The 55,944-nt window shown below is 71.2% G+C and carries 57 protein-coding genes (2 of these 57 running past the window's edge); 25 read left to right on the top strand and 32 right to left on the bottom strand.

What is annotated here, in order from left to right; genetic code table 11:
- The 5 genes in view from ACH34Q_RS34355 to uraD are tightly spaced (at most 15 nt apart) and all read right to left on the bottom strand, a layout consistent with a single transcriptional unit that may run on beyond the window.
- Positions 1-673, bottom strand: partial view of an 8-oxoguanine deaminase gene (locus ACH34Q_RS34355; RefSeq protein WP_395987305.1) — the beginning only. Its footprint begins 695 nt before the window's first position; 673 of the gene's 1,368 nt are visible here — the first part of the coding sequence; its start codon is at positions 671-673; its stop codon lies off the left edge, out of view.
- A complete protein-coding gene (locus tag ACH34Q_RS34350) occupies positions 670-1,161 on the bottom strand; it encodes a (2Fe-2S)-binding protein (protein WP_395987304.1) in 492 nt (163 codons plus the stop codon). Before ACH34Q_RS34350 ends, ACH34Q_RS34355 begins: the two co-directional genes overlap by 4 nt.
- Complete coding sequence (locus ACH34Q_RS34345; RefSeq protein WP_395987303.1) at positions 1,161-2,039, bottom strand: FAD binding domain-containing protein; 879 nt, start codon at positions 2,037-2,039, stop codon at positions 1,161-1,163. The genes ACH34Q_RS34350 and ACH34Q_RS34345 overlap by 1 nt, the downstream gene beginning before the upstream one ends.
- Before the next feature lie 15 nt (positions 2,040-2,054).
- Complete coding sequence (pucL, locus tag ACH34Q_RS34340) at positions 2,055-2,936, bottom strand: factor-independent urate hydroxylase (protein WP_395987302.1); 882 nt, start codon at positions 2,934-2,936, stop codon at positions 2,055-2,057.
- 6 nt (positions 2,937-2,942) lie between these two features.
- Positions 2,943-3,446, bottom strand: a complete 504-nt coding sequence (gene uraD, locus ACH34Q_RS34335) for a 2-oxo-4-hydroxy-4-carboxy-5-ureidoimidazoline decarboxylase (RefSeq protein ID WP_395987301.1) — start codon at positions 3,444-3,446, stop codon at positions 2,943-2,945.
- Positions 3,447-3,595: 149 nt separating this feature from the next.
- On the opposite strand from uraD, the gene ACH34Q_RS34330 reads away from it, so the two are divergent.
- Together ACH34Q_RS34330 and ACH34Q_RS34325 are read left to right on the top strand one after the other, a co-directional pair.
- The gene (locus tag ACH34Q_RS34330) at positions 3,596-5,071 is read left to right on the top strand and encodes a PucR family transcriptional regulator (RefSeq protein ID WP_395987300.1); all 1,476 of its coding nucleotides are present in this window, start codon (positions 3,596-3,598) and stop codon (positions 5,069-5,071) included.
- 78 nt (positions 5,072-5,149) lie between these two features.
- A complete protein-coding gene (locus ACH34Q_RS34325; RefSeq protein ID WP_395987299.1) occupies positions 5,150-5,392 on the top strand; it encodes a hypothetical protein in 243 nt (80 codons plus the stop codon).
- Between the two features lie 25 nt (positions 5,393-5,417).
- Here the strand turns inward: ACH34Q_RS34325 and ACH34Q_RS34320 are convergent, their stop codons facing one another.
- The gene (locus ACH34Q_RS34320; RefSeq protein WP_395987298.1) at positions 5,418-6,149 is read right to left on the bottom strand and encodes a hypothetical protein; all 732 of its coding nucleotides are present in this window, start codon (positions 6,147-6,149) and stop codon (positions 5,418-5,420) included.
- Between the two features lie 322 nt (positions 6,150-6,471).
- Between ACH34Q_RS34320 and ACH34Q_RS34315 the strand changes: the two genes are divergently transcribed.
- Complete coding sequence (locus ACH34Q_RS34315) at positions 6,472-8,016, top strand: alpha/beta hydrolase (protein ID WP_395987297.1); 1,545 nt, start codon at positions 6,472-6,474, stop codon at positions 8,014-8,016.
- A 473-nt stretch (positions 8,017-8,489) separates the two neighbouring features.
- Here the strand turns inward: ACH34Q_RS34315 and ACH34Q_RS34310 are convergent, their stop codons facing one another.
- Genes ACH34Q_RS34310 through ACH34Q_RS34300 form a run of 3 tightly spaced genes read right to left on the bottom strand, consistent with a single transcriptional unit; the run spans position 8,490 to position 9,243 of the window.
- Positions 8,490-8,717, bottom strand: a complete 228-nt coding sequence (locus tag ACH34Q_RS34310; RefSeq protein ID WP_395987296.1) for a hypothetical protein — start codon at positions 8,715-8,717, stop codon at positions 8,490-8,492.
- Entirely contained in the window at positions 8,714-9,034 is a 321-nt protein-coding gene (locus ACH34Q_RS34305) for a hypothetical protein (protein ID WP_395987295.1), read from the bottom strand. The genes ACH34Q_RS34310 and ACH34Q_RS34305 overlap by 4 nt, the downstream gene beginning before the upstream one ends.
- Positions 9,031-9,243, bottom strand: coding sequence for a hypothetical protein (locus tag ACH34Q_RS34300; RefSeq protein WP_395987294.1), 213 nt, complete (start codon positions 9,241-9,243; stop codon positions 9,031-9,033). Before ACH34Q_RS34300 ends, ACH34Q_RS34305 begins: the two co-directional genes overlap by 4 nt.
- Before the next feature lie 192 nt (positions 9,244-9,435).
- On the opposite strand from ACH34Q_RS34300, the gene ACH34Q_RS34295 reads away from it, so the two are divergent.
- Complete coding sequence (locus ACH34Q_RS34295; protein WP_395987293.1) at positions 9,436-10,239, top strand: helix-turn-helix domain-containing protein; 804 nt, start codon at positions 9,436-9,438, stop codon at positions 10,237-10,239.
- Positions 10,236-10,439 carry a DUF397 domain-containing protein gene (locus ACH34Q_RS34290; protein WP_395987292.1) on the top strand — a complete coding sequence of 68 codons (204 nt, stop codon included), beginning with the start codon at positions 10,236-10,238 and terminating at the stop codon, positions 10,437-10,439. The genes ACH34Q_RS34295 and ACH34Q_RS34290 overlap by 4 nt, the downstream gene beginning before the upstream one ends.
- A 180-nt stretch (positions 10,440-10,619) precedes the next feature.
- Here ACH34Q_RS34290 and ACH34Q_RS34285 read toward each other — a convergent pair whose 3' ends face one another.
- On the bottom strand, positions 10,620-11,351 hold the full coding sequence (locus tag ACH34Q_RS34285; RefSeq protein ID WP_395987291.1) for an alpha/beta fold hydrolase: 732 nt from the start codon (positions 11,349-11,351) through the stop codon (positions 10,620-10,622).
- Positions 11,352-11,742: 391 nt separating this feature from the next.
- Entirely contained in the window at positions 11,743-12,279 is a 537-nt protein-coding gene (locus tag ACH34Q_RS34280) for a hypothetical protein (protein ID WP_395987290.1), read from the bottom strand.
- 207 nt (positions 12,280-12,486) lie between these two features.
- Here ACH34Q_RS34280 and ACH34Q_RS34275 point away from each other — a divergent pair, with 207 nt between their 5' ends.
- Positions 12,487-13,710, top strand: coding sequence for a lipase family protein (locus tag ACH34Q_RS34275; protein ID WP_395987289.1), 1,224 nt, complete (start codon positions 12,487-12,489; stop codon positions 13,708-13,710).
- 56 nt (positions 13,711-13,766) lie between these two features.
- Here the strand turns inward: ACH34Q_RS34275 and ACH34Q_RS34270 are convergent, their stop codons facing one another.
- Positions 13,767-14,093, bottom strand: coding sequence for a rhodanese-like domain-containing protein (locus ACH34Q_RS34270; protein WP_395987288.1), 327 nt, complete (start codon positions 14,091-14,093; stop codon positions 13,767-13,769).
- Between the two features lie 36 nt (positions 14,094-14,129).
- Here ACH34Q_RS34270 and ACH34Q_RS34265 point away from each other — a divergent pair, with 36 nt between their 5' ends.
- The 3 genes from ACH34Q_RS34265 (at position 14,130) to ACH34Q_RS34255 (ending at position 16,681) form a co-directional block, all read left to right on the top strand.
- A complete protein-coding gene (locus ACH34Q_RS34265; RefSeq protein ID WP_395987287.1) occupies positions 14,130-14,780 on the top strand; it encodes a TetR/AcrR family transcriptional regulator in 651 nt (216 codons plus the stop codon).
- Between the two features lie 105 nt (positions 14,781-14,885).
- Positions 14,886-15,464, top strand: coding sequence for a PadR family transcriptional regulator (locus ACH34Q_RS34260; protein ID WP_395987286.1), 579 nt, complete (start codon positions 14,886-14,888; stop codon positions 15,462-15,464).
- Complete coding sequence (locus ACH34Q_RS34255; RefSeq protein ID WP_395987285.1) at positions 15,461-16,681, top strand: FAD-dependent oxidoreductase; 1,221 nt, start codon at positions 15,461-15,463, stop codon at positions 16,679-16,681. The genes ACH34Q_RS34260 and ACH34Q_RS34255 overlap by 4 nt, the downstream gene beginning before the upstream one ends.
- A 22-nt stretch (positions 16,682-16,703) precedes the next feature.
- Here the strand turns inward: ACH34Q_RS34255 and ACH34Q_RS34250 are convergent, their stop codons facing one another.
- From ACH34Q_RS34250 to ACH34Q_RS34230, 5 genes are read right to left on the bottom strand one after another with little or no spacing between them, the layout of a single operon-like run.
- On the bottom strand, positions 16,704-17,675 hold the full coding sequence (locus tag ACH34Q_RS34250; protein ID WP_395987284.1) for an NAD-dependent epimerase/dehydratase family protein: 972 nt from the start codon (positions 17,673-17,675) through the stop codon (positions 16,704-16,706).
- On the bottom strand, positions 17,672-19,171 hold the full coding sequence (locus tag ACH34Q_RS34245; RefSeq protein WP_395987283.1) for a class I adenylate-forming enzyme family protein: 1,500 nt from the start codon (positions 19,169-19,171) through the stop codon (positions 17,672-17,674). The genes ACH34Q_RS34250 and ACH34Q_RS34245 overlap by 4 nt, the downstream gene beginning before the upstream one ends.
- Positions 19,168-20,352: a cytochrome P450 gene (locus ACH34Q_RS34240; RefSeq protein WP_395987282.1), complete on the bottom strand. Its 1,185-nt coding sequence runs from the start codon at positions 20,350-20,352 to the stop codon at positions 19,168-19,170. The genes ACH34Q_RS34245 and ACH34Q_RS34240 overlap by 4 nt, the downstream gene beginning before the upstream one ends.
- The gene (locus ACH34Q_RS34235; RefSeq protein WP_395987281.1) at positions 20,349-21,116 is read right to left on the bottom strand and encodes a glycosyltransferase family 2 protein; all 768 of its coding nucleotides are present in this window, start codon (positions 21,114-21,116) and stop codon (positions 20,349-20,351) included. The genes ACH34Q_RS34240 and ACH34Q_RS34235 overlap by 4 nt, the downstream gene beginning before the upstream one ends.
- A 2-nt stretch (positions 21,117-21,118) precedes the next feature.
- Entirely contained in the window at positions 21,119-22,120 is a 1,002-nt protein-coding gene (locus ACH34Q_RS34230) for a 3-oxoacyl-ACP synthase III family protein (RefSeq protein WP_395987280.1), read from the bottom strand.
- A gap of 195 nt (positions 22,121-22,315) precedes the next feature.
- Here ACH34Q_RS34230 and ACH34Q_RS34225 point away from each other — a divergent pair, with 195 nt between their 5' ends.
- The 10 genes from ACH34Q_RS34225 (at position 22,316) to ACH34Q_RS34180 (ending at position 34,686) form a co-directional block, all read left to right on the top strand.
- Positions 22,316-23,569 (top strand): cytochrome P450, encoded by a 1,254-nt coding sequence (locus ACH34Q_RS34225; protein WP_395987279.1) that lies wholly within the window; start codon positions 22,316-22,318, stop codon positions 23,567-23,569.
- Positions 23,570-23,844: 275 nt separating this feature from the next.
- Positions 23,845-25,029, top strand: coding sequence for a cytochrome P450 (locus ACH34Q_RS34220; RefSeq protein ID WP_395987338.1), 1,185 nt, complete (start codon positions 23,845-23,847; stop codon positions 25,027-25,029).
- Between the two features lie 140 nt (positions 25,030-25,169).
- Positions 25,170-26,327, top strand: coding sequence for a steroid 3-ketoacyl-CoA thiolase (locus tag ACH34Q_RS34215; protein WP_395987278.1), 1,158 nt, complete (start codon positions 25,170-25,172; stop codon positions 26,325-26,327).
- Between the two features lie 96 nt (positions 26,328-26,423).
- Positions 26,424-27,422, top strand: a complete 999-nt coding sequence (locus ACH34Q_RS34210; RefSeq protein ID WP_395987277.1) for an MBL fold metallo-hydrolase — start codon at positions 26,424-26,426, stop codon at positions 27,420-27,422.
- A gap of 266 nt (positions 27,423-27,688) precedes the next feature.
- Positions 27,689-28,606, top strand: coding sequence for an SDR family NAD(P)-dependent oxidoreductase (locus tag ACH34Q_RS34205; RefSeq protein WP_395987276.1), 918 nt, complete (start codon positions 27,689-27,691; stop codon positions 28,604-28,606).
- A gap of 66 nt (positions 28,607-28,672) precedes the next feature.
- Positions 28,673-29,911: a cytochrome P450 gene (locus ACH34Q_RS34200; protein ID WP_395987275.1), complete on the top strand. Its 1,239-nt coding sequence runs from the start codon at positions 28,673-28,675 to the stop codon at positions 29,909-29,911.
- A 74-nt stretch (positions 29,912-29,985) separates the two neighbouring features.
- Positions 29,986-31,257 (top strand): cytochrome P450, encoded by a 1,272-nt coding sequence (locus ACH34Q_RS34195; protein ID WP_395987274.1) that lies wholly within the window; start codon positions 29,986-29,988, stop codon positions 31,255-31,257.
- A 139-nt stretch (positions 31,258-31,396) separates the two neighbouring features.
- A complete protein-coding gene (locus tag ACH34Q_RS34190; RefSeq protein WP_395987273.1) occupies positions 31,397-32,689 on the top strand; it encodes a glycosyltransferase family 4 protein in 1,293 nt (430 codons plus the stop codon).
- 118 nt (positions 32,690-32,807) lie between these two features.
- Positions 32,808-33,569, top strand: coding sequence for a class I SAM-dependent methyltransferase (locus ACH34Q_RS34185; protein ID WP_395987337.1), 762 nt, complete (start codon positions 32,808-32,810; stop codon positions 33,567-33,569).
- Entirely contained in the window at positions 33,559-34,686 is a 1,128-nt protein-coding gene (locus ACH34Q_RS34180) for a prenyltransferase (RefSeq protein WP_395987272.1), read from the top strand. Before ACH34Q_RS34185 ends, ACH34Q_RS34180 begins: the two co-directional genes overlap by 11 nt.
- Positions 34,687-34,745: 59 nt before the next feature.
- Here ACH34Q_RS34180 and ACH34Q_RS34175 read toward each other — a convergent pair whose 3' ends face one another.
- On the bottom strand, positions 34,746-35,393 hold the full coding sequence (locus tag ACH34Q_RS34175; RefSeq protein ID WP_395987336.1) for a class I SAM-dependent methyltransferase: 648 nt from the start codon (positions 35,391-35,393) through the stop codon (positions 34,746-34,748).
- Positions 35,394-35,822: 429 nt separating this feature from the next.
- Between ACH34Q_RS34175 and ACH34Q_RS34170 the strand changes: the two genes are divergently transcribed.
- The 4 genes from ACH34Q_RS34170 to ACH34Q_RS34155 all read left to right on the top strand — a co-directional run bounded on the left by ACH34Q_RS34170 (position 35,823) and on the right by ACH34Q_RS34155 (position 39,659).
- Positions 35,823-36,014, top strand: a complete 192-nt coding sequence (locus tag ACH34Q_RS34170; RefSeq protein WP_395987271.1) for a ferredoxin — start codon at positions 35,823-35,825, stop codon at positions 36,012-36,014.
- A 162-nt stretch (positions 36,015-36,176) separates the two neighbouring features.
- The gene (locus ACH34Q_RS34165; RefSeq protein ID WP_395987270.1) at positions 36,177-37,265 is read left to right on the top strand and encodes a Zn-dependent alcohol dehydrogenase; all 1,089 of its coding nucleotides are present in this window, start codon (positions 36,177-36,179) and stop codon (positions 37,263-37,265) included.
- Positions 37,266-37,468: 203 nt separating this feature from the next.
- Positions 37,469-39,319 carry an endonuclease/exonuclease/phosphatase gene (locus ACH34Q_RS34160; protein WP_395987269.1) on the top strand — a complete coding sequence of 617 codons (1,851 nt, stop codon included), beginning with the start codon at positions 37,469-37,471 and terminating at the stop codon, positions 39,317-39,319.
- A 154-nt stretch (positions 39,320-39,473) separates the two neighbouring features.
- The gene (locus ACH34Q_RS34155; protein ID WP_395987268.1) at positions 39,474-39,659 is read left to right on the top strand and encodes a hypothetical protein; all 186 of its coding nucleotides are present in this window, start codon (positions 39,474-39,476) and stop codon (positions 39,657-39,659) included.
- A 293-nt stretch (positions 39,660-39,952) separates the two neighbouring features.
- Here the strand turns inward: ACH34Q_RS34155 and ACH34Q_RS34150 are convergent, their stop codons facing one another.
- Positions 39,953-42,763, bottom strand: a complete 2,811-nt coding sequence (locus ACH34Q_RS34150) for a hypothetical protein (protein WP_395987267.1) — start codon at positions 42,761-42,763, stop codon at positions 39,953-39,955.
- Positions 42,764-42,893: 130 nt separating this feature from the next.
- Positions 42,894-43,469: a DUF1707 domain-containing protein gene (locus tag ACH34Q_RS34145; RefSeq protein WP_395987266.1), complete on the bottom strand. Its 576-nt coding sequence runs from the start codon at positions 43,467-43,469 to the stop codon at positions 42,894-42,896.
- A 196-nt stretch (positions 43,470-43,665) separates the two neighbouring features.
- Between ACH34Q_RS34145 and ACH34Q_RS34140 the strand changes: the two genes are divergently transcribed.
- The gene (locus ACH34Q_RS34140) at positions 43,666-44,265 is read left to right on the top strand and encodes a Uma2 family endonuclease (protein WP_395987265.1); all 600 of its coding nucleotides are present in this window, start codon (positions 43,666-43,668) and stop codon (positions 44,263-44,265) included.
- Here ACH34Q_RS34140 and ACH34Q_RS34135 read toward each other — a convergent pair.
- Positions 44,204-44,854: a hypothetical protein gene (locus ACH34Q_RS34135; protein ID WP_395987264.1), complete on the bottom strand. Its 651-nt coding sequence runs from the start codon at positions 44,852-44,854 to the stop codon at positions 44,204-44,206. The two genes, ACH34Q_RS34140 and ACH34Q_RS34135, sit on opposite strands and share 62 nt — an antisense overlap.
- A 467-nt stretch (positions 44,855-45,321) precedes the next feature.
- On the opposite strand from ACH34Q_RS34135, the gene ACH34Q_RS34130 reads away from it, so the two are divergent.
- Positions 45,322-46,065: a cupin domain-containing protein gene (locus ACH34Q_RS34130; protein WP_395987263.1), complete on the top strand. Its 744-nt coding sequence runs from the start codon at positions 45,322-45,324 to the stop codon at positions 46,063-46,065.
- A 20-nt stretch (positions 46,066-46,085) separates the two neighbouring features.
- Here ACH34Q_RS34130 and ACH34Q_RS34125 read toward each other — a convergent pair whose 3' ends face one another.
- The 11 genes from ACH34Q_RS34125 to ACH34Q_RS34075 all read right to left on the bottom strand — a co-directional run.
- Entirely contained in the window at positions 46,086-46,973 is an 888-nt protein-coding gene (locus tag ACH34Q_RS34125) for a TIGR03619 family F420-dependent LLM class oxidoreductase (RefSeq protein WP_395987262.1), read from the bottom strand.
- An 85-nt stretch (positions 46,974-47,058) separates the two neighbouring features.
- On the bottom strand, positions 47,059-48,072 hold the full coding sequence (locus ACH34Q_RS34120) for a sugar phosphate isomerase/epimerase family protein (RefSeq protein ID WP_395987261.1): 1,014 nt from the start codon (positions 48,070-48,072) through the stop codon (positions 47,059-47,061).
- Positions 48,072-49,247, bottom strand: a complete 1,176-nt coding sequence (locus ACH34Q_RS34115; RefSeq protein ID WP_395987260.1) for a Gfo/Idh/MocA family protein — start codon at positions 49,245-49,247, stop codon at positions 48,072-48,074. The genes ACH34Q_RS34120 and ACH34Q_RS34115 overlap by 1 nt, the downstream gene beginning before the upstream one ends.
- A 173-nt stretch (positions 49,248-49,420) precedes the next feature.
- Complete coding sequence (locus ACH34Q_RS34110; RefSeq protein WP_395987259.1) at positions 49,421-50,479, bottom strand: ABC transporter substrate-binding protein; 1,059 nt, start codon at positions 50,477-50,479, stop codon at positions 49,421-49,423.
- A 125-nt stretch (positions 50,480-50,604) separates the two neighbouring features.
- Complete coding sequence (locus ACH34Q_RS34105) at positions 50,605-51,687, bottom strand: ABC transporter permease (RefSeq protein ID WP_395987258.1); 1,083 nt, start codon at positions 51,685-51,687, stop codon at positions 50,605-50,607.
- Positions 51,684-51,896: a hypothetical protein gene (locus ACH34Q_RS34100; protein WP_395987257.1), complete on the bottom strand. Its 213-nt coding sequence runs from the start codon at positions 51,894-51,896 to the stop codon at positions 51,684-51,686. The genes ACH34Q_RS34105 and ACH34Q_RS34100 overlap by 4 nt, the downstream gene beginning before the upstream one ends.
- Complete coding sequence (locus ACH34Q_RS34095; protein WP_395987256.1) at positions 51,866-53,344, bottom strand: sugar ABC transporter ATP-binding protein; 1,479 nt, start codon at positions 53,342-53,344, stop codon at positions 51,866-51,868. Before ACH34Q_RS34095 ends, ACH34Q_RS34100 begins: the two co-directional genes overlap by 31 nt.
- A 28-nt stretch (positions 53,345-53,372) precedes the next feature.
- The gene (locus ACH34Q_RS34090) at positions 53,373-54,554 is read right to left on the bottom strand and encodes an ROK family protein (protein ID WP_395987255.1); all 1,182 of its coding nucleotides are present in this window, start codon (positions 54,552-54,554) and stop codon (positions 53,373-53,375) included.
- Between the two features lie 256 nt (positions 54,555-54,810).
- Positions 54,811-55,425 carry a GTP-binding protein gene (locus ACH34Q_RS34085; protein ID WP_395987254.1) on the bottom strand — a complete coding sequence of 205 codons (615 nt, stop codon included), beginning with the start codon at positions 55,423-55,425 and terminating at the stop codon, positions 54,811-54,813.
- Positions 55,406-55,834, bottom strand: a complete 429-nt coding sequence (locus tag ACH34Q_RS34080; protein WP_395987253.1) for a DUF742 domain-containing protein — start codon at positions 55,832-55,834, stop codon at positions 55,406-55,408. The genes ACH34Q_RS34085 and ACH34Q_RS34080 overlap by 20 nt, the downstream gene beginning before the upstream one ends.
- A 1-nt stretch (position 55,835) precedes the next feature.
- Positions 55,836-55,944: the end of a roadblock/LC7 domain-containing protein gene (locus ACH34Q_RS34075; protein ID WP_395987252.1), read on the bottom strand. Its footprint extends 335 nt past the window's final position; 109 of the gene's 444 nt are visible here — the last part of the coding sequence; its start codon lies beyond the right edge, outside the window; its stop codon occupies positions 55,836-55,838.

Here is a 55,944-nt window from a genome sequence, read left to right as displayed (position 1 = left end):
CCCGCGCCAGCCGGGCCGACTCGACCAGCAGCTCGCGGCTGACCGAGAACGGCGAGCAGGGCGCCACCGCGATCCGCAGCATCGAGCCGAACGAGGCGTCGTGGTAGGTGTCGATCGCCGCCTCGGTCTCGGCCAGGATCGTGTCCAGGTCCTCGACCACCTCGTCCGGCGGCAGCCCGCCCTGCGACCGACCGCGGTCCATCGACCCCCGGCACGGATGGAACCGGACGCCCAGCTCGGCGGCCGCCTCGATCTCGGCCGCGAACAGATCCCCGCGCCCCTTCGGGAACACGTAGTGGTGGTCGGTGGAGGTCGTGCAGCCCGACTTGGCCAGCCAGCCGAGCCCCGCGCTCGCCGCGCCCCGTACGACCTCGGCGTCCATCTTCGACCAGGGCCGGTAGAGCGTCACCAGCCAGTCGAAGAGCGTGCTGTCGGTCGCCATGCCCTGGCTGGCCCACTGGTAGAGGTGGTGGTGGGTGTTGATCAGCCCGGGTGTGAGCAGGCAGCCGGTGCCGTCGACGCGCTCCGCGCCTTCGGCGGGCGGTGCCGGGCCGGGGCCGACGGCGGTGATCCGGTCGCCTTCGACGACGACGTGGCCGGACGGGTGCTCCTCACCGGAGACCGTGACGACATGGGCGTTCTCGATGACCGTGGTGATCGGGATCGTGGTCATGCCGTGCTCCGGTTGCGCTCGGCGGCGGCGAGGCGTACCGCGTCCAGGATCTTCTCGTAGCCGGTACAGCGGCACAGGTTGCCCGCCAGCGCCTCCCGGATCTCGGCGTCGGACGGATCGGGGACGCGGCCGATCAGATCGTGCGCCTGAACGATCAGTCCCGGCGTGCAGAAGCCGCACTGGACGGCGCCCGCCTCCACGAACGCCCGCTGGACGGGATCGAGCCGTTCGGGTCCGGGCAGGCCCTCGTCCGCGAGCCCCTCGACGGTACGGACCTCGCGGCCTTCGGCCTGTCCGGCGGCCACCAGGCACGCGCAAGCCGGAACGCCGTCGAGGTAGACCGTGCAGGATCCGCATTCGCCCTGCTCGCAGGCGTTCTTGGAGCCCGGCAGGCCCATCCGCTCGCGCAGCACGTACAGCAGGCTCTCGCCCTCCCAGACGTCATCGACGGTCTCCTTCGACCCGTTCACGATGAGGTTCACTCGCATCAGGACGCCTCCCTCCGGTCCCCGATACCGGCGTAGTCGTTCCAGGCCCAGGTGAGCGTGCGCCGCGCCATCACGGCCAGCGCGTGGCCGCGGTAGGCGGCGGTCCCCCGGACGTCGTCGATCGGCGCGGCGGCCTGGCCCACCAGCTCGCCGAAGTGCCGGGCGGTGGCCGGTGACAGTGGGGACCGTCCCTCCCAGTCCAGCTCGGCGTTCAGGAACCGCTCGGCGGCGGTGGCACGGCGCGGCGTCGGTGCCGCCGAGCCCAGGCCGGTCCCGGCGCGCCGCTCCTCCGGATGCAGCGCGATCGCGAACGAGCAGACGGCGATCACCATCGCGTTCCGGGTACCGATCTTGGAGAAGTACTGCGGTCCGGTCGCGGGGACCGTCCAGAACGCGCGGATCAGCTCGTCCGGCTCCAGCACGCTGCGCTTCACCCCGGTGTAGAACTCGGCCGCGGGGATCATCCGGATGCCGCGCGCCGCCGACTCGATCTCGATCACCGTGTCGCCGGCCAGCAGCGGCGGATGCGCGTCCCCGGCGGGCGAGGCGGCGCCGAGGTTGCCGCCGACCGTCCCCCGGTTGCGGATCTGCGGCGAGCCGACGGTCCGCGACGCCTGGGCCAGGCCCGGCAGGTGATCGCCCAGCTCCGCGATCAGGCGGGTGTACGTGACGCCCGCCCCGACCCTCAGGCGCCCGTCGGCCATCTCCCACCCGGCCAGCTCGCGGACCGGGTTCAGGTCCAGCAGCGCGTCCGGCCGACGGGCATCGAAGTTGATCTCGACCATCACGTCCGTGCCGCCCTGGACGGGCAGCGCGCCGGGATGCGCGGCCCGCGCGGCGAGCGCGTCCTCCCAGGTCATGGGACGCAGGAAGTCCATATCTCCAGAATCCCCCTAGCTCCAGGCGGCCGGTTCTTCGGGGGCGCCGTCGCTGCGCACGCCGCCCTCGATGAGCCCGTACGGCCGGTCGGCCGCGACGTAGACCTCGTTGTCGTTGTCCATTCCGAAGGGCTCCAGATCGACCAGGAAATGGTGCTTGTTGGGCATCGTCAGCCGGACCTCGCAGATCTCGTCCCGCTCCTCCAGGACCCGGCGGCCCATCTGGTAGAGCGTCTGCTGCAACGACAGGCTGTGCGTTCCGGCGAACGCCTCCAGCAGGCAGCGCCGTACTTCCCTGAACGAGGGATCGAAATCCGCGTCGGTGCTCTTGTGCCGCCACCGCGCGGTCACGGCCGTCGCCAGGATCCGGTCATCGGTCGGCTGGAGGGTCGTGTACTCGTCCTGGATGAAGCCGTGGAACTCGCTGCCGGTCGTGTTGAGCACCACCAGATCCTTGAGGCCGGACACAACCGACTCGTTCCTGTGGTCGCCGACGCTGCTCGTACCGTCGCTGTGGACCAGCGCCGTGCGGACCTCGGTCGCCGAACGGACGAACGAGTGCCCGCCCTGGACCCGCTGCCAGCCGTACTCCTCGATCTCCACCCGGGCATGGGTGATGGGCGGCTGGGAGTCCACGAAATGCCGGGCGAGCAGCAGCCCGAATTCCTCGATCCGCCCGATGCCGTGCTTCTTCGCGAACGCGAAAACGGTGTTCTTCTGCGAATCCGTGGGCAGCACCGCCGCGTTGTCCCCGGTCAGATGGACGTCGGCCATGTCGCCGGAGAGCAGGACGCTCACGTTCAGGTCCCGCAGGTGATGGACATCGCCTTCCCTGGTGACCCGTACGACCCGGGTCTCCGCCTTTCCGTACCGGTTCGGGCCGAGAACGATGCCCACGCGGAATCAGCCCCTCTCCAGCAGCTTGTCCAGGCGCAACCGCACGATCTTTCCCAGCTCCACCCGCACCACGATCCGTTCGGCCTCGGCGTCGTCGCCCGCCAGCCGCTTCTCCAGGGCCGCGAGCATCTCTCCCGCTCCGAGCCCGGTGGCGCAGATCAGGAAGACATGGCCGAAGCGCTCCTCGTACCGCCGGTTGCCCTCGATCAGGGCGGCCCGCGCCTCCCCGTCCACCCCGGACTGCTCGTCCCTGGACCAGGAGGCCTCCCGGCCGCCGCCCTTCGCCCGTTCGCCGATGCGGGGATGCGCGCCGAGCGCCTCCTCGATGTCGGCCCACTCCAGCGCGGCCAGCTCGAACGCCGCCGCCGAACGCAGCTCGTCCACGCTCCCGTACGGGCGCCGTCCCGCGACCGCCAAAGCCCACCGGCGGGACGCGCAGCAGCTCAGCAGCGCGGACTCCGCCTCCCGCGCCGGCAGCGCGTTGAACTCCTCCACGGCCACGTTCCCCACCTCCGCTCCGCGGTTACGCGCTCTTGCAGTACACACAGGGGCCTCCTGCCCGGTCGAGAGACAGGACATCCGAACTACATGCCCACCCAGCGGGTAGTTTTCGTGCGTTGCTCCAAGAAGGCCCGCCAAGCGCATGAACCGGGAGGCCCATGAAGCTGCGTTCCCTGCTGGCGATGCCCGACCTGCGGCTCCGGGCCGTCACGGGTGAAGAGGGCCTGGACCGCGAGATCCGCTGGGTCGTCACCACCGACCTCATCGATCCCAGCCGCTACCTCAGCGGCCGGGAGCTCGTCCTGACCGGGCTGGTCTGGTGGAACGGCCCGGACGACTCCGAGACCTTCGTCAGTGCCCTGGCCGGATCCGGCGTCTCCGGCCTGGCCGCCTGGGACCTGGCGCGCGGCGCCATCCCGGACGATCTCGTCGCGGCCTGCGAGCGGCACGGGCTGCCGCTGTTCCAGGTCCCCGAGGACGTGGCGTTCGCGACGATCACCGAGCAGGTCGTCCGGCGGCTGTCCACCGCCCGCGCCGCCGACCTGCGCGCCGTCCTCGACCGGCACCGCCGGCTGGTCGCCGGCCTCGGCCTCGACCCCGTGCTGGACCTCATCGGCCGCGATCTGGGCCTGCGCTGCTGGGTCCTCACCCCCGCCGGCCGGGTGATCGCCGGTCCCCCGCTGGACGCCGACCCGGCCGCCCTCGCCCGCACCTACCTCAGCGCGCCCCGCCTGCCCTGCGAGACCGGCGGCATCTCGATCCTGCCCGTCGCCGAGGAGACCACCTCGCGCGTGGCCGACTGGTTCATCGCCTGCGAGGGCGACTGGACCGAATGGCCCGCCGAACGCCGCGCCCTCACCGACGAACTCGCCGCCATCGTCGCCCTGGAACGCGCCCGCCTCGACGACCGGCTCAGCACCGAGGGCCGCCTCTCCCAGGAACTGATCCGCCTGGTCGCCGCCGAGGGCTCCGACGTCCTGCCGCATCTCAAGCTCGCGGGCGCCGACCTGGACGCCCGCTACGCCGCCGTGGCCGCCACCGCCGGCGGCGGCCTCCGCCCGGGCGAGCTCCGTACCGTCCTGGCCGAGGTCCTCCCCAGCCGCCCGCTGATCGGCATCCTCGGTGACGAGGCGATCGCCCTGGTCCCGGCCGTGGACGATCTGGCCCCGAGCCTGCGCCGGGCCCTGTCCGCGCTGTCTCCGGCGCTCACCGGCCTGGCCGTGGGCGTGAGCAACCTCGTGTCCTCCGGCGAGCTACGCGGCGCCGTGGACGAAGCCCGCTACGCCCGCCGCCTCGCCGTCGCCCGTACCGGCCCCATCTGCGTGGTCGGGCACGACGAACTGGCCACCCACGTACTCCTGCTGGCCAGCGTCCCCGACGACGTCCGGCAGATGTTCAAGGAACGCCTGCTGGACCCGCTCGTCACGTACGACGACGTGCACAAGGCCGACCTGGTCCGCACGCTGGAAACGTTCCTGCTGCATTCCGGCTCCTGGACGCGTTGCGCGGAGCAACTCCACCTCCACGTCAACTCCGTCCGCTATCGCATCCGGCGGATAGAAGAACTCACCGGCCGCAATCTCTCCCGCCTGGAAGACCGGGTCGACTTCTTCCTAGCCCTGCGCCTTCATTGATCCCCGCTGCCGCCACCAGCGCGAACCCGCCCAGACCGACTCACGTGATGGAACGACTCTCAGGGGTAAAGGGACAAGATGTCGCGAAAGCACGAGGAGAAGGACCAGGACTCAGCCGACTGGCTCGTAGAGACGCAGGGCGTGAACGCGGGCGGCCCGGTGGACAAGCCCATCGACGAGTCGCTCCACGACACCGCCGACCCGCTTTCGGGCCCGCCCGACAAGCCCCTGAAGCCGGGGACCCACGACGACGAAATGGTCGGCCTGCCCGAGCAGAAACCCGGCTATCCGGGCCAGCAGCGTTCCATCGACACGAGCTGAGCCCCTCGTATCGCGACGGCCTTCGTCATCCGCGGCGGCTCTGATCGGCCACCTCGGCGGCCACCTGGAAGCCCCTCCCGCAGTCCGGGCACGCAGTGTTCCCGAACAGATGGAGCAGCCGAGTCATGATCTTCGATTGCGCGGCGGCCTCGGCGGCGAGATAGAGGCGGCGCCCCAGGGGTTCGAGATCGTCCGGAGCCACCGGCACCACCTCACCCTCCGTCCCGACTCCGCTGACAGAGATACTGAACGGAGGCCCATCGAGGAAGATGTGCAGGAACCCATCGCAATCCTCGCAGTACAGCTCGAACTCACCGGAGCGAAGCTCGCGGAGCCGCTCGCTCCAGACCGGCACGTCCTCGAAGGCCAGGATGGACTGAAGCAGGTCGAGAAGGCCGGACTCCCCAACTTCGCCGCTGACCGCCTCCAGTGTCTCCTCGGCCAGGCGCAGCAGTTCCGCGATCTCGGCCGCGTACTCGGCGCGAACGTCCCCCAGCCCGTGGTTCTGATGAGCACCGGCCACGATGCTTCCTGCCACCGACAGGGGCCGCAGCCGGTCGGCCGGTTCCCAGTCCCGCGCGAGTTCCGTCAGCCGGGGCAGCGCGGCGAAGCTCGCCGAGTAGACCGTCCCCTGGTGGCAGATGGCCGAAAACAGCTCCGTCCACACCTCCGCCTGGGCGGGGACGAGCCGGTCGAGCATGCCGGGCACGTCGTCCGCGCGTCCGTAGGCGTGCCTCAGTTGCGTCCAGTCAGTCATGACCGGAATTCAAACAGCCCGCCACGACGACCGAACGATCTTCACCCAAACCGGCGGCCGGCCCGGGTCCCAGCGATCCGGCCCGCCACCAGCGAGTCGGACCGGGTGGTTCGAGGCGGGCCGGCTCGCCGAGGCCGAGACATTGACCAAATTGCCAGTAAAGAATGGTGATCAGTAGGTTCGGGGTCATCACGTTCGAGCGGCACGGCGTTCTGGTGTGTCACGGGGGCAGGGGGACTCACCGATGCGTACGCAGGGCTGGATCTCGGGGCGCATGCCCTGGCCCTTCCACACGAGGCTGGATCGCCGGCGGCCTGCTGTCTTGTCAGCCGCTCCGCGCGGCCGTTCTGCCGCCGCCCTGCTCGCCATCGTGTTCGTGGTGCCCGCAGCGGCCGGGTGCGATGCCATCGGAGACCCGAGTTCATCGGCATCGACCGAAAGCACCCGCCGGGTCGAGGCAAGGGCGACGAACCCGCCACCGGGACTGCCCGCGGTCTTCACCACCGGCCAGCGGCTCACCTGGTCGGCCTGCCCGGCGCCGACCGTGGAGCAGGGCGGCGGCAAGGCCCCGGGCAAGGGCTGGGAGTGCGCCACGATGAAGGCGCCGCTGGACTACCGGCGGCCCGGCCGCGACACCATCGACGTCGCCATGATCCGGAAACGGGCCACCGGACCGGTACGCGAGCGGCTCGGATCGCTGCTGCTCAACTTCGGCGGCCCGGGCCAGTCCGGCCTCACGGGCCTGCCCGAGTACGCGGACGGCTACGCCGCACTGGACGATCGTTACGACCTGGTCAGCTTCGATCCACGAGGTGTCGGCAGAACCGCCCCCGTGCGCTGCGGGAACAAGTCGTTCGAGGGCGCCGACGCCTGCAAGAAGCACTCCGGCGCGCTCCTGCCCTACATCGGCACCTCGCAGACGGCGCGCGACCTGGACCTGATGCGCTATCTGCTGGGCGACGAAAAGCTGAACTACTTCGGCGTCTCCTACGGCACCAGGCTGGGCGGCGTCTACGCCCACCTGTTCCCCAAGAACGTGGGCAGGCTCGTACTCGAAGCACCCGTCGACCCGACGCTGAACCATCTGCAGGGTGACCTCGGCCAGGTCAAGGCCGTCCATCTCGCCTTCGACCGATTCGCCGCACACTGCGCGAACGCCTACGACGACTGCCCCACGGGCCGCGACCCCCAACAGGCCGACCGACGCATCATCGAACTGCTGGACAAGCTCGAGAAACAGCCCGCGCCCACCGACGGCGACGAGAAACTCGACGCGAGCCTGGCTTCCCACGCCATCGCCAATCACCTCGATCTCGGCAAAGAAGGCTGGTGGCCGCTGGCGCAAGCGCTCAACGAGGTCAGGCATCAGGGCACCGGCAGCAAGTTGCTGAAGGAGGCCTACGACCACGGCTCCGCGCGCCGCACCGGAGTCAACACCCGCGCCGAGCCCACGGGCGGCAACGGCACATCCGCCTTTGTCGCGATCACCTGCGCCGACTCCAGCCTGCGCCCCGGCTTCACCGGACTCGAGAAAATGATCAAGCGGATCGAGGCGGCCTCCCCCATCTTCGGCGAAGCCGTGGCCAAGACCGTCTACCTCTGCTTCAACTGGCCGTTCAAAGGCGAGAGCACCACTCCCGACGTCAGCGCGAAAGGCGCTCCCCCGATCCTGGTCGTCGCCAACACCGGCGACCCCACGACGCCGTACGCAGGTGCCGAGAACATGGCGGCCGAGCTGGGCCAGGGCGTCGGCGTCCTCCTGACAGTGCAGGACGAGGGCCACGGGTCCTACCCCCACAACCGCTGCGCGGCCAAGGCCATCAACACCTACCTCCTCGACGGCCCGACCCCTGCCAACAACTGCTGACCCTGATCTCGCGAGCACCAAGGCAGGACAACCCGCACACGGACCCCAGGTGCGCCACGCGATCCAGTGCCACCCGACCAGGGCCCGCCGTACGGAACGAGACGCGCAGCGCGATCGACCGGGTGGACCCGCCGTGCAGCACGAAGTTCTGCCAGGCCCACCCCATAGGTGACCTCAACGGAGTTCGCAGACCCGCGTCTTGAGAGGGGTCCCGACTGTAATCGCGTCATACCTTTCGGTAGCCGCCGGACAGGGAATGCTCTAAGCTCTTCAACGAGCTAAGGTAGGGGAGCCGCCCGACAGGGCCGCTCCCCATCGCCTTTTCTAGGCCCGGCCAAGTCGGCCGAACCTCCCTTCGGCCGAACATGCTGTATCAGAACGAAACGCTCCGCTACGACTTCGCCCAGAGACTGCCCTGCCGCACGCCCCGCCTCCCCGGTTGACTCGTGGCGTGTTCGCCCTCTTTCGCCGACTCAGAGGCGAACACGCCACGGGTCAACCGAACGTGATGCCTCTAGGAGATGTTCGCGGAGCCTGGGGCCGTCGGCGGCCTTGATGAGCATGTCGCGGCGTACCGCCATCCAGAGTGGACGGCGGAAGTCGGCGATGATGCCGAAGCCGGGGAACTCGGCGCGCAGCCGGGCGAGGTACGCGGCCTGGGCATGGTCGGGATCCCAGGCGCCGGTACGCGGATCGTTCATCGTGGCGTTCCGAGGTATCGCTCGATGAACGCCAGGGTCTCGGCGTAGCGGTCGGCCGGGGCGATCGGTTGCCGCCAGGACGTGAAGAACCAGTACCGGCCCCCGTCGTCCAGGCGGGCACGGCACGTGATCGTGTCACCCGTGTACGGCTGTCCGGGGCAGCATCCGCCCGTGTTCGTGTTCCGTACGATGAGGCCGCCCGCGACGGCCTGGACGGCGTAGCCGTACGCCCTGAGAACCAGCCCCAGGGCCGTGAGATGGGTGTGGATCTCGATCGAGGAATCGGGGCGGGGACGGAAGTCGTCGGCGGCGCTCATGGAAGCTTCCTCGCGGTCTCGGCCACGGCCACGCGCTCGGCCAGCCGGGTCTGTGCGTCGCAGAGAATCCACAACTCGTCCTCGTCCGCGGCGGTCACCTCTGGAAGGCACCCGTTGAGTCGCTGGTAATCGGTCAGCCGGACGAGCCGCTGAGCGACCAATCCGTGTTCGAGTGCCTGGCAGTGCCATCCGGGCACGGTCATTGACATTCCCGCCTCCTGAATTGCCGGCCCCATTGGTCCGTTTTCCGGTGATCAGCGGCAAATCTTCCGCCGAAAGGGCCTTGAAACCAGCCTCACAGGCGGGTTTAAGCTCGGAAAGTGACCATTGCCCACCACGCCGCAATCAGGTCATAGATCAACTTCACCCCGCCGTCCGGTTACCCCCCTCCGGAGGACGCCATGAGCGAGAACAGCAACCCGGCCCGCGTCTTCTTCGGCACCGAACTCCGCCGGAAGCGCAAGGAGGCCGGCCTCACGTCCAAGCAGCTCGCCGATGCTCTGGGATGCACGCCCCAGTGGGTCAGCACCATGGAGAGCGGCCGCAAGATCTCCGAGCAGAGCGCCCACGACCTCGACACGTATTTCAAGACCGACGGCCTATTTCACCGACTCTGGGAACTCTCCCACGACATCGAACTGAACACTGCACTGCCACCCGGATTTCCGGAGTACGCCGAACGCGAGAAGAAGGCCACTTCGTATCGCATCTACTGCGCCTTGCTGGTCAATGGACTGTTCCAGACCGAGGACTACGCCCGTTCCGTACTCGGCGCGATCGAAGGAGCAGGCACACCTGACTTGGTCAAATCGCGAATAGAACGGCAGTCGATTCTCACTCGCGACAATGCGCCTCGCAGTTGGCTCGTACTCGACGAAAATGTGCTACGTCGCATCATCGGAAGCCCGGACATCATGCGCGAGCAGCTACGATCCCTACTTTTCGCCTCGGAACACCAAAACACCATGGTTCAGATCGTGCCAAACAGCGTGGGTTACCATGCCGGGCTAGGCGGTAGCTTCACAATTCTCAGTTTCGATGATGAGCCAGATATCGCGTATACGGAGTCCGCCGGAGAAGGATTGTTGATCCAGCGGCCTGCCAGAGTCAGGGACAAGGTCGTACGCTGGGACCTGCTTCGAGGTCACGCGTTGCCCATTGAGGATTCGCGGGCCATGATCAGGACTCTGATGGAGAGCCTATGAAGAACATGCCAAGCATCCACTGGCGCAAGAGCAGCCACAGCGACCATGCTGGCGGTGACTGTGTTGAGGTAGCAAACCTGAGCACCACGATTGGTGTCCGAGACTCCAAGGATCCGAACGGGCCCAAGTTGGCCTTCAGTGCCGCTGACTGGCGATCATTCACGCGTCGCATCAAGACCGGCGAGCACACCCCCGCCTGATCGCGCCAGACTCACAGGACATCTGGCTCGCGGGGCCCCTTACGTTGACTCGTGGCGTGTTCGCCCCTGCCGTCGCCCTTGAAGGCGAACACGCCACGAGTCAACGAGGAGAGCGGCGTCCGGGGGCAGGATATCGGCAAGGACGTGCGTTCAGCTTGGCGTTGCTCGGTCGTTGTTGGCTCAGTTGCGAACGGGGAGCTGTAGGGCGAAGCGTCTGACGGCGTCGGTGAAGGCTTCTGGATCGTCGAAGTTCGCGAGATGTCTGGCTCGCGGGATCAACTCGACGCGGGCGTGGGGATGCGCGCGGGCGAAGTCCCTCTCGCCGGATCGGAAGACGGTGTCCTTCTCGCCGTTCAGGATGAGTACGGGGGCCGCGACGTGACGCATCGAACCAGCGTCGAAGCGGCCCAGTACCTCGCCCCAGGCGGTCGGCAGGGTGTGGAAGGCGTAGCCGGAACGGATGGTCGCCTCCACCACGTCAGGGGGATACAACCGGCGCAGCAGCCGGTCGTTCCAGCGGGCCAATCGGTCCGCCGGTATGCGGGGGACGAGTCCGAGGATCATGCGATACGGCGTTGCCCACGCGCCGCGAGTCGAGGCGCTGGCTCCGGTAAGGATCAGTCCCCGCAGCTGCTCCGGACGGCGCCGCGCGAACTCCAGCGAGGCGTATCCGCCGAGCGAGTGCCCGACGACCAGCGCCGGCCCGTGGTCGAGCGCGTCCACCGCCGAAGCGATGATCTCCGTCGCGGCGTCCAGGCTCCAGGGTTGAGCCGAGCGGGCGCCGTGGCCTGGCAGGTCGACGGCGGCTACCCGGAAGTCCTCTTGGAGCGCGGCGAGCTGTGGGCTCCACTGACCCGCGCTGAACCGTGTCCCGTGTACGAAGACGATGGGCGGTGCATCTACTACCGTCATGAACCCCCCAGATTCGCCCCGGACGAACCCTACCGGCGGGCGTCCCTGCGCTGATGGGGCGGATGCCGCCAACGTTGACTCGTGGCGTGTTCGCCTCGACGGGCGATGCCAAAGGCGAACACGCCACGAGTCAACGGGGGTGCGGCTCTCGCGGGACCAGTCGCGCATCTCCTTCATCGACTGCTCGTGGGCGCGGACGATCTGCTCCTTGGCCTTGAGGCCGTTCTTGAACGCGGTCACCGTGGTCACGGTCCGGGTGCCCTTGTCGTCCTGCCAGTGAATCCTGGCCTCCGTGGGCTGGATCGTGACAACGCGGTCGACGGGAATGCGAATGGCGCGGAGCCGATTCCTGGTTTCCTGCAAGAGCGCGGGCGCGGCCGAACGTTCCCGCTCAGACGGATTCGGTGGCGTCGAGGAGGCTTGCGATCATCTGGGTGGCGGCGTTGTCGTCGCCGGTCAGCCTGTTGATGTGGTCGGCGAGGATGTAGAGGGTCACTTCCAGTGCGGTCAGTTCGGCGGGGGTCCAGGGGCCGAACTGCTTGCGCCAGAGGGTGGGGCTGAGGCCGATCGCGGCGGCGGTGAGCATGCCGGTCATGGTGGGGATGGCCTCGGGACGGATGCTGCGGGGCATCCGGCGCATGGTGTCGACGACGTACGGGATCACGTACTCCATCACGTCGTTCTGGTTGTCCTCGTGGACCTGGCGGAGCCATTCCATGAACAGGTAGATGAGCGAGCAGGCCCCGTTCAGGACGTCGTCGACGCCGTCGAGGTCGTACGAGCGCAGCAGTTGCTCGAGCAGTTCCCGCTTGGCCGGGTCGGGGGCGGGGGCGTCCTCGCGGAGCTCGTTGAGCCGCGAGTCCAGGATGAGCAGGGCTGCGCCGAGGTCACCGAGAGGCGCGTGCTCGGGGCCGAACGCGGAAGCCATGACGTCCACCTTTCGCGGAGGGTGACGTCACAGTAGCTCTCCGCGACCTATCATGTCCGGGGGATTTTGTACTTTGCTTAGTGCACGGGCGGTCTAATTGTGACGTTGAGTCCCTAGCCCGTCACCTGTGTTCTGGCGCACCATCACTCGGCGACGTCGCCCGGGGCCGCACCCTCGCGGGCGGCGCGCTCCGAAGAGAGGCTGCCCATGAGACCAGGCAAGAGACGCGGGTCGGTCCTCGCCGCGCTGGTGAGCGCGCTTCTGGTGGCGGTGACGCTGAACGCGCCCGCCACGTACGCCGCTCCCCCGCCGCCGCAGGAGGATCCGTTCTACCAGCCCCCCTCTCCGCTCCCGGCCGGCAAGCCGGGCGACATCATCCGCAAGCAACCCGTCACCGCCCAGCTCGCCCCCGGCATCGCCATGAACGCGCAGGCCTGGCGCATCATGTACCTGTCGACCGATGCCAAGGGCCAGCGGAACGCGGTCACGGGGACGGTCCTCGTACCGAAGAAGGCCTATACCGGGACCGGGAAGCGGCCGGTGGTCGGCTACGCCATCGGTACGCACGGGCTCGGTGACAAGTGCGCGCCCTCGTACGGGCTGACGGTGGGGCTCGACTACGAGGCCGTGTTCATCAACAGCCATCTGGAAAAGGGCTGGGCCGTGGTCGTGACCGATTACGAGAAGCTCGGTACGCCCGGCATCCACACGTACATGGTCGGCCGTTCCCAGGGCCAGGCCGTCCTCGACTCGCTGCGGGCCGCCACCCGACTTCCGGACGCCAAGCTTCCCGCGGACTCGCCCATGGCGGTGACCGGTTACTCCCAGGGCGGCGCGTCCAGCGGGTGGGCCGCTCAGCTGCAGGGCCAGTACGCTCCCGAACTTCCCGTCAAGGGCGCCGTGGCGGGCGGTGTCCCCGCCGACCTGGCCGAGGTGGCCAAGGGACTGGACGGCAGCCTGTTCTTCATCCTGCTCGGAGCCGCGGCCGTGGGGTTGGACTCCGCGTACCCGGAACTGCCGTTCGACGAGCACCTGAACGCCGAGGGCAAGGCCCTGATGGCGGACGCGAGCGACGACTGCATCACCGAGGCGTTCGCAATGGGCAAGGGCGCGTTCAAGAAGATGTCGGACTTCCTCGACGTCGACCTGATGAACACCCCGGCCTGGCAGGAGAAGCTGCGCGCCAACCGGCTCGGTGGCGGCGCCAAGCCGTCGGTGCCGGTCTTCCAGTTCCACGGCGTGTACGACGAGATGGTGGCGACCCCGCAGGCCAGGACGCTGCACAAGGAGTGGTGCGCGGCGGGTGCCAACCTGAAGTGGCAGGAGTACATGACGCCCGAGCACGCGCTGACGATGCTCGCGGCAGCCGGCGACGCGCAGAAATGGCTGACCGACCGGTTCGCGGGAAAGGCCGCGACCGGCAACTGCTGACCCACTGAACGCGGGTACGGGCGCAAGGGCCCGTACCCGCGTTCTCTGCGTGGACGTCAGGCGGATTCGGTGGGGAGGGCGGCCTCCACCCAGTCCTGGATGCCCTCGCGGTACTTGCGGACATCGGTGTAGCCGAGAGCGGTGAGCCGGTCGGCGACCTGGCCGCTGTTGGCGCACGCCGGGTTGGAGCAGTAGGTGACGATGGCGGCGTTCCGGTCGGGGAGCAGGGCGGGCGCCTGGACGTCGACGTCGGCCAGGACCAGGGCGAGCGCGCCGGGCAGGTGCTGCTTGGCGTAGTACTCGCCGCCCAGCGCGTCGAGGACGGTCACGGTGCCCGCGTCGATCGCCGCCTTCAGCTCGTCGCGGGTGATGAGTGCGGTCATGCCACTACCTCCAGAGGATCGGACTATAGTCCGGTTATGCCTCGGAACGATAGCGGACCACAGTCCGGATCCGCAATACCGCTCGAACTGCTGCGCACCCCGCCTCCGAAGGAGCGCTCGGACGCGGCGCGCAACCGCGCCGCCGTACTGAAGGCCGCCGCCCGGCTCTTCGCCGAACACGGCGTCGAGGCCGTGTCCATGGATCAGGTGGCGGCGGAGGCCGGCGTCGGCAAGGGCACGCTGTTCCGCCGCTTCGGCGACAAGTCCGGGCTGGCGGTCGCGCTGCTGGACACCCGGGAACGCGTGCTGCAGGAGGCGATCCTGCACGGACCGCCACCCCTCGGCCCCGGCGCGCCGGCAGGCGAACGCCTCGCCGCGTTCATCGACGCCTACCTTGACTACCTGCTGGGACACCTGGCCCTGGTCCGGATGTCGGAGACCGCTGCGCCCGGCGCCCGGTACCGGATCGGGGCCTACCGGTTCTGGCACCGCCACACGGCGATCCTGCTCGGCACCACATCCGACCCCGAGCACGCCGACCCCGACCCCGGGCACACCGCCCACGCCCTCCTCGCGGCCCTGGCCGCGGAACATGTAGCCGAACTCCTGCCGGAACTCGGCGAAGAACGGATCCGAGCCGGGGTCCTTCGCCTCGCCCGCTCGGCGATGCGGCCTCCCGGCCCGTAGAACACAGGCCCCTCCAATAGTTGGTATTGACTATCCAGGGTCTTATAGTTGATCCTGACCATAGTTCTTCGACTGCTTGGGGTGGACTGGGTGGCGCGGCGTGCGGTGGCTAATCCGTTGGGGCTGGCGGTGCTGGCGTTCCTGCTCTGGGAGCCGATGCACCCGTACGAGCTGGGGCGGCGGCTCAAGGAGACCGACAAGCAACGCAGCTTCAAGTACAGCCGCGGCTCGCTCTACATGGTGGTCAACCAGCTCAAGAAGGCCGGGTTCATCGTCGAGCAGGAGACCGTACGGGACACCCAGCGGCCGGAGCGGACGGTCTACGCGCTCACCGAGGAAGGGCGCGGCGAGCTGTACGACTGGCTGCGGGAGCTGGTCGCCGAGCCTCAGGAGGAGTACCCGCGGTTCGGGGTGGCGCTGTCGTTCCTGAGCGTGCTTCCCCCCGATGAGGCGGTGGAGCTGCTCGGACGGCGGCTGGAGACGCTGGACGCGGCGGCCGAGGAGACCCGGGCGGGCATCAAGGCCGCCACCGACCAGGGGCTGGCGTGGGTGTTCCTGGTCGAGGAGGAGTACCGGCTGACGGTGCTGGACGCCGAACGCCGTTTCGTGGGGCGGCTCGTGGAGTCGCTCAAGGAGCCGGAGTACCTCCGGCAATGGCAGCAGATCTTCGGGAGCCGAGCATGAGAGCACTGGTCATCGGGGGCGGCATCGCCGGTCCCGTCACGGCGATGGCGCTGCGGCGGGCGGGCGTCGAGGCCGTCGTGTACGAGGCGTACCCGAGCACGGCCGACGGTGTCGGCGGGATGCTCACGGTCGCGCCCAACGGGATGGACGCGCTGCGGATCATCGGCGCCGACCAGGCCGTACGGGACGCCGGGCAGCCGATGAGGGACTCGATCATGGCGGACGGCAGGGGCAAGCCGATCGGGATCATGCGGGGGCTAGAGTCCTTGCCGCCGGGTGTGGCGCTGTGGCGGCCCGACCTCTACCGGGTCCTGCACGAGCGGGCCGTGGCCGAGGGCGTGCGGATCGAGTACGGAAAGCGGCTGGTGGGCGTCGAGGGCGGCACCGCGCTGTTCGCCGACGGGAGCGGCGCCGAGGGGGATCTGATCGTCGGGGCGGACGGGATCCGGTCGGCGGTACGCGGGCTGATCGATCCCGACGCGCCGGGCCCGGACCATGTGCCGCTGCTCAATCTCGGCGGTACCTCGGACTTCGCGGTGGACGCCGAGCCCGGGACGTCGTACTTCGTGTTCGGCAAGCGGGCGTTCCTCGGGTACTGGTCGCAGCCCGACGGGACGACCGCGTGGTTCGGCAATATCCCGCACGCGGAGCCGATGACGTCCGCTGGGGCGCGCGAGACGTCCAGCGAGGAGTGGATGCGGCGGCTCCGCGAGATCTACGCCGACGACCTTCCGGGGCGGGAGCTGGTGGAGGGCACCCCGGCGGACAGGCTGTTCGTGCTGGGCACGGTCGAGATCATGCCGAAGGTGCCGCGCTGGCACCGGGACCGGATGGTCCTGGTCGGGGACTCCGTGCACGCGCCGTCGCCGAGTTCGGGCCAGGGTGCGTCGCTCGCCGCCGAGAGCGCGGTCGAGCTGGCCCGGTGCCTGCGCGACCTGCCCGATCTCGCGGACGCGTTCGCCGCGTACGAGGCGCTACGGCGCGACCGGGTGCAGAAGGTCGCGGCACGGGCGGCCAAGACCAACAGCAGCAAGACGCTCGGGCCGGTGGCGCTGGGCATGATGAAGCTGATGATGCCGGTGGCGACCCGCACGTTCCTCACGCCGGAGCGTGCGCTCGGGACCGAGCAGCGCTTCCGGATCGACTGGGACGCTCCTGCCGGTCAGACCGCGGCCCGCCAGAACGGCGTCGGTCAGGGCAAGATGGCGTCGATGTAGCCGCGCGTACGGCGCCGCCGGGCTACCAGTCGGCGGCGCCGGCGAAGTCGGTCTCCTCGGGCTTGTAGCCGAGCGCCGTACGGGCGGCGGCGATGTCGAGGGTGCGTTCGACCGCGAGGTGGCCGATCGCGTACCGGGTCAGCCGGGGCGGTTCCGGTCGGCGGGCGAGGAGGAACACGCCCTCGACGGCGGCGGCGAGCGGACGGACGGGCAGGGCCGGCAGGTAGAGCGGGCGCGCGTCGATGCCGCGTTCGGCCAGGATGGCGCGGAACGCCTCGTCGATGGTGACCGGCTCGGCGTCGGTGACGTTGTAGACGCCGGACCCGACCGGCCCGCAGGCGGCCAGCATGCACGCCTGGACGAGGTTGCCGATGGACGTCAGGCTGACGCGCTGCTTGCCGTTCCCCACGGCGGGCAGGACGCGGCCGCGTACCGACGACAGGACGCGCGGCAGGAGCGTGGTGTCGCCGGGGCCGTAGACGGCATGGGGGCGCAGGACGATGGCTTCGCGGCGGCTCGGGCCTCGCCACGAGGAGCGGCCGTGGCCGCGCATGACCGACAGTACGGCTCGTTCGGCGGCGGCCTTGGAAGCGCCGTAGGCGTTGAGGTGGCGCGGCGCCGGTGCCTGCTCCTCCGTGGCCATGACCGTGGGCCTGTACGGGTCGTACACGCTGGCCGTGCTCACATGGACGAACCGCGCCCCGGGGAAGGTCGTGAGCGCGTTCTTGGTGCCCGTCAGGTTGGTGGAGAAGAGGGTGGACACCCGGCCCCAGTCGGAGACGCTGCCCGCGCAGTGGATGACGGCGTCGACCTCTGGGGCGTCCAGGAGGGGTCCTTGGGTGAGGTCCCACGAACGGTACTTAGCCCCGAAAACGTGCTCTGGCGCTAATTCGGAACGTCTTCCGTAGGCATCGGTTTCGATTCCGTGGTCCATCAGGGCACGACAGACCGCTCCCCCGACGAACCCCGATGCCCCCGTCACCGCAACCTTCATGCCATCTCCCGTACGAGCTCGCGCAACTGGTCCCGGTCGAGCTTGCGGGCTCGGCCGGAACGAGGCAACTCGGACAGCACCACGATGCGGTCCGGAAGGGCGTCGTGGTCGATCACATCGGGCAGCCGGGCGCGCAGGCGGTCCGGATCCGCGGTCCCGACGATGGCCAGGATCACCTCTTCGTCACCGGTCTCGGGGTCGGGCAGGCCGGCGATCGCGGCCTCGGTGACGCCGTCGAGTGCGGCGATGGCGGGCTCGTACAGGCCGGGATAGAGGTTGAACTTGCCCCGGATGAGCATGTCCTTCTTCCGGCCGAGCAGGACGAGGCCTTTCTCGTCCAGGCGGGCCAGGTCGCCGGTGGGCAGTTCCGTCAGGGGCGGGTCGCCCAGATAGCCCCGGCAGAGGTTGGGCCCGGACAGGCGCAGTTCGCCGTCCTCGGCGATGGACGTCGGTACGAGGGGTTCGCCTAGGAAATCGCCCTGGCCCGTATGGGCGAGCTTCTCTTCGGCCGAGGCGATGGCCACGGGGAGGATCTCGGTCATCGCGTAGACGGACAGGACTTGCGCTGAGGTTGCCTCCATGGCGCGGCGCAGGATCGCGGCGGGTGCGGGGGCCGCGCCTAGCAGGACGTAGCGAAGCCCTTCGGGAAGCTTGGGATGAGCGTCCAGGATCTCGGCCAGGTGGACGGGGACGCAGAACGTGTGCGTCGCGCCTCGTTCCTTCAGCAGGCGGCCGAACTCGTCCGGAGAGCTGAAAAGGGGCGGCATCGACCAGCGCGCCCCCGAGATGAGGGTCGGAAGGCCCAGCATGAGCTGGTCGGTGTGGACGATGTCGCCGGGCCCTAGCGGGAGGCGTTCGCGGAACAGATCCAGGGCCGCAGACAGAGATGCCTGGGTGTGGACCACCGCGCGGGGATTCTCCGTAGTGCCGGACGTGAAGATGACGGCGGCGGGTGCATCCGGGTCGCCGACGTCGGACGGCTCTGGCGCGTCGCCCCGTACGAGCTTGGCAAAGGACAGCGCGCCTCGCGGAACGCCTGGCAGCCATCGCCCCACGTGGATGTGGCGCATCGGCCCCTGGCCTTGGACCTCCAGGTCGCCGAGGTTGGGCAGCAGCAGTCCGCGGCGCCGCGCATAGGCCCGGACCGGGCGCAGGCGACTGGCGGCGTAGAGGAACGATTCGGCGGCCGACCACTTGGGCCGGGCCAAGCGAAGCCGCGCGGTGAACATCTCCGGGCCCGCTCCCGGGTCGGCGAAGACGACCATGCCGCCGGCCGCTACGACTCCTAGGGCCAGGACAAGGGATTCGGGTGAGGGCCGTACCGAGAAGAGGACGCCGTCGCCCGGCTCCATGCCGGAGGTCACCAGCGCATGGCGTACGGCGAGGACCTGGCGTCGCAGGTCGCCATAGGTCAGCTCGGTCCCGTCCCCCGCCACGAGGGCCACGGCGGCGGGTGTCTCGGCGGCCTGGTCGAGGAGGCGCCGTACAAGGCTCACAGCGCCCTCACGATCAGCCGCTCGTAGGTCGGGATCAGGACGCGGCGGGCGGCGGAGCGGCGCGTGATCTCCAGGGGCGCGGCGGCGAGGACCGTACGGGCGACGGTACGGATCTCGGCCATGGCGAGGGGGTAGCCGATGCAGAAGTGCGGGCCCGCGCCGAACCACAGGCGGCGCAGCTCGGGCGGGTCCGGGCGGTCCAGGTCGAACGGCCCGTACGCGCGGCAGCAGTTGTGCGTCGCGATCAGGACCCGGTCGCCCGGGCGGATCTCGACTCCGCCGAGGCGGGTGGTCGCGTGGACGCTGCGGAGCATGACCGGCGTGGGGGTCGTCACGCGCATGGCCTCGTCGATCGCCCTGTCCAGATCGAGGGCACCGCCGAGGACGTCGGGAGAGTCGAGGCGGCCTGCGTCGTGCAGGAGGGCGATCAGGCGCGGGACCAGCGTCGCGACGGTCTCGGTGCCGGTGAGGAAGAACGCCCCGGCGGCGCCGCGCGCCTCCGCCTCCGACAGGCCGAGCGCCCGCATCCGGCCCATCACGGTGGCCTCGTCGCCGGACGCGTACGCCTTGGCGGCGATGTCGCCGAGCGGGTCGAGGACGGCGCGGGCCCGTTTCACCTGGTCGGGCGAGAACCGGCGGGTCCGGAGCGAGACCATCGACACGATCCGCTCGCCCTGCTCGAAGAGCTTCCGGCTCTGCTCTTCGGAACGGGTCTCCAGGCCGATGACCTCGCTCATCACGGCGCCCGCCAGCACCCGCATGGTGTCGACCAGATCGACGACGGCGCCCCGGGCGAGGCGGTCGGACAGGCGTTCCAGCGGCTCGGCCAGCACGCGGGCGCACAGGGCCTCGGCGTACGAGGGCGTGAACAGCTCGGTCAGGCGGCGCCGCAGGACGCGGTGCGCCTCGCCCTCCATGTTGAGCAGGACGGACGGCCCCAGGACCGGGGTCCACAGGTCGCCCGGCGAACCCGGCCCGTCCTTCCGGTACGTCTCGCCGTCCATCAGGACCTCGCGGGCGAGCGCGGCGTCGTTCACGACCACCCCGACGCGCGGGACGCGGACGACCGGGCCGCGCCGGGCCAGCCCGCGCAGCAGCGGGTACGCGAACGGGTGCGCGGCCAGGTAGAGCCGCCGTTCCCAGTCGACCGTCCGGCGACCCGTGGTCTGTGAACCGGTCATTTCAGGTCCCCGATGCGGATGTCGATGACCTCGGGCGTGTAGCGGTGGTCGGCGTACCAGCCGAGCGTCCCGACCAGGCCGTAGGCGCGCAGCCGCCGGACCGAGCCGTACACGGTCATGTCCTTGCGCAGCCCGTACGCGGTAGTGAGGCGGCGCACCTGGTTGACCAGCGCGCGGTCCTCGTGGACCTCCTCGATCCTTGAACGGGGGAAGCCGCCGGCCCGCTCGTACAGATCGGCGGTGATCGCGAAGTTGCAGCCGGGCATCATGACGTACGGGCCCAGGGCCAGCGGGTCCTGATTGCCGGGCCGGAACCGGCCGAAGAGCGCGGCGGTGCTGATCACGGCGGGCAGCAGGCGCCGTTCCCAGAACTTCAGCGCGAACTCGTCGGTACGGGGCCGCAGCGGCCCGCTGACCATGGCCAGGCCCTCGTCGAACGACCGCTTCACCGCCGCGATCCAGCCCGGGTCGGGCAGGCAATCGGCGTCGGTACGGGCGATGTGCGTGGCCCCGGCGGAGATCGCGTGCCGGATCCCGGTGTCGGCGGCGGCCCCGGTGCCCTTCTCCGGCTCGGAGATGATCCGTACCTCGGGCTTGGGATGCTCGGCGGCGAAGGACCTGACCACCTCGGCGGTACGGTCGGTGCTGCCGTTGTCGACCACGACCAGCGTGAAGCCGGGGTCGGTCTGCTCGGCCAGCCGGCGCAGGGTGGCCCCGATCGAGCGTTCCTCGTCGTAGGCGGGGATCACGACCCACAGATCCATGGTCAGAGCTCCGCGAAGATCACGCCGAGGCTGACGCCGCCGGCCAGGCCGATGAGCGCGACCCGGTCGCCGGGACCGCAGCGGCCGGACCGGATCGCGGTGTCGAGCTGGAGCGGCAGGGACGCCGAGGCGACGTTGCCGTGCTCGGGCAGCGTCACGACCAGCCGTTCGGCCGGGATGTCCAGGATCGACCGCAGTACCTCCAGGTACGGCATCGTCACCTGGTGGACGCCGATGATCGCGAAGTCGTCCCAGGTCAGCCCGGTCTTCTCCAGCGCGGTACAGAAGATCTCCGGGCCGTTGTCGACGAACGCGTCCTTGAGCCGGCGGCCGTCCCCGCTGAAGTAGGTGAACTCGGGATCGCGCGGGTGCATCGACCCGCCGCCGGGCAGCGTGCCGACCTGCCAGGCAGCGGAGACGGCGGCGAAGTCGCGGTAGAAGATCCCGCCGTCGGGCGCGGCCTCCACCAGCATCGCGGCGCCGCCGTCGGAGAGCGTGTAGCCCGCGAACGCGTCCACGAACTGCGCCCGGTCCCGGACCTTCCAGCGGATCGCGCGGGACGGGGCCTCGCCGGTGCAGACCAGGACCCGCTCGTGCTGCCCGGTACGGATCAGCGCGTCGGCCATCTGCAGGCCGTTGAGGAAGCTGTTGCAGGCGTTCTTGACGTCGAAGACGGGGCAGGTCGCGCCGAGCTTGGCCGCGACGATGTGCGCGGTGGCCGGCTCGACCATGTCCTGGGAGGCGGAGCCGAAGATCAGCAGGTCGAGCCGCTCCGGCCCGGTGCCGCGTTCGGCCAGCACCCGGCGGGCCGCCTCGGCGGCCAGGTCGGAGGCCTGCTGGTCATCGCGCATGACATGGCGGGAGGCGATGCCGGTCATCCGCTCGACGATGGTCGGGTGCGGGCGGTAGCCGCCGCCGGCGGCCCGCACGCGCGCCTCGACCCCGGCGCTGGTCAGGGTGTGTTCCGGCAGGTAGGCGGCCACTCCGGCAATACGTGCTCTCATGGTCGGACCCCCCGTTCTACTAGATCCGAGAATCGGCCGGTCGCCAGCCTCGTCGGCCGCGCCCCTCCGTCGCCAGGGGAACCCTACGTAACCCGAAGGGGGCGTTCTACCCCAGATGCCAGTGAGTACTACCACCTACCCCGATAGGTGGTATGCCGGATGAATTCCGGATCTGCCGGACGGCACACTGGGCGGGTGATCAGGAAGAACGCGGTCGGAACGACCATCGGGGACCCGGCGGCAGGGCGCGCGGCGAGCGGTTCCGCGAGCCATGCGGCACGCCATGAGGCACGGCTGATCTGGAGCGGCAACAAGGGGCTCTTCGCCCTGCTGGAGGCGGCCCGCCACGCGGGTCCCCTCACCCGCGTTCCCAGGCTGGGCTGGGTGGTGACCGATCCCGTCCTGGCGCGGCGGGTGCTGAACGACCACGCCCACTTCGGGATGGTCGGCGAGGGCGGGGTCGGCCATATGTGGTCCCAGCTCTTCGGTGAGGAGATGGGCCAGTTCTTCGGGGGTGCCCGGCACACCGAGGTACGGACCAAGGCGCGCGACCTGTTCACCGAGGAAAGCGCCCGCGAACTGGTCGAACGGTCCCAGGGCGCGCACTACGCCGCACTCGCCGGACGGCTGGCCGCAGGCGCGACCATCGACGTGGCCGACTCGACCCGGGTCCTCGCCGGACGGCTCGTCTCCGATCTCATGGGCCTTCCCACGGACCGGGACGACGACGCGTACCGGCAGGTCTTCGCGGCCGGGGAACGCCTCGCGGCCCTGGCGATGGGCACCACCGCCTCCACCGAACTGGACTCCCGCGTGCTCGGCCAGGCCCGGGCCATCGTCGACGAGATCACCGCGGGCGTCGACGACGCGTACCGTACGGCCGGCTCCGGCACCATCCTCGGACGCTGCCGCGAGATGGACCTCGGCCTCCCGCTCGCCCGGGGGCTCGCCACGCTGCTGGCCATCGCGGGCACCGAGACCGGGGCGTCCGGGACGTCCCGTACGGTCGCGCTCCTCCACGACACCGGCCAGCAAAGATCACTACTGTCCGACCCGTCCCTGATGGACAACGCCGTACGGGAAGGCCTGCGCGTCTCCACCCCGGCCCCCGTCATCGGGCGTCATGTCGCGCGCGACACGACGATCGCCGGGCGGCGGCTGCACGAGGGCGATCGGATCCTGCTGCTGACCTACCTGGCCACCACCAGCGTCGGGCCGTTCGACATCAGGCGCGACTACGTCCCCGAGACGCGCCAGCTGTGGTTCGGCGGTGGCCGCCATCTGTGCCTGGGCGCGGCCGTGGCCCGTACGCAGGTCGCCCGGATGCTCCAGACACTGCTCTCCCAGGGCCGCCCGTACCAGGTGGTCTCACGGCGCGCCGCCGCCCGCGTCCTCGTCCCGACGTACGCGAGCCTGCGCGTACGGATCGCAGCGGCGGAGAATTTCTGAAACCTGTTCTATCTAAACCGGTGAGCCCGCATGGCGAAGCTCACAACTTGACCCGAAGGCGCCTCTTGACACCCTCCTGATCAGCTTTTACAGGCGTGTGACGCAAGATTAGACTGGAGTCTCATTTTCTCTTGTGCGGGGCGCGGAACGCGTTCTACGTTGGAGCCATGACCACCGCGCCTGAGTTCACCGCCGCGTCCGGAACGCCCGTCCCCGAGCCGCTCGTGCCCGGCTCGCCCGTGCCCGACTCCTTCGACTTCAGCTCTGCGGATCTGATGGCCGAGCGCGTGCCGCTCGAGGAGTTCGCCGCGCTGCGCCGTACGGGGCGGCCCTGGTGGAACGCGCAGCCGCGCGGTGTCACCGGCTACGACGACGAGGGATTCTGGGTGGTGAGCAAGCACGCCCACATCAAGGAGATCTCCCGCGACCACGAGCTGTTCACCGCGACCAACGGGTCGATCATCCGGTTCAACGAGACGTTCACGCCCGAGGAGCTGGCCGTCCAGCGGGAGAACCTGCTGATCAACATGGACCCGCCGCAGCACGCCAAGCTGCGCCGGATCGTGTCCCGCGGCTTCACCCCGCGCGTGATCAACGGCCTGCACGACGCGCTGCGCGAGCGGGCCGGGCGGATCGTGGCGGAGGCGCGCCGGGACGGCGGCACCGGGACGTTCGACTTCGTGACCCGGGTGGCCGCCGAGCTGCCGCTGCAGGCGATCGCGGACCTGATGGGGGTCCCGCAGGACGACCGCAGCCGGCTGTTCGACTGGTCCAACCAGATGCTCGGCTACGACGATCCCGAGTACGACGGCGACCCGACCTGCGCCGCCGCCGAGATCATCGGCTACTCGATGGACCTGGCCGCGCAGCGCGGCGCCTGCCCCGCCGACGACATCACCACCCGGCTCGTCCAGGCGGACGTGGACGGGCACGGGCTGACCGACGACGAGTTCGGCTACTTCATGATCATCCTGGCGGTGGCCGGCAACGAGACCACCCGCAACGCCATCACCCACGGCATGATCGCGATGCTGTCCGACCGGGAGCAGTGGGAGCTGTACAAGGCCGAGCGTCCGGCGACCACCGCCGACGAGGTGGTGCGCTGGGCGACGCCGGTGATCGCGTTCCAGCGCACCGCCGTCCGCGACACCGAGCTCGGCGGCGTGCGCATCAAGGCGGGCGACCGGCTGGCGATGTACTACAGCTCCGCCAACTTCGACGAGGAGGTCTTCGAGGCCCCGGAGCGGTTCGACATCACCCGCTCGCCCAACCCGCACCTCGGCTTCGGCGGTACGGGGGCGCACTACTGCATCGGGGCCAACCTGGCCCGGATGGAGATCGACCTGATGTTCGACGCGATCGCCGACCAGATGCCGGACATCCGGCTGGCGGGCGAGCCCCGGCGGCTCCGCTCCACCTGGATCAACGGGATCAAGGAGCTCCCCGTCCGCTGCGGGTGAGCGCCCGGACGGGCCCGGGGTGAGGAGTATCTCGTGCCCGGCGGTCCCGCTGCGTGGGATGGGCGGCCAGGCCCCGCCCTTCCACCTGAAAATAGAACCCGTTACATTCGGACTCGAATGAGGTTCTAGAAGGAGACCGCATGGGCACCCCTGTGATCGTCGATGCCGTACGCACCCCGCTCGGAAAGCGCAACGGCTGGCTCGCCGGGCTGAAGGCCCAGGCCGTCATGGCGCACACGTACAACGCGCTGTTGGAGCGGTCCGAGCTGGACCCCGCCCTCGTGGAGCAGGTGTTCACCGGCTGCGTGACCCAGGCCCTGGAGCAGGGCGGCCACGTCGGCCGGTACGCCTGGCTCTACGCGGGCCTGCCCTGGCAGACCGGCGTCACCACCATCGACGCCCAGTGCGGATCGGCCCAGCAGGCCGTCCACCTGGCCGCCTCGCAGATCGCCGCCGGCGTGGTGGACGTGGCGATCGGCTCCGGCGTCGAGGTGATGAGCCGGACGCCGCTGGGCGCCAACGTGATGCCGGCCAACCCCAAGCCCGACGACTGGTCGCTGGACATGCCCGCCCAGTTCGAGTCCGCCGAGCGGATCGCCAAGCGGCGCGGGATCACCCGCGCCGACCTGGACGCGTTCGGTGCCCGCTCGCAGCAGCGCGCCGCCAAGGCCTGGGCGGACGGCCGGTTCGACCGCGAGATCGCGCCGATCGACGCCCCGGTGCTGGACGCCGAGGGCAAGCCGACCGGCGAGACCCGTACCGTCACCCGCGACCAGGGCCTGCGCGAGACCACGGTCGAGGGCCTGGCCAAGCTGCGGCCGGTGATGGAGGACGCCATCCACACCGCCGGCTCGTCCTCGCAGATCACCGACGGCGCCTCGGCCGTACTGGTGATGGACGAGGCCAAGGCGCGCTCCCTCGGGCTGACCCCGCGCGCCCGGATCAAGGCGCAGGCGCTCGTCGGCTCCGAGCCGTACTACCACCTGGACGGCCCGGTGCAGTCGACCGAGGCCGTGCTCAAGCGGACCGGGATGACAATGGGCGACATCGACATCACCGAGATCAACGAGGCGTTCGCCTCGGTGGTGCTGTCCTGGGCGTCGGTGCACAAGCCCGACATGGACAAGGTGAACGTCAACGGCGGCGCGATCGCGCTGGGCCACCCGGTCGGCGCCACGGGCGCCCGGCTGTTCACCACGGCCCTGCACGAACTGGAGCGCCGGGACGCCTCCACCGCCCTGATCACGATGTGCTGCGGCGGCTCGCTGTCGACCGGCACGATCATCGAGCGGATCTGATCCGTCCGTACGGGATGCTCGTACGGGTATGAACCGTGCGGGCACGCCCGTACGGGCAAGGACCGCGACACGGAACAAGGCGAGACGAGGTAGAGCGTGCAACCAGAACCCGAGGACCTCGGCGGGGGCGTGTGGAGCGTCCCGGTGCCGATTCCCGGTAACCCTCTCGCCTACACGCTGGTGTACGCGCTGGAGAGCCCGCGCGGGCCCGTGCTGGTGGACGCGGGCTGGCAGCACGAGGACGCCTGGGCCGCGCTCAAGGGCGGGCTCGCCACGTTCGGGATGGACATCGCCGACGTGCACGGGGTGGTGGTCACCCACTACCACCCCGACCACGCCGGGCTGGCGGGGCGCGTGCGGGAGGCGTCGGGGGCGTGGGTGGCCATGCACCGCGACGACATCACCCTCGTCAGGCGGTTCCAGGAGACGACGCGGAGCAAGGATTTCGGGCGCGCGTTCCATCTGGACTCGCTGCGCCAGGCGGGCGCGGACGAGGCCGAGCTGGCCGAGTGGAACGACGCCGGCCAGATGGTGGACCCGCCCGCGCTCCCCGACCGCGAGCTGTCCGACGGCGAGCTGGTGGACCTGCCCGGACGGTCGCTGCGCACGATCTGGACCCCGGGCCACAGCCCCGGCCACATCTGCCTCCACCTGGAGGACAACGACCGGATCTTCACCGGTGACCACGTGCTGCCCCGCATCACGCCGCACATCGGGCTGTACCCGTACGACCAGCCGGACGTGGACCCGCTGGGCGACTTCATGAAGTCGCTCGAACGGGTCGGCGGCGTCCAGGTGGGCGAGGTGCTGCCCGCCCACCAGTACCGCTTCACCGGCCTCGCCGACCGCGTCCAGGAGATCATCGGCCACCACGAGGAGCGGCTGACCGAGATCATCGGGCTGCTCTCCGGCGAGCCCACCACGCTGTGGGGGGTCGCGCGGGGGATGGAGTGGCGCGGCGCCTGGGCCGACATGGAGATCGGCTCCCGGCGGATGGCCACCGCGGAGGCGGCGGCGCACCTGCGCACGCTGGAACGGCGCGGGATGGTCAGGCGCGAGGCCGGCGACCCCATCCGCTTCGTCCTGAACGACTGACCTGGCGTTGACCGGACCCCGTACGCGATCGCGCGTGCGGGGTCTCCGGCATGCCCGGACCTCTGCTCCCTGCCGCCCCCTGGAGTCGTACCGCCGGCCATCACAGGGGGTCATCGCTGGATGCGACCCACGTCACTACACCCGCTGGACTCTTGATGAGACTGGAGTCTCATGTTAGAACGTGTTCTAGATCTGTAGCCCGAGCAAGCGCTCGATCGCGGCCCGGGCACGGTTCGACCCGCGCACGGCGTTCGGAAGGGACAGCAGTGACCGACCCAGATGTGAGCCTGGAGGGGCGGGTGGCCGTGGTCACCGGCGCCGGTGCCGGGCTCGGCCGGGCCGAGGCCCTCGCGCTGGCCGCCGCCGGTGCCCGCGTGGTGCTCAACGACCTCGACGCGGACGCCTCGCACGCGGTGGCGGAGGAGATCGCGAAGAACGGTGGCGAGGCCGCCGTGCAGGCAGGCGACATCGGCGCCTGGGAGACCGGCGAGGCCCTGGTCCAGACGGCGGTCGGTACGTTCGGCGGGCTGGACGTCCTGGTCAACAACGCCGGGTTCACCCGCGACCGGATGCTGTTCAACATGTCCGAGGAGGAGTGGGACGCCGTCGTCCGCGTCCACCTCAAGGGGCACTTCGTCACCTCCCGGCTGGCCGTCGCGCACTGGCGGGCACGGTCCAAGGAGACCGGCGCGCCGGTGTACGCGCGGATCGTCAACACCGCCTCTGAGGCGTTCCTGCTGGGATCAGCCGGCCAGCCCAACTACGCCGCCGCCAAGGCCGGCATCGCCGCGCTGACCCTCTCGACGGCCCAGGCCTGCGGCCGGTACGGGGTACGCGCCAACGCGATCTGCCCGCGCGCCCGTACGGACATGACCGCCGGGGTGTTCGGCCCGGCCCCCGAGGACGGCCCGGACCCGCTCTCGGTCGACCACGTCACGCCGCTGGTGACCTACCTCGCCTCGCCCGCCGCCCAGGACGTCACCGGCCAGGTCTTCGTCGTGTACGGCGGCCGGGTCGCGGTGATGGCGCCGCCCACGGTCGCGCACCAGGTCACCGCCGGAGACGCGGCCGGAGGCGCGGAAGGCTGGACGGCCGCCGCCCTGGCCGCCGAGCTCGGGCCCAAGATCTCCACCGGCACCGCCGGGTTCACCGCCGCCGGCGCCCTCGCCGCCGCCTTCGAGTAACCGCAGTCCGAGTCACGAGTCCACCGCCCGAACACCGATGGCCCACCCCGGCACGAAGGATCTCCCATGGCCCCTGAGATCGGCATCGTCCCCGACTTCGACGTCATCGACCCCGGCGTCTACGAGCAGGGCGGCATCCCGCACGAGGCCCTCACCTGGATGCGGCAGAACGACCCCGTCTACTGGCACGCGGACCCGAACGAGAACGTCCCCGGCTTCTGGGCGGTCACCCGGCACGAGGACGTCACGCACGTCTCCCGCCACCCGGAGCTGTTCTCCTCGCACGTGCGGACCTCGATGTTCGAGGAGTTCAGCGACGACGACATCGCCCTGTACGGGATGATGATGCTGTTCCAGGACCCGCCGGACCACACCAAGCTGCGCGGCATGGTCAACAAGGGCTTCACACCCCGGATGATCAAGCAGCTCGAGGAGCACATCCGGCGCACCTGCAACGAGCTGATCGACCAGGCCGCCCCGCTGGGCGCCTGCGACTTCGTCGAGCACTTCGCCGCCCCGCTGCCGCTCTACACGATCTGCGAGCTGCTGGGCGCCCCGCTGGAGGACCGGGACAAGATCTTCCGCTGGTCCAACACGCTGGTGGCCTTCAACGACCCCGAGTACATCGGCGACCGGTCGGAGTCGGCCGCCTGCGCGGCCGAGTTCGCCGTCTGGGCGGGCGAGCTGGCCCAGGAGCGCGCCTCCACCCCGCGCGACGACATCGTGACCAAGCTGCTGTCCGCCGGCCCGGACGGCGAGCGGCTGAGCGACGAGGAGTTCCAGCTCTTCGTGATCATGCTGTCGATCGCCGGGAACGAGACCACCCGGACCGCCACCGCCGGCGGGATGCAGGCCTTCTTCGACTACCCCGAGCAGTGGGAGCGGCTGAAGAACGACCGGAGCCTGATCCCCACGGCCGTCGAGGAGATCGTCCGCTGGGTCAGCCCGATCAACCAGTTCCGCCGTACCGCCACCCAGGACACCGAGCTGGGCGGCAAGGAGATCAAGGCCGGCGACAAGGTGGTGCTGTTCTACGCCTCGGCCAACCGCGACGAGAAGGTCTTCGACGACCCGTTCCGGTTCGACGTGGCGCGCGATCCCAACCCGCAGATCGGTTTCGGCGGCGGCGGGCCGCATTTCTGCCTGGGAACCCACCTCGCACGGATGAATCTGCGGATCATCTTTGAGACGATTCTGGACCGGGTCCCCGACATCAGGCCGGCCGGCGAGCCTCGCCGGCTGCGCTCCAACTTCGTCAACGGTGTCAAGGAACTCCCGGTGGAGTTCACCCCCCAGTACCGCTAGGCGCGGCTGATCAGGGCCGATCAGCAGGTGAGGACCGGTCCCGTCCGTCCGCGCCGACGAGGAGGTCCGCGGCGATGACCACCACTCCCCAGACCGGACAGACCACGTCCCCCGTATCCGGCATCGAGCTGGTCGATCCGGACGTCTACGAGCGCGGCGGGATCCCGCACGAGCAGCTGAGCGAGCTGCGCGAGCGGGCCCCCGTCCACCGGCACCACGCCGACCCGAGCCGGGGCAACCCCGAGTTCTGGGCGGTGACCCGGCACGAGGACGTCGTGCGGGTCTCGCGGCATCCGGAGGACTTCTCCTCGTACGAGAAGCTGGCGCTGTTCGACGAGCCCGAGCCGGAGCATCTGGACCTGCAGCGCATGATGATGCTGAACCAGGATCCGCCGGAGCACTCGGGCAAGCGGAGCATCGTCAACCGGGGCTTCACGCCGCGGGCCATCGGGGCGCTCGAGGAGCACATCCGCGACATCTGCCGCGGCCTGGTCGCCGAGGTGGCGGAACGGCTGGAGCAGGGCGGCGAGGCCGACTTCGTCCGCGACATCGCCGCCCCGCTCCCGCTGTACGTGATCTGCGAGCTGCTCGGCGCGCCGGTCGAGGACCGGGACAAGATCTTCCACTGGTCCAACACGCTGATCGGCGCCGAGGACCCCGAGTTCCAGACCTCGCCGGAGGAGGGCCAGGCGGCGGCGACGGAGCTGTACGCCTACGCCGAGGAACTGGCCGCGCAGCGCAAGGCCGAGCCGCGCGACGACATCGTCACCCGGCTGCTCCAGCCCGACGCCGACGGCAACGAGCTGAGCGGCAACGAGTTCGAGCTGTTCGTCCTGCTGCTGTCGGTGGCCGGCAACGAGACCACCCGCAACGCCGCGTCCGGCGGGATGCTCGCGCTCTTCGAGCATCCCGAGCAGTGGGAGCGGCTCCGGAACGACCGGAGCCTGCTGCCCACGGCCGTCGAGGAGATCGTCCGCTGGGTGACGCCGGTGAACCTCTTCCGCCGTACCGCGATGCGCGATCTCGAGCTCGGCGGCGAGCGGATCTCGGCGGGCGACAAGGTCGTCGTCTTCTACGCCTCGGCCAACCGCGACGAGCGCGTCTTCGACGCCCCGTTCCGCTTCGATGTGGGCCGCGACCCCAACCCCCACCTGGGGTTCGGCGGCGGCGGTCCGCATTTCTGCCTGGGTGCGCACCTTGCCCGGCTCGAGCTCAGTGTGCTTTTCGAAACACTTTTGGACGCCATGCCCAATATTGAACTCTCCGGTAACGTACGGAGGCTAAGGTCTAGTTTCATCAACGGCATCAAAGGCATGCCGGTGCGCCTGCGCCCGGCTGACCTCTGATACGTCCTTCGGGCGGAGCCCGGGGGTCCGCCCCCAGGGGCAACACTGATACGCCCTTCGGGCGGAGCCCCGGGGGTCTGGGGGTCCGCCCCCAGGGACAACACCGATTGACAGGAGTGGTGCGTGAGCAGGGACTGGCGTGGCTGAGGCAGACGAGCCGTCGGGCGGTCCACTGCGCGTGGCCCTGCTCTCGTACCGGAGCAAGCCGCACTGCGGCGGCCAGGGCGTCTATCTACGGCATCTGAGCCGCGAACTGGCCGACCTCGGGCACAGGGTCGAGGTCCTGTCGGGGCAACCGTATCCCGAACTCGACCGCGACGAGATCATCCTGACCAAGATCCCGAGCCTGGACCTGTACCGGGACGAGGATCCGTTCCGGACGCCGCGGCCGGGCGAGTTCCGCGACTGGATCGACGTGCTGGAGTTCGCGCACATGAAGACCGGCGGCTTTCCCGAGCCGCTGACCTTCAGCCTCCGGGTCCTGCGCGAGCTGCGTCGGCGCCGCAGCCGGTTCGACGTGGTGCACGACAACCAGGTGCTCGGCCTGGGCAACCTCGGCATCGGCCGGCTCGACCTGCCGCTGGTCACCAGCATCCACCACCCGATCAGCGTCGACCGGCGGATCGAGCTGGAGGCCGCCCGCGGCATCCGGCAGAACCTCGGCAAGCGCCGCTGGTACGGGTTCGTCGCCATGCAGAGCCAGGTGGCGCGGCGGATCGGCCCGGTGCTGACCGTCTCGGACTCCTCCAAGGTCGACATCGTCAAGGACTTCCGGGTCGACCCGCGCGACATCGAGATCCTGCCGCTCGGCGTCGACACCCGGATCTTCCATCCGCGCGGCGAGCGGGTGCCCGGCCGGATCGTCGCGATGGCCAGCGCGGACGCCCCGATCAAGGGCGTGGACGTGCTGCTGCGCGCGGTCGCCAAGGTCGCCACCGAGCGGGACGTGCACGTCGTGATCGTCAGCAAGCCCAAGAAGGACGGCCCCACCGCCAAGCTGGTCCGCGAGCTGGCCCTGGGCGACCGGGTGAGGTTCGTCAGCGGCATCGGCGACGAGGAGCTCGGCGAGCTGCTGGCGTCCGCCGAGATCGCCGTCGTGCCGTCCCGGTACGAGGGGTTCTCGCTGCCCGCGGTCGAGCACATGGCCTCCGGTACCCCGCTGGTCGCCAGCCGGGCCGGGGCGCTGCCCGAGGTCGTCGGCGACGCCGGGATCATGGTCGAGCCCGGCGACGTCGAGGAGCTGGCCGCGACGCTGCGCCGGCTGCACGACTCCCCCGACGAGCGTGCCAGGGCCGGCGAGGCCGCCCTGGCCCGCGTCCGGTCGCGGTTCGCCTGGCCGGCCGTGGCGCAGGCGACGGTGGAGCACTACCGCACCGCGATCGCCCAGCAGCGCTACCGGCGGCTGGCCGCGGGCAAGGCCGGGGACCGCTGACAGCGGCCGCCTGACCAGGCCCCGCGCCGGCCGCGAGCCCGCCGGCCGCGGACGAGACATCACGGGATGGAAGCAGGGACGCCGCGCGCGGCGTCCCTCGTACGGAAGGAGCACCACCCTGCTGACCGTTGATTTCGGGCGGTTCCGCGTGAAGCCCGGAGAGCGCATCCTGGACATGGGATGCGGTGCCGGGCGGCACGCCTTCGAGCTGTACCGCAGGGGTGCCCGCGTCGTGGCCTTCGACATGGACGCCGACGAGCTGGCCGGTGTCGGCACGATGTTCGACGCCATGCGGCTGGAGGGCGGGCTTCCCGAGGAGGCCGCCGCCGAGACCGTCCAGGGCGACGCCCTGGACCTGCCGTTCCCCGACGACCACTTCGACAAGATCGTCGCTTCCGAGGTCCTGGAGCACATCCCCGACGACATGCGGGCGATGCGCGAGCTGCTGCGGGTGCTCAAGCCGGGCGGGCGGCTCGCCGTCACCGTGCCGAGCTGGCTGCCCGAGCGGGTCTGCTGGGCCCTCTCGGAGGACTACCACACCGCCCCCGGCGGCCACATCCGCATCTACACCCGCGCCGAGCTGGAGGCCAAGCTCAAGGGCATCGGCTTCAAGGTGAACGGGCACCACCACGCGCACGGGCTGCACGCCCCGTACTGGTGGATCAAGTGCGCGGTCGGGGTGAACAACGACGGCAACCCCGCCGCCAAGGCCTACCACCAGCTCCTGGTCTGGGACATCATGAAGCGGCCGCTGGCGACCCGGCTGGCCGAACGTGTGCTCAACCCGGTGATCGGGAAGAGTGTCGTGGTGTACTTCACCAAGCCCGCCTCCCCCGGCAAGCCGTCCTCGCCCGCCAAGGAGACCGCGGATGCGGTCTGATCTCTCCCCGCCCGCCGTGCCCGGCGTGGTCACCCGCGAGGACATCGTGGCCACCGCGCGCAGCATCGCCGACCAGCAGGAGGAGTCCGGGGCGATCCCCTGGTTCACCCCGATCGGCGGCGTACCCGGGCACGTGGACGCCTGGAACCACGTGGAGGCCGCGATGGCCCTCACGGTGGCCGGCCTCAACGACCACGCCCGCCGCGCGTACGAGTGGCTCCGCTCCGTCCAGCGGCCCGACGGCTCCTGGCCCGCCAAGTGGATCCTGGGCGAGGTCACCGAGCCCGGCGGCGAGTCCAACCACGCCGCCTACATCGCCGTCGGCGTCTGGCACGAGCTGCTGATGACCGGGGACGAGACGTTCGCGCGGCACATGTGGCCCGCCGTCCGCCGCGCGATCGGCTTCGTCCTGGAACTGCAGACCCGGCGCGGCGAGATCATCTGGCTGCGGCACCCCGACGGCGCCGCCTCCGACCACGCGCTGCTGACCGGCTGCTCCTCGATCTACCAGTCGCTGCGCTGCGCGGTGGCGCTCGCCGAGCACCTCGGCGAGCCCGAGCCGGAGTGGGAACTGGCCGCCGACCAGCTCGGCCACGTGGTGGCCGCGCACCCGGAGGCGTTCGCCGACAAGAGCCGCTGGTCGATGGACTGGTACTACCCGGTGCTCTCCGGCCCGGTCCGCGGCGAGGCCGCCGCCCACCGGCTGGCCGAGCAGTGGGACACCTTCGTCGTTCCGGGCCTGGGCTGCCGCTGCGTGTCCGACCAGCCGTGGGTGACCGCGGCCGAGAGCTGCGAGCTGGTGATGGCCCTGGACGCCGCAGGCGACCGTGAGCGGGCCCTGGAGCTGTTCGCCACCATCCAGCACCTGCGGCACGAGGACGGCTCGTACTGGACCGGCTGGCAGTTCGAGAACCAGCGGCACTTCCCGGGGGACCGCTCCACCTACACGGCCGCCGCGGTCGTCCTGGCCGCCGACGCCCTCGAAGGCACGTCCCCGGGCGCCAGGATCTTCAAGGAGATCGCCGGCCGTCCCCTGGGCCCGTCGGGCCCCGCCGACCCGGACGCCTGCGGCTGCGCCCTGGTCAGCGTCGCCAACCCCGTCAGGACGCGCTTGTAACGTCGACTCGTGGCGTGTTCGCCGTTCCAGAGGCTCTGGAACGGCGAACACGCCACGAGTCAACCGGCGTCGGTTTCCGCTGTGCGTTCCAGGACGCGCAGGGAGCCCTCTACTCGCTTTTCGGTGAAGGCGCCGCTCTTCAGAGCCCTCTGGTAGACGTGGTACGGGGCCTGGCCGCCGTCGGCGGGGTCCGGGAACACGTCGTGGATGACCAGGGCGCCGCCCAGCGCGACCCAGGGGGACCAGCTCTCGTAGTCGGCCTGGGCGAGGTCCTCGGCGTGGCCGCCGTCGATGAAGAGCAGGGCGATGGGGGTGCGCCAGAAGGTGGCGACGGTACGGGACGTACCGACGATCGCCACGACCTGCTCCTCAAGGCCCGCGGCCCCGAGGGTCTTGCGGAAGGTCGGGAGCGTGTCCATCCGGCCCGTGAGGGGGTCGACCAGGGACGGGTCGTGGTGCTCCCAGCCCGACTGGTTCTCCTCGGAGCCGTGGTGGTGGTCGACGGTGACGACGGTCGCGCCGGACTCCTTGGCGGCCGCGCCGAGGTAGATCGCCGACTTGCCGCAGTAGCTGCCGATCTCCAGCAGGGGGCCGGTCGCGCCGAGTCGCGCGCCGTACTCCAGCGCGGTCTCGTACAGGGCCCGGCCCTCGGCCTCGGGCATGAAGCCCTTGGCGTTGCGCGCGGCGCGCAGCAGGTCACGGGCCATGGGGGCAGGTGCCGCGCCCTCGGGTACGGCCGTGGGGTCGGGTGTGGTCGTCCCCGGGTGGGTGGACGCCGTGGTGTTGGTCATCGATCTCCTCCGCCGGGCACTTTATCCCGATCTATCCGCACTTGATGCAGGTCTGCCCGGAGCGGTGCCGATCCATCCTCGGTACGGCCCCATCCTCACCCCGGCGCGGCATCCGGATCACTTCGATGAGACTCCAGTCTTGCCCACAATACTGGAACGTGTTCTACTTTTGCGGTGAGCAAGCGTACCGAGGTCGCAACCGGTCCGAACCGGATTCTGTATGTTGGCCGCGAGATGGCACGGCGGGCGACGGCGGCCGGGGAACCGGTCCGCGCCGCCTCGCGGGACCACCGCAAGCTCGCCGGTCGATGAACGGCGCCGGGTAGTGGAACGGAGACAGAGGCGATGAAGGTAAGCGTCGATCCCCTGGTGTGCGAGGCCAACGCCGTATGCGTCGGGCTCGCCCCCGAGGTCTTCGACCTCGATGACGACGACGAGCTCCAGGTACTGATGCCGGACGTACCGGCCGACCAGGCCGACCGCGTCAGGCACGCCGTACGGTCCTGCCCCAAGGCCGCGCTGGCCCTGGAGGAATAGCTCAACGGCGGAACGGCTCAGCTGTGGAATGGCTCAGCCCTGCCGACCGACTCTGGACGGGCCGTCCCCTTTTTGGGCACGGTCGGATCCGGAGCACCCCACCCATCCCCTGAGGACGCCGTGCCCAGCGGCCGGCGTCCCACCCCTCATGTGGAGGCAGTCATGGCACGTGCCGCGGTTCTGCACGCGGTCGGCGACGCCGAGCTCGACCTGCGCGACGACGTCAGCACCGTCGATCCCGGTCCCGACCAGGTCAAGGTCAAGATCAAGGCGACCGGGGTCTGCCATTCCGACCTGTCCACGATCTCCGGGGTACTGCCCGCGATGCCGCCGACGGTCCTCGGGCACGAGGGCGCCGGCGTGGTGGCCGAGGTCGGCGAGCACGTCACCAACGTCAAGGTCGGCGACCACGTGGTCGTCAACTGGACGCCCGACTGCGGTACGTGCCCCGAGTGCCTGCGCGGCGAGCCGTACCTGTGCATGACGTTCATCGCGCAGTCGTTCAGCATCGCCAACTTCCGGCTGGGCGATGACACCCCGGCGTTCGGGATGGCCGGGACCGGGACCTGGGCCGACGAGATGGTCGTCCCGTTCCAGGGCGTCATCAAGATCGACGAGGACGTCCCGTTCGAGTACGCGGCGCTGCTGGGCTGCGGCATCCCGACCGGCGTCGGGGCCGCGGTCAACACCGCCAAGGTGCAGCCGGGCTCCAAGGTCGCCGTGGTCGGGACGGGCGGCATCGGCCTGGCGGTGATCCAGGGCGCCAGGATCGCCGGCGCGTCGACCATCCTGGCGGTCGACCCCAACGAGGCCAAGCACCCGCTCGCCAAGCAGTTCGGCGCCACCCACACGGCGACGCTGGACACCCTGGACGAGGCCAAGAACCTGCTCACCGCGGGCTCGGGCTTCGACTACGTCTTCGAGGCGGTCGGCAAGGCGGCGGCCGTCACGACGGCGTGGAACGCCACCCGGCGCGGCGGCGACGTGATCGTCGTCGGCGCGGGCGCGGCCGACGACAACTTCGAGATGAGCGCGTTCGGGCTGCTGTTCGACGGCAAGTCGCTCAAGGCCTCGCTGTACGGCGGCTGCGACCTCAAGCGCGACATCCCGCGGTTCGTGGACCTGTGGCGGGCCGGCCGGCTCGACATCGACGGCCTCATCTCGCGCCGGATCCGGTTCGAGGACCTGAACGACGCCGTCGAGGCGCTGAAGACCGGCGACGTGATCCGCCAGGTCGTGCTGTTCGACTGACCGGCGGAACCGGGGCCGGGCCGCACCTCCCGGCCCCGGTTCGGCGCGGTGTCGTCAGCGCCTTGTGATCAGCACGGTGTGACGGCGATTTCCCCCGACGTCATATGTCATCCTTCTTCATGTCCATTGGCCGCGCGCTAGTCGATGATGGAGCTTGGGTGGCGTACCTAGGTGAACAGGGTCCGGCCCGCACGTTGGCCGCGGTGTTCCTTGGTCTTCCGGTCCTGTGCGCGCCGTTGCTGTACGCGCCGGCGGCACACGCCGCGCAGGCCGCGCCCGAGCAGCGGATCCGCGACGTCCAGGGCGCCGGGCACGTGTCGCCGCTGAACGGCGGCACCGTCTCCCGCGTCCCCGGCGTGGTGACCGCGGTGACCGGCAACGGCTTCTGGATGCAGGACCCCGCCCCGGACCGCGACCACGCCACGTCCGAGGGCATCTTCGTCTTCACCCGTACCGGCCCGGCGGTCGCCGCCGGCGACTCCGTCCGCGTCGACGGGCGGGTCAGCGAGTACCGGCCCGGCGGGCCGCGCTCGGCCGGGCTCAGCCGTACCGAGATCGACGCCACCCGCACGGTCACCGAGGCGCGCGGCACGGCGCTCCCGGCACCGATGGTCATCGGCTCCAAGGGCCGCAGGCCGCCCGCCACGATCATGACCGGCCCGGAGATCGGCCCGGCTCGCAACATCGAGTCCGGCGGCCGCTTCGACCCGGAGCGCAACGCGATCGACTTCTACGAGTCGATCGAGGGCATGCGGGCGGGCGTGCGGGACGCCGTGGCCGCTGGCCCGTCCCGGTACGGGGAGATCCCGGTGCAGCCGGCGGGCGAGGCGGGCGCGGGCAAGCGGATCGTCCTCGACGACGCCCTCGCCCCGTTGCCGGCGATGAACGCCGGCGACCGGCTGCCCGGCGTCGCTGACGGTGTCGTCGACTACGCCTACGGCACGTTCAAGCTGCTGGTCACCACCGCTCCGCAGCGCCAGGACGGCGGCGGCCGGCCGGAGACGACCCGCACGGCCCGGCCGCAGGAACTGGCGGTCGCCACCGCCGATCTGGGCGGGCTCAGCCCGGACGTGCCGCCCGAGCGGATCGCCGCGCTGGCCGCCGACCTGGTGGACGGGCTCAAGTCGCCCGACCTGGTCACGATCACCGGGCTGCGCGACAACAGCGGCGCCGCCGACGACGGCACGGTCGCCGCCGACCAGACCGTGGCGGAGCTGATCACCGCGATCAGCACCGCGGGCGGCCCGGGCTACGACTGGCGCTCGATCGCGCCGCGCGACAACGCCGACGGCGGCGAGAAGGGCTCCAACGACCACGTGGGCTTCCTGTTCCGTACCGACCGGGGCCTCGGCTTCGTCGACCGGCCCGAGGGCGCGCCCCAGGGGTCCGTGGCGGCCCCTGAATCGCCCGGTACGCCCGGTACGGGTGGGACCCGGCCCGATCCCGCGGTGACGCCCGTCAGGGCGCTCGGGGACGGCTCCGGCGGTGTACGGCTCACCCTGAGCCCCGGCCGGATCGCGCCGGGCGACGCGACCTGGAGCCGTACCCGCAAGCCGGTGGCCGGCGAGGTGACCTGGCAGGGCAAGCGGATCATCGTCGTCGCCAACCAGTGGTACCCGCGCACCGGCGACGACCACCCCGACCTCGGGCGCTACCAGCCGCCGACCCGGCCCACCGAATGGCGCCGGCTGGAGCAGGCCCGCGTGGTGGCGGGGTTCGTCAAGTCGGTCCGGGCCGCCGACCGCGACGCCAACATCATCGTGGCGGGCGACCTCAACGAGCCGGAGCACTCCCCGCCCGTCCGGGCGCTGGCCGAGGAGGCGGGCCTGCGCGACCTGCCGGCCACGCTGCCGGAGAAGGAGCGCTACACCACGGTCTCCGGCGGCGACGCGCGCACGACCGACCACATCATGCTGAGCGAGTCGCTGGCCAAGCGGAAGCACGAGTACGACATCGTGCACCGCAACGCCGAGTTCGCGTCCCGGGCGGGCGACCGCGACCCCACCGTGGTGCGGATCGACATGTCGGGCAAGCCGCCGGGCGGGCGCGGGTAGCCGCAACCGCGCCCGGGACCGCCGAAACGGCCGCCCCGTTTCGGGACGGCCGGAAAGATCGGCACGGGACGGCACCGAATGCCGCCGGAGTTTCGCCCGTGCGGGTACGGGCACCGGCCGGACGTCATGAGTCCCCCTCGTGAGGAGAGCCCCCATGGCGTCCAGATACCGGCCCGGGATCAGCATCGTCGGGCTGATCTACATCATCATCGGAGTGTTCATCGCCTGGGACCGCGGCTATCTCGACGCGGAACTGGTGCGGCGCGTCGCCGGCGCGCTGCTGGCGATCTTCCTCTGGTTCCTCGTCCTGCTGGGCGTGGACATGACCATCGACGCCTGACCGCCGACGCTCGCCGCCGATGCGCGACCGCCGGTCTGGCCGCCGCGTGAGGGGTACCTCGCGCCGGCGGTCATAGACCCCGAATTCCCCCGGAGATACGTTCCGGCCATGGCTCAAGGTGGATGCAGTTGTGGTCATGGCGGAAGTTGCTCATGCCCGAAGGGCTGTTCCTGCGGCTGCAACGGGTGACCCGAAGCACAGCGACTCCGAAGCGAAGGACGGCCGGCACCGGCCGGCGGGCGACCGCCGGCCGGTGAGGCGGCGCTCCCTCGTGCGCCGCCCCTCTTCCCGCGTCAGGGCGCTGCGGTCTTCCAGAACGTCGGGATCTCGCCCTTGTGATCGGCGCTGATGCCCGTTCCCATGACCTGGGCGCCTACCGAGGTGAGCGCGGTCAGGCGCTGGTCGCCGGGGCCGTCCAGACCGGTTCCGGAGGACGTGACGCGCCGCCAGTCGGCGCCGGTCGAGGTGGCCCACAGGACGACGTCCTGGCGGCCGGCCTCGCCCGTGGTGCCCGCCACCAGGAAGCCCTTCGAGGTCGCGGTGGCGGCGGTGATCGCCGTCGTGGGCGTCGCGCCGGCGGGCATGCTCGTCCGCCACGTACGGCCGCCGTCCGCGGAGTACGCGTAGAAGGCCTGCGAGCGGGCCGGGGCGTTGGCCGCCGCAGCGGTACGGCCCGAGCCGAGCGCCACCAGCGTGTCCCCGCGCGCCACCACCCGGGAGAAGGCACCCGAGGCGATCCCGGACGGGAGCGCCGGAGGCGCGGCCGCGGCCCACTTCAGCCCGTCGGCGGAGGTCCAGACGGCGGGCAGGTCGCCGGGAGGCGGGCCGCCCCTCGCGGGCCCGGCTCCCTTCCTGCCGCCCACGGCCACGTACCCCTTGCCCGTGGTGGCCACGTCGCGCATCCAGGTGGGGCCGTCGAGATCCCCCTTGCCCGCGTTGCCGCCGCGCGTCCAGGCCTGGAGGTCCGCCGAACGCCAGGCGGCGGCCGAGCCGCCGACCATGCCGACGACGACGTAGCCGCCGGGACCCGAAGCGGCGCCCGAGGTCGTCTTGCCTCCGGGCACGGTCGTCCTGCGCCACGCCTTGCCGTCCTGGGACGCCACCACGAGCGGTACGGAGGTGCCGTTGGGGGCGTTGGTGGCGCCGACGGCCAGCCAGCCTTGCGTGCCGTGGGCGACGTCGTTCAGCCGCTGCCGGAACTGCCCGGGGCCGCCCGCCGTCCGGCCGCCACCGAGGGCGGGCGACCGGCCGCGGGTCCACGTGCCGCTCTTGTCCATGATCCAGCTCGCCGCGTCGCCGCCGGTGCTCCCCACGGCGACCAACTGCCCGGGCGCGCCGGGTGCGAGGGCGGTGAGCGTGCGTTCGGGCCGTACGGCGCCCGGCACCTTGGCGACCTCCACGGGCGCGGCGGGACCGGCCGAGGGGCCCGCCACGGCCAGGAAGCCGTCATCGCCGCGATGCCCGCTGACCACCGCCACACCGGCGCCGGCCACGGCCAGCCCGGCCACGGCCGAGCCGGGCCCGGGGGCGCCCAGTTCGCCGCCCGGCCGCCAGGTGCGGCCGTCCGCGCTGTGCAGTACGGTTCCGGCCCCGCCCTTGCCACGGACGAGGGCGGCGAGCCCGGTGGGCGTCCCGGTGAGCCGTTCGATGCCGGTGTACGCCGGGACGGTGAGCTGCGCGGCGGACGTCCACGCCGCCCCGTCCCGGGAGCCGAACACCACGCCGTACGGGGCCGTCCTGCGCTTCTTCTTCGATCCGGTGGTGCGCTTGCCCTCGCGGGTCGCGTAGATGCCCCCGGGTCCGGCCGCCACGCCCTTGAGCGGCCCGTACGAGCCCTGAGCGTGCGGGACCCTCACGGCCGCCCACGTACGGCCACCGTCCGCCGAGCGCCACAGGCCATCGCCACGCTCGGTGGTGGTGACCTTGCGGGTGCCCTTCTTCTTGCCCTTGCGCTTGACCGTCTTGGTCACGGTACGGACGAACGTGCCGTGCGCCACCACGTTCGCACCCGACGCCGCCAGCCCGCCCAGGCCGGCGATGCCGAGGGGTGCGAGGCCGGCGGCGCGCTGCCACGTGCGGCCGTCGGACGAGGTCCACACCATGCCCTGGGTGTCCGCTCCGAACTTCCCGCTCGGGGAGGTCGCGCCCACCGCGACGAACCCGCTGGAGGTACGGGTCAGCGCGTTCACCCGGTCGTTCGGGCCGAACGGGAGGCCGGTGCCGGACTCCCTCGTCCACTCCTTGCCCGAGACGCTCGTCCACAGGACGGTCTGAGCGGGCACAGCAGTCTGTGCGGGTCGTGCGGGTTGTGCGATCTGGCCGATGGCCGCCCACGCACCCTCGCCCCCGGCGAGCATGCGCGGCTTGGCCCCGGGCGCCGGTTCGGCACCGTCCGCCGCCTGCACCCGCGCGAGCCGCCAGGTCCGGCCGGCGTCGCCGGAGTGGAGGAATCGGGCGCGGTCGCGTCCAGGCGTCCCGTCCCCCGCCGACTCCGTACCGGCGGCGATGACCGTGGCGCCGGACGCGGCAACGGCCGGGAGGTCCTGAACGAGCCCGTCGGTCTTGGCCGCCGGATCCGTCACGAACGTGCTTTCGGCCAGGGTCGCCGCTGCCACGTCCGACCGCGGCCCGGTCTCCTCCTCGCCCCCGGCGAGGGCGAACGCGGCGACGCCGATGGCGACCAGCCCCGCGGTGGCCGCCGCGACGGTCTTGTGGCCGGGCCTGCGCAGCCCTACGTCGCGCGGTTGCGGCTTGGGCGCCGAAGGCGGCGCGGGAGCCGGGGCCGGCGACTTGGGTGCGGCCTTCTTCCGTACGGGCGGCGCGCCGGCGCCCTTCCATTGGACGCCGGCGTCGCGCCAGGCGTCCTGGGCGTGCTGCCAGGGGGACGGGCCCTTCTTGCTCCGCCTGCCCGGCGCGCGGGGCTCGGCCGACTCGATGAACTCGCGGACCTCACGGACCTCGCCGAGGACTTCGTCGGCCCGGAGCGTCAGCCGCCGGCGGATCTGCCGGGAGCCGTGCGGGCCGGACGAGAGCTCGTCCCCGGTGGGAAGTCCCGCTCCAGCCAAGAGCCGGGCGCCATCCTGCTCCGGGGTCCTTGCCGTCACGAACGCTCCTCCGCCGACCGTCATGCCATCGCCGACCGCGATGGCACACCATCAAACCGCGCCGAAACCGCCGTTGGGCGGACATCGCGCGATCTGAACCTGAAAGGGGTGCGGGAGCGTTTATATCGTCTCAGGGTAGACGAAGATGATCTATTACCTCGATCGGTCCTTTATAGGCGGTTCCCTGGACCTGGATGACCGGCGCCGACGGCGACGGGGCGCCGCGCACCTCCATGGAGACGCCCAGCCCGGCGGCCTCCACCCGCAGGCCGGGCGGCACGATGATCTCGACGGTGGACTTGTAGGCGATCACCCGTACCGTCGTGACCTGCGCGGACAGTTCGACCTCGCGCAGGTCGAGGACGCATTCGCCCTTGTAGGCGAGGACGGTGTAGCGCTCGGGCAGCCGCCAGCGGCCGACCCGCCTGACCTTGCTCTTGAAGGCCATCTGGGACCGCCCGCCGGTGCTGCGCCCGGGAGTGGCCGTCTCCGGCCGTACGAGCATCTCGTCCTCCCGTACGGGCAGGTCGGCGCGCAGGACGGCGAGCTCGGCGTGGGTGCGCGCGGCCAGCACGAGGTCGATCCGCTCGTCCAGCTCCCGGTCGTCCAGCCGCCCCTCGGCGTACGCGGTGTGCAGCCGGACGAGCACCTCGTCCCGGTCCCGGTCGGAGGCGCGCGGGACGGGGTCGGTCCGCTCGGTCATCATCACGTCCTCCTTCGGGGGGTCGCCCTCGATCCTGGAGCCTCCGGGCGGTGGAGGGTCAAGCCCGGCGCCGAGACGAACCCGACTCGCGATGTATCTTAACTCGCCTCCCCTCCTTTTTGGAGAGTCCCTCACCTGGAGCGCCGCCCCGTTCCGCTACATTCGGACCTGCAAGATCATCGGGGGAGGGACGCGCGGCATGGGTGCGGTGGCAGGTCACGCGCACGGTCCGTACACGCTCTACGATCTCGACGCGCTGCCGGACGACGGCGTGCGGTACGAGCTGGCGGACGGCTGGCTGGCCGAGCTGCCCGGCGATCCGTGGCACGACCACGCCGCCGCGCGGCTGCGCGAGATCCTGCAGGACGCCGCGCACCGGGCCGGTGCCGACGTGCACGTCGCCGGGCCGCCCCGGGACGTCGGCACGGCCGCCGGGATCCGCCGTCCGGACGTCTTCGCGGTCGGCCGCGACGTGGCGCGCGCGGCACTGGAACGGCAGGCCCGCACCTACTACGGCCCGGACCTGCTGCTCGTCGCCGAGATCGTGACGCCGCGTACGGGCAGCGAGCAGGTCGACCGGGTGCGCAAGGTCGCCGAGTACGCCGCGACCGGGATCCCGCACTACTGGATCGTCGACCTGGAGCCCCGGCCCGCCGTCACGATGCTGGAGCTGGCCCGGCCGGGGACCCCGGAGGCGCGCTACCGCACCCGCCGCAAGGCCCGCGCCGGCGAGGAGCTCACGGCCGAGCACCCGTTCCCGATCCGGTTCGATCCCGCCCGGCTGTCGGAAATGGAATGAGGCCGCGGCGCCGCAGGTAGTACGCGACCGTGACGATCGCCAGCAGCGGCCCCCAGGCCAGGAACGGCAGGTAGCACAGCGTCATGAGCCAGGCCGCGAGGCCCTGCGGCGCCTCCGGGCTCGCCAGGGATTCCGGATCGCTCCACATGCCCACGAACATGGCGCTGATCATCGTGACCGCGACGGCGCCCAGCGCGGCGACGCTGACGGCGCCGAGCACCGGGACCGTCCGGCCGCCGATGAACGGCATCCAGCGCGGGAACACCTCGCCCCACGGCCGCACCAGCCCGAGCGTCAGCAGCGCGAATCCCTCCGTGAGGAGGCTCAGCAGGACCACGTACGGCGTGAGGACCCAGTCGGGCCCGTGGTAGAGCTCCGCGAGCTCACCGCTGAAGCCCATCGGCACGCCGAGGCCGAGCGCGATCCGCCACAGCCCGGACGGCAGCACGGTGAACGGCACGGCATGGGCGATCCAGTTGATCCAGCGCGGCACGGGATGTTCCGTCGAGCGCGGCAGGGCGCCGGGGCCGGCGGGTGCGGGCGGCGCGGCGGTCGGGTGGCCCTCTGCGGTACGCGGCGTTGTGTTCACCCCGTCATGCTCGCGGCGCCGGGCCTCGCGCCACGTCCCTCGCGGGGGCCGTCCCGCTCCCCCACGCGGGGGATGCGGGGCGGCCGGAGCCCGCGCGCGGGCGAAGCCCATCGACCTGGCGAGACCCTCGATGAGACGAGCGATGATGACGAGCGAGGGGACCAGCGAACGAGACCAGCGATACGTGTGGTCCCGGCCCCCGTGGCGTGCCCCCTGCCCGGCAGTGCCTCGCGCAGGGTGATCGCGGCCCGCCAAGGCGGGCGGGCGGCCGCATCCCCCGATCCGGCCGACCCGCCGCACAAGACGGCACGGCCCCGATCGCGGCTGACGGATTCCGCGACGAACCCCGCGAACCCCGCAGAACCCACACCGCGGCCCCAGGACCGTGCGTGACACACCTTGCACGATCCCGATCAACAGCCGATCAACGTTCGATCAACGGACGGCGCACGCACTAGGCTCGGCATGTGCTCGTACTGCTGACCACGCTCGATGCCTGGGAGCCGAAGCCCGGCTCGGACCGAGAGCCCGGCCCGGCGCCGGCGCCCGACGGGCGGTTCGTGCTCGGCGAGGCGGGCGCCGTCTGGGGACCCGACGACACCGACGACCCCGCCGGGCTGCTCGCCGTCGCCGACGACGCGTTCCCGGCCGGGCAGGTGCTGGCGATCACCCTCGATCCGGCTCCCGGCCTGCTCCCGCCGCGCGGCGTGATCGACCGCGCCCACGCGGCCCGGATCCGGTACGGGCGGCGCGGCCCGGACGGGCGGCACGCGGCGTTCCTGGACCGTCCGGCCACCGCGGCCGCGCTCGGCCTGCTGCCGCATCCCGAGGGCGGCTGGTTCCGGGAGACCTGGCGGGCGGCGGCGCGGTTCGTCCCCGACGGCTATCCGGGCGAGCGGTCCGCGGCGACCGGCATCTACTTCCTGCTCCCGCCCGGCGAGGAGTCGATCTGGCACGCGGTCCGTTCCGACGAGGTGTGGCTCTGGCATCGCGGCGGGCCGCTGACGCTGCTGCTCGGCGGCGACGGCGACCGGCCCGCCGCCTCCCCCACCGCGATCACGGTCGGCCCTGACGTGGCGAACGGCGAGGCACCGCAGGCGGTCGTCCCCGCCGGCACCTGGCAGGCGGCCCGCCCGGCGGGCGGCACGGAGGTCCTGGTGAGCTGCGTGGTGGCGCCGGGTTTCGACTTCGCCGACTTCCGCGCCCTCTGATCCCCTTCAGGCTCCCTGCCTCAGGCTCTCTCGGCGGTCATCGGTACGGCACGGTCCTCGGCGTGGCGTGCGCCGATGCGTTCCGGGGCGTGGTCGGTGACGAAGGCTTCCAGTTCGTCCACGGTGAGGTCGGGCGGCGGCAGCAGGATGAGCCGGTCCACGCCGAGCTCGGCGTACGCCCGTACCGCGTCGGCGTCCGGGCGGCGCCTCGGCGTGACCGACACATGCGGGAGGACGTCGCGGCCCTCCTCCTCGGCCAGCGCGCGCAGGCCGTCCAGGACTCCGGCGGCCGTACGGAGGTCGAGCCGCCACCCGTACCAGCCGTCGCCGTACCGGACCGCGCGGCGCAGTGCGGGCGCGCTGTGCCCGCCGACCACCACGGGGATCGGCCGCCCGCCGGGACGGGGACGCGCGGCCACGCCCGCGAAGTCCACGTACCGGCCGTGGAAGGCCGGCTCGTCGTCGTACCAGAGCGACAGCATGGCCTTGAGGTACTCCTCGGCCCGTTCCCCGCGGCCCTCCATCGGGACGCCGACGGCCCGCAGCTCCGGCTCCAGGTAGCCGACCGCGAGGCCGAAGACCAGCCGGCCCGAGCTGATCGCGTCCAGGCTGGCCAGCTGCTTGGCCAGCACCAGCGGGTTGCGCTGCGGCAGGACGACGCAGCCCGTGCCCAGCGCGATCCGCTCGGTGTGCCCGGCCAGATGTGCCAGCGCGATCAGGGGATCGAGGAACGGCTCGTCCGGATCCAGCGGCGACGGCGGCACGTGCGGGCTCGGCACGACGACATGGTCGCCGGTCCAGAGCGAGTCGTAGCCGAGCCGCTCGGCGAGCGCCGCCACCCGGGCGGCGCCCGCCGGCTCCGCGCACGCCTGCGAGTTGAGCCCGAACAGTCCCAGCGAAGGTGCCATACCCCCATGATCCCCCGCCGCCCCTCCCGTTGACTCGTGGCGTGTTCGCCTTTTTTCCCGACCGGGAAGGCGAACACGCCACGAGTCAACTTGGTGGGGGGGCGAACGCGGCGTCGAACGCCGTGTCGGGCGGCTCGATCGTGGCCAGCGCCCGGACGAACTCCAGCGACTCCGGCGCGCCGCGCAGCCGGTCCATGCCCGCGTCCTCCCACTCGATCGAGATCGGCCCGGCGTAGCCGATCGCGTTCAGGGCCCGGAAGCAGTCCTCCCACGGGACGTCGCCGCGCCCGGTGGAGATGAAGTCCCAGCCGCGCCGCAGGTCGGCCCACGGCAGGTGGGACGACAGCCGGCCGCGGCGGCCGTCGCCGGTACGGACCTTGGTGTCCTTGCAGTCGACGTGGTAGATCCGGTCCTTGAAGTCGAACAGGAAGCCGACCGGGTCCAGTTCCTGCCAGACGAAGTGCGAGGGGTCCCAGTTGAGCCCGAACGCGGGCCGGTGGCCGATCGCCTCCAGCGTCCGGACGGTCGTCCAGTAGTCGTAGGCGATCTCGCTCGGATGCACCTCGTGCGCGAACCGCACCCCGACCTCGTCGAACACGTCCAGGATCGGGTTCCAGCGGTCGGCGAAGTCGGCGTAGCCGCGCTCGATCATCGCCGGCGGCACCGGCGGGAACATCGCGACCGTGTGCCAGATCGAGGAGCCGGTGAAGCCCACCACCGTGGAGACGCCGAGCTTGGCCGCCGCGCGGGCGGTGTCCTTCATCTCCTCGGCCGCGCGCCGCCGGACGCCCTCGGGCTCCCCGTCGCCCCAGATCCGGGCGGGCAGGATCGCCTCGTGCCGCTCGTCGATCGGATGGTCGCAGACGGCCTGCCCGACCAGATGGTTGGAGATCGCCCACACGTTCAGGTCGTACTTGGCGAGCATCTCCAGCTTGCGCGGGATGTAGGAGTCGTCGGCCAGCGCCTTGTCGACCTCGAAGTGGTCGCCCCAGCAGGCGATCTCCAGCCCGTCGTAGCCCCAGCCGGCCGCGAGCCCGCACACCTCCTCGAACGGCAGGTCCGCCCACTGGCCGGTGAACAGGGTGATCGGTCGTGCCATCACACGGTCCCTTCCTGTGTCTGCGCCTCTTCTTCGACGGGCGTCCAGGCGCCGTCCTCCGCGCTCTGCTCGACCGCCGCCAGCACCCGCTGGACCTGGAGGCCGTCGGCGAACGAGGGGGCCGGATCGGTGCCCGCCGCGATCGCCGCGAGCATGTCGGCGAACTGGTGCGTGAACGTGTGCTCGTACCCGAGCATGTGCCCGGGCGGCCACCACGCGCCGACGTACGGGTGCTCCGGCTCGGTCACCAGGATCCGGCGGAACCCCGCCGTGGCGGCGTCCTCGGTGTGGTCGTGGAACCACAGCTCGTTCAGCGACTCCAGGTCGAACGAGAGGCTCCCGGCCGAGCCGTTCAGCTCGAGCCGCAGCGCGTTCTTGCGCCCGGCGGCGAACCGGGTCGCCTCGAACGAGGCCAGCGCCCCGCCGGCGGTACGGGCGACGAACACGGCGGCGTCGTCGACCGTCACCGGCCCCGTACCGTCGCCGCCGACCAGGGGCCGCTCGGGGACGAACGTCTGGGTCAGCGCGCTGACCCCGGTGAGCAGCTGGCCGGTGACGAACTGCGCCAGGTCGACGATGTGCGCGCCGATGTCGCCGAGCGCCCCCGAACCGGCCCGGTCCTTCTCCAGCCGCCACACCAGCGGCGAGTCCGGGTCGGTGAGCCAGTCCTGCAGGTACTGGGCCCGTACGTGCCGCAGCGTGCCGAGCCGGCCGTCGGCGACCATCCGGCGGGCCAGCGCGATCGCCGGAACCCGCCGGTAGTTGAAGCCGACCATCGACCGTACGCCGCGGGCCCGGGCCCGCTCGGCCGCGGCCACCATGGCCGCGGCCTCGCCCACCGAGTTGGCCAGCGGCTTCTCGCACAGCACGTGCTTGCCGGCGTCGAGGGCGGCGACCGCGATCTCGGCATGGGTGTCGCCGGGCGTGCAGATGTCGATCAGCTGGACGTCGTCGCGGCGGAGCAGTTCCTTCCAGTCCGTCTCCACCGACGCCCAGCCGAGCTCGCGCGCCGCGGCCCCGGTCCGTTCCGCCGAGCGCCCGGCCAGCGCGGCCATCACCGGGGTGACCGGCGGATCGAAGAACGGCCCGACGCTCCGCCACGCCTGGGAGTGGGCGCGCCCCATGAAGGCATGCCCGACCATCCCGACGCCGACCGTCGCCCTCTCGTTACTCATGAATTCCCCTCTTCATTGCAGTCCCGGCCCACGGCGGCTCGCCTAGCGGCTCGCCACCGTGACCGTGCCTGTGCGAGCGCGGCATCGCTTCGCGGTCTGCCCGGTGAGACTCGCCTCCGGCATCGCCGCACCGGCCAGGTGACGCGCTCGCGCGGTGGCTGAGGTCACCTGGCTCAGGACTCGAAGCCGAGCGGCATGTACTTGTCGACGTTGGCCTTGGTGATGGTCTCCGAGGCCAGTGTGATCGACTGCGGGACCTGCTGCTCGACCAGGTCGGCCATGCCCTTGCCCTGCGCGATCAGCCGGGCGATCTTGACCGCCGAGCCGGCCTGGGTCGGGCTGTAGGTGACGGTCGCCTCCAGCACCGAGGAGCCGGCCTTGATCTCGCGCATCGCGTTGGCCGAGCCGGCCCCGCCGACCATGAAGAACTCCTTGCGGTCGGCCTGCTTGATCGCGGCCAGCACGCCCACGCCCTGGTCGTCGTCGTGGTTCCACAGCGCGTCGATCTTCTTGTGCGCCTGCAGCAGGTTGGCCGCGACCTGGTTGCCGGTCTCCACCGTGAACTTGGCGTCCTGCTTCGCGGTGACCGAGAAGCCGAACGTCTTGAGCGCGTCGGCGAAGCCCTTGCTGCGGTCCTGGGTCAGCGGCAGCGTGGCGATGCCCTGGATCTCGACGATGACCGGCTTGGCCACGCCCTTCTCCTTGAGCCGGTTGCCGACGTAGGTCCCGGCCGCGACGCCCATGCCGTAGTTGTCGCCGCCGATCCAGGTCCGGTACGACAGCTTGTCCGGGAAGACGCGGTCCAGGTTGATCACCGGGATGCCGGCGTCCATCGCCTTGCGGGCCACCTGGTTGAGCTGCTCGCCGTCGTTGGGCAGCAGCACCAGCGCGCTCACCTTGGCCGCGATCAGCGAGTCCACGGCGGAGATCTGCTGGTTGATGTCGTTGGTCGGCTCGACCGGCTTCCAGGTCACGTCCGAGTACCGCTTGGCCTGGGCCTCGGCGTTCTTGGTGATGGCCGCGATCCAGCCGTGGTCGGCGGCGGGCGCGGAGAAGCCGATCGTGACCTTCTTGCCGGGCTTGTCGTTCTCGCCGCCGTTGTTGCCGGTCTGGGCGACGGGGGCGGTGTCCTCCGGCTCGTTGCCGGTGCAGGCGGCGGCGAGGCCGCCGGCCGCGACGACGGCGCCGCCGAACAGCAGGTTGCGGCGGCTGGGACGGGTGCTTTCGGTCATGGCGTGCTCCTGGGGGGGTGAGGTGCGACGGAACCGGGACGCGGGAGCGGGTGACACGGCGGGGATCGGGGGTGGGAGTGGGCTGGTCAGGGGTCAGGTCGGCCCGTGGTCAGGTCGGCCCGTGGTCAGGTAGGGCTGCGGAGGCCGCGGCGCTGGAGCAGGACCGCGGCGACGATGATCACGCCCTTGGCGATCAGCTGGTCGCTGGTCGGCAGGCCGTTGAGGATGAACAGGTTGGTGATGAGCGTGAACACCAGCACGCCGAGGATCGAGCCGACCAGCGTGCCGCGGCCGCCGGTGAGCAGGGTGCCGCCGATGATGACGGCGGCGATGGCGTCCAGCTCGTACAGGTCGCCGTGGGTACTGGAACCGGTGGTGGTCCGGGCCATGATGATGATCGCGGCGATCCCGCAGCAGAGCCCGGACAGCCCGTACAGCGCCACGGTCTGCCGGCGCACGTTGATGCCGGCCAGCCGGGCCGCCTCGGGGTTGCCGCCGATCGCGAACGTCCGGCGGCCGAACGTGGTGCGGTTGAGCAGCAGCCAGCCGGCCGCCGCCACCGCGGCGAAGATGTAGACCACCAGCGGCATCCCGAGCAGCTTGGTGGTGGACAGCGCCTCGATCGCGTCGTTCTCGGGCCGGACCAGCTGGGTCTTGCGGTCCGACATCCGCTGCGCGAGGCCGCGGGCGGCCACCAGCATCGCCAGCGTCGCGATGAACGGCACCAGCCGCCCGTAGGAGATCAGTATCCCGTTCACGATCCCGGCGCCGGTACCGACCAGCACCGCGCAGATCACCATCACGACCGGCCCGTACGACTGGGTGGCCAGCGTGGTGGCCCAGACCGAGGCCAGCGCCATCAGCGCGCCCACCGACAGGTCGATCCCGCCGCCGATGATCACGAACGTCATGCCGACGGTGATCACGCCGATGGTGGCGGCCAGCGCCAGGATGCCGACCATGTTGCCCGAGGTGGCGAAGTTGTCGGGCTGGGACACCACCCCGATCACCGCCAGGATCAGCAGCGCGCCGACCAGCCCGAGATGGCGGATCTCGCCCGGTCCCCCGGCCGATCCGTTCGGGCGGCCCCACGGCAGCCGGTTCCACGGCGAGCCCGGCCCGGAACCCTCCCGCTTCACGGGCGCCGGGTCCGCGGTCGTGACGGCATCGTCCGTGCCCGCCTTGGGGCCTGCTCCGGTTCCGGTCACAGGGCCCTCCCCTCCATGATCATGTTGAGTACGCGCCGCTCGTCCAGGTCGGTGCCGGCGGCGCTGTGGATCACTCGGCCCTCCCGGATCACCAGCACCCGGTCGGCCAGCCCGAGTACCTCGGGAACCTCGCTGGAGACCAGCAGGACGGCCACGCCCTGGGCGGCCAGCGCGCGGATCACCGCGTACAGCTCCGCCCGGGCGCCCACGTCGACGCCCCGGGTGGGCTCGTCCAGGACCAGCAGCCGCAGGCCCCCGGCCGTATCGCCGGAACGTTCCGCGTCCGCCGCGGCGCCGACCAGCCAGCGGGCCAGCACCACCTTCTGCTGGTTGCCGCCCGACAGCGTCGCCACGCTGTCGGGCGGCGGGCATCGCCGGGACGGATGTCCAGTGCCTTGATCTGGCCCTGCGCGTCGGCCATCTCCCGCTTGCGGTCGAGCCAGCCGAATCTGGAGTAGCGGCCGAGGCCGGCCAGCGAGATGTTGCGGGCGACGGACTCGGTCATCAGCAGCGCCTGGCTCTTGCGCTCCTCGGGCGCCATGCCCATCCCGCGCCGTACCGCCGAGCCGGTGTCGCCCGTACGGACCGGGCGGCCGTCGAGCAGCACCCGGCCGCGGGTCGGCCTGCGCGTCCCGTAGACGGTCTCCAGGATCTCCGAGCGGCCGGATCCCACCAGGCCCGCCAGGCCGACGATCTCGCCCGCGCGGATCGTGAACGAGACGTCCTCGAACGATCCGGCCAGCGCCAGCCCCTCCACCCGCAGCACCTCGGGACGGTCGTCGTCCTCGGCGGGGGCGGCACGGTCCGGGAACGCGTACTCGACGTCGCGGCCGGTCATGAGCGAGACGACCCGGGCGGTCGGGGTGGTGCGGGCGGGCAGGCCGCGCGCGACCGTACGGCCGTCCTTGAGCACGGTGACCCGGTCGCCGATCTCGCGGATCTCCTCCAGCCGGTGCGAGATGTAGACGACCGCCACCCCGGCGGCGGTCAGCTCGCGGATGATACGGAACAGGTTGGTGACCTCGTCGTGCGCCAGCGCCGCCGACGGCTCGTCCATGATGATCAGGCGCGCCTCGTGCGACAGCGCCCGGGCCATGCTGACCACCTGGCGGCCCGCGGCGGGCAGCCGGCCGAGCTCGCGGCGCGGCGGGATCTCGCCGTGCCCGAGCCGTTCCAGCAGGTCGGCGGCGGCCCGTTCGGCCTCGGCCCGGCGGGTGAAGCCGAGCCGGGCGCGCTCGTGGCCGAGGAAGATGTTGTCGGCCACCGACAGCCCGTCCACCAGGTCGAGCTCCTGGTAGATGGTCGCGATCCCGGCCCGCATCGCGGCGGTCGGACCGGCCGGCCGGAACGGCTCGCCGCCCAGCGTGATCTCGCCGGCGTCCGGCCGGTGCGCCCCGGCCAGCACCTTGATCAGGGTGGACTTGCCCGCGCCGTTCTGGCCCAGCAGGCAGTGCACCTCGCCGGGCAGGACGTCGAGGTCGACGCCGCCCAGGGCCTTGACGCCGGGGAACTGCTTCACGATCCCCCGCATCCGCAGCAGCGGCTCCAGGTCCGTAGAGGGTTCGGCGTCTTCAGTGGAGCCTTCGGTGGAGTGAGTGTCCGTCTCGGGCTCGGGCTCGGGCTGGGGGCCGTCGCCGGTGTTCTTCGCAGGGCCCACGGGGCCTCCTCTGCCGGGGGGGGTGGGGTCAGGCGGTGGAGAAGACGTGGTCGCTGATGAGGCGGGCGCCGCCGATCACCCCGGCGGCGCCGGCGAGCTCGGACAGCACGATCGGGAGGTTGCCGGTCGCCAGCGGGAGCGAGCGGCGGTAGACGACGCTGCGGATCTCGGCCAGCAGGGTGTGGCCGAGGCCCGCCACCCCGCCGGCGATGATGACCAGGCCGGGGTTGAAGAAGCTGACCAGGCCCGCGAGCACCTGGCCGACGTGCCGGCCGCCCTCGCGGACGAGCCGTACGGCGTCCGGGTCGCCGGCGGCGGCCGCGTCGGCGACGTCCTGGGCGGTGAGCTCGCCGGTGGCGGCCAGGCGTTCGGCCAGGTGCGGCGAGCGTCCCGACCGCGCCGCCGCGGTGGCGTCGCGGGCCAGCGCGGCGCCGCCGAAGTAGGCCTCCAGGCAGCCGGCGTTGCCGCAGGCGCACATGGGGCCGTCGTCGTCGACGCGGATGTGGCCGATGTCCCCGGCGCTGCCGGACACGCCCCGGTAGATGGCCCCGTCCACGACGATGCCGCAGCCGATCCCGGTGCCGATCTTCACCAGCAGGAAGTCGTCCACCGAGCGGGCCAGCCCGGAGTGCAGCTCGCCGAGCGCCATGATGTTGACGTCGTTGTCGACCAGGACCGGGCAGCCCAGCTCCTGGCCGATCGCCTCGCGGACGGGGAAGCGGTCCCAGCCGGGCATGATCGGCGGTACCACCGGCATCCCGTCGCGGAAGCTGACCGGGCCGGGCACGCCGATCCCGGTGCCGTGCACCTTCTCGATCAGTCCCCCGTCGCGCAGCTTGCCGAGCAGGTCGAGGGCGCGTTCCAGGACGACGGTGGCGCCGTCGCGGACCTGGCAGGGCTCGCTGACATGGCCGAGGACCTCCAGCTCGCCGTTGGTCACCGCCACGTCGATCGAGGTGGCCCCGATGTCGAACGCGACGAACCGCAGCCGGGGCGACAGCCGGACGATGCCCGACCGCCGGCCGCCGCGCGAGGCGGCCAGCCCGGCGGTCTCCACCAGGCCGATCTCGGCCAGCCGGTCGAGCTCGACGGCGAGCTTGGAGCGGGAGAGGTGCACCACGTCGCCGAGCTCGGCGCGGGACCGCGGCCCCTCGTCGCGCAGCAGCCGCAGCAGGCGTGCCTGATGCACGTTCTGCGGTCGAGCCGTCATGCGCATCACGCCGTCCCTTCGCGGGTTCAGGACCGGTTCCCGGGGGCCGGAGGTCCGGCTCGGGTGTTCGGGCTTGGCGAGAAGGTAACCGGCTTTCGCCGTCTTGAGAAGACCTTTTCTTCAGATCGTTCCAACTTTCCTCATTCTCAGGACAAAGTCGGGCGCGGAAAGACCCTGCCGAACGCGAACGCCCCCCACCGGTCGTCCGGTGGGGGGCGTTCAGGCGCGGGGTGAGGGGATGGGGTAGGGGGCCGGGTCAGTAGGTGAGGGCTCCGGGGTCGCGGCGGTTGCTCATCGAGCGCATGATGTGCTCGACCAGCGCGATGAGGACCTGCTTGGCCGACTCGCGCTCCCGGACGTCACAGGAGATCACCGGTACGTCGGCCGACAGGTCGAGGGCGTCCCTGACCTGGTCGGCCGAGTGCACGCCCGCACCGTCGAACCGGTTGACGCCGATGATGAACGGGACACCGCGGCGTTCGAAGTAGTCCACCGAGGCGAAGCAGTCGGCCAGCCTGCGGGTGTCGACCAGGACGACCGCGCCGAGGGCGCCCTTGGCCAGCTCGTCCCACATGAACCAGAACCGGTCCTGGCCGGGGGTACCGAACACGAACAGCACCAGGCCGTTCGGCAGCGTGATGCGGCCGAAGTCCATGGCCACCGTCGTGGTCGTCTTGCCGGCCACGGCGGTCGTGTCGTCGACCCCGATGCTCTTCTCGGTGAGCGCCTCCTCGGTGCGCAGCGGCCGGATCTCGCTGACCGCGCTCACCAGGGTGGACTTGCCGACGCCGAAGCCCCCGGCAACGAGGATCTTGACGGTCAGCGCGGATTCACCGGCCGGCGCGGCCGGGTCAGAGCGCACGGATTCCATCGATCACTTCCTTGAGTACGCGCTCGCTCGGGAACTGCGCGACCGGCGCCGGGCGCCGGACGCTGACGAGCGAATGATCGAGCAGATCGCCGAGCAGCACCCGGACGACGCCGAGGGCGAGTTCCAGTTCCGACGCTATCTCGACGACCGACAGCGGCGTGCGGCAAAGCTCCAAGATCGTTTCATGTTCCGGCTCCGGGGCCCAGCCGCCGGTCCCGTGCCCGAGCCCGCCCTGGCCCTCCCCGCCGTCCGGCCGGGGCTCCTCGGCGATGATCAGGGCGACCAGGTCGAGCACGTCGGAGTCGTACTGGGTCCGCCCGCCGGTGAGGGCGTACGGGCGCACCACGGGACCGGCCGCGTCGTCGAACCACGCCGCCCCGCCCGTGCCGTTCTGCCGTATCCGCGACACCTCAGGAACCACCCGACTCGACCACCGGGACCCGCGGGTTGGCCGACAGGTGCTGGCCCACCCGGGTGACGAGCATCGCCATCTCGTAGGCGATCACCCCGAGGTCGGCG

Origin of the sequence: Actinomadura sp. 9N407, from assembly GCF_044326315.1 — a bacterium.
GTDB lineage: Bacteria > Actinomycetota > Actinomycetes > Streptosporangiales > Streptosporangiaceae > Spirillospora.
Note: the sequence above shows the minus strand (reverse complement) of the source record. Positions and strands in the feature narration are given on the sequence as shown.

Coding starts and splice junctions, on each gene's coding strand:
- ACH34Q_RS34350 (WP_395987304.1), bottom strand. CDS start 1,161: ATGCGAGTGAACCTCATCGTGAACGGGTCGAAGGAGACCGTCGATGAC.
- ACH34Q_RS34345 (WP_395987303.1), bottom strand. CDS start 2,039: ATGGACTTCCTGCGTCCCATGACCTGGGAGGACGCGCTCGCCGCGCGG.
- ACH34Q_RS34330 (WP_395987300.1), top strand. CDS start 3,596: ATGAAGCTGCGTTCCCTGCTGGCGATGCCCGACCTGCGGCTCCGGGCC.
- ACH34Q_RS34325 (WP_395987299.1), top strand. CDS start 5,150: ATGTCGCGAAAGCACGAGGAGAAGGACCAGGACTCAGCCGACTGGCTC.
- ACH34Q_RS34320 (WP_395987298.1), bottom strand. CDS start 6,149: ATGACTGACTGGACGCAACTGAGGCACGCCTACGGACGCGCGGACGAC.
- ACH34Q_RS34310 (WP_395987296.1), bottom strand. CDS start 8,717: ATGAACGATCCGCGTACCGGCGCCTGGGATCCCGACCATGCCCAGGCC.
- ACH34Q_RS34305 (WP_395987295.1), bottom strand. CDS start 9,034: ATGAGCGCCGCCGACGACTTCCGTCCCCGCCCCGATTCCTCGATCGAG.
- ACH34Q_RS34300 (WP_395987294.1), bottom strand. CDS start 9,243: ATGTCAATGACCGTGCCCGGATGGCACTGCCAGGCACTCGAACACGGA.
- ACH34Q_RS34295 (WP_395987293.1), top strand. CDS start 9,436: ATGAGCGAGAACAGCAACCCGGCCCGCGTCTTCTTCGGCACCGAACTC.
- ACH34Q_RS34290 (WP_395987292.1), top strand. CDS start 10,236: ATGAAGAACATGCCAAGCATCCACTGGCGCAAGAGCAGCCACAGCGAC.
- ACH34Q_RS34285 (WP_395987291.1), bottom strand. CDS start 11,351: ATGACGGTAGTAGATGCACCGCCCATCGTCTTCGTACACGGGACACGG.
- ACH34Q_RS34280 (WP_395987290.1), bottom strand. CDS start 12,279: ATGGCTTCCGCGTTCGGCCCCGAGCACGCGCCTCTCGGTGACCTCGGC.
- ACH34Q_RS34275 (WP_395987289.1), top strand. CDS start 12,487: ATGAGACCAGGCAAGAGACGCGGGTCGGTCCTCGCCGCGCTGGTGAGC.
- ACH34Q_RS34270 (WP_395987288.1), bottom strand. CDS start 14,093: ATGACCGCACTCATCACCCGCGACGAGCTGAAGGCGGCGATCGACGCG.
- ACH34Q_RS34265 (WP_395987287.1), top strand. CDS start 14,130: ATGCCTCGGAACGATAGCGGACCACAGTCCGGATCCGCAATACCGCTC.
- ACH34Q_RS34255 (WP_395987285.1), top strand. CDS start 15,461: ATGAGAGCACTGGTCATCGGGGGCGGCATCGCCGGTCCCGTCACGGCG.
- ACH34Q_RS34250 (WP_395987284.1), bottom strand. CDS start 17,675: ATGAAGGTTGCGGTGACGGGGGCATCGGGGTTCGTCGGGGGAGCGGTC.
- ACH34Q_RS34240 (WP_395987282.1), bottom strand. CDS start 20,352: ATGACCGGTTCACAGACCACGGGTCGCCGGACGGTCGACTGGGAACGG.
- ACH34Q_RS34235 (WP_395987281.1), bottom strand. CDS start 21,116: ATGGATCTGTGGGTCGTGATCCCCGCCTACGACGAGGAACGCTCGATC.
- ACH34Q_RS34230 (WP_395987280.1), bottom strand. CDS start 22,120: ATGAGAGCACGTATTGCCGGAGTGGCCGCCTACCTGCCGGAACACACC.
- ACH34Q_RS34220 (WP_395987338.1), top strand. CDS start 23,845: ATGGCCGAGCGCGTGCCGCTCGAGGAGTTCGCCGCGCTGCGCCGTACG.
- ACH34Q_RS34215 (WP_395987278.1), top strand. CDS start 25,170: ATGGGCACCCCTGTGATCGTCGATGCCGTACGCACCCCGCTCGGAAAG.
- ACH34Q_RS34200 (WP_395987275.1), top strand. CDS start 28,673: ATGGCCCCTGAGATCGGCATCGTCCCCGACTTCGACGTCATCGACCCC.
- ACH34Q_RS34195 (WP_395987274.1), top strand. CDS start 29,986: ATGACCACCACTCCCCAGACCGGACAGACCACGTCCCCCGTATCCGGC.
- ACH34Q_RS34180 (WP_395987272.1), top strand. CDS start 33,559: ATGCGGTCTGATCTCTCCCCGCCCGCCGTGCCCGGCGTGGTCACCCGC.
- ACH34Q_RS34175 (WP_395987336.1), bottom strand. CDS start 35,393: ATGGCCCGTGACCTGCTGCGCGCCGCGCGCAACGCCAAGGGCTTCATG.
- ACH34Q_RS34170 (WP_395987271.1), top strand. CDS start 35,823: ATGAAGGTAAGCGTCGATCCCCTGGTGTGCGAGGCCAACGCCGTATGC.
- ACH34Q_RS34165 (WP_395987270.1), top strand. CDS start 36,177: ATGGCACGTGCCGCGGTTCTGCACGCGGTCGGCGACGCCGAGCTCGAC.
- ACH34Q_RS34155 (WP_395987268.1), top strand. CDS start 39,474: ATGGCGTCCAGATACCGGCCCGGGATCAGCATCGTCGGGCTGATCTAC.
- ACH34Q_RS34145 (WP_395987266.1), bottom strand. CDS start 43,469: ATGATGACCGAGCGGACCGACCCCGTCCCGCGCGCCTCCGACCGGGAC.
- ACH34Q_RS34140 (WP_395987265.1), top strand. CDS start 43,666: ATGGGTGCGGTGGCAGGTCACGCGCACGGTCCGTACACGCTCTACGAT.
- ACH34Q_RS34125 (WP_395987262.1), bottom strand. CDS start 46,973: ATGGCACCTTCGCTGGGACTGTTCGGGCTCAACTCGCAGGCGTGCGCG.
- ACH34Q_RS34120 (WP_395987261.1), bottom strand. CDS start 48,072: ATGGCACGACCGATCACCCTGTTCACCGGCCAGTGGGCGGACCTGCCG.
- ACH34Q_RS34115 (WP_395987260.1), bottom strand. CDS start 49,247: ATGAGTAACGAGAGGGCGACGGTCGGCGTCGGGATGGTCGGGCATGCC.
- ACH34Q_RS34110 (WP_395987259.1), bottom strand. CDS start 50,479: ATGACCGAAAGCACCCGTCCCAGCCGCCGCAACCTGCTGTTCGGCGGC.
- ACH34Q_RS34090 (WP_395987255.1), bottom strand. CDS start 54,554: ATGACGGCTCGACCGCAGAACGTGCATCAGGCACGCCTGCTGCGGCTG.
- ACH34Q_RS34085 (WP_395987254.1), bottom strand. CDS start 55,425: ATGGAATCCGTGCGCTCTGACCCGGCCGCGCCGGCCGGTGAATCCGCG.